We start from the raw sequence: 57671 nt of genomic DNA, 5'->3' as shown, positions 1-57671 counted from the left end.
AAGTGAATATTTATTTTTTCAAAGCGAGAGAAATCCAATCGCAAAATATTACTCATCAAACATAAAAACAATTAAGAACATCAATGACTCCTGTTTTGATTATGTAATTGAAACATCAAAAAATACAAAAATTTATTTAATCAAGAAACATCCTTGCTATGAAATATTAAAAGAATGTGATCTTGCAATTACAACTGTAGGAGCAAATACTGCCGAATTAGCAGCAATTTCTCTTCCAATGTTAGTTGTTCTACCAACTCAACATTTTGATATGATGAATGCCTGGGATGGGATTTTTGGAGTAATTGGGAAAATTTCATTCATCAACAAACTCCTAACTTTTATAATCAAATATTTTTATTTTAAAAAAAAGAAGTTTTTTGCTTGGCCAAATATTAAAGCTAAAAAAATGATTGTCCCTGAAAGAATAGGAAATATTTCGCCTAAAAAAATTGCAAGAGAAGTATTATTTCTTATCAAGAATAGCAATCAATTACAAAGTATTAGAGATTCATTACACAAAGAAAGAGGCGAAAAAGGTGCTGCAAAAAAACTTGCTTCTATAATTATTAATGCAGTAAAAAAAATTTGACAATTACCATGGATCATCAATTTCAAACTTTTCTGATTTTTCATTATCTTTAAATAAATTGTTTTCATCTAATGGTTCAATATCTAAAGTTTCTGTTGCGTTTTGAATTGGTCTTTTCGATACTAACTTAGTATTTGATTTTCTCTTTTGCTGAAAATCAATATTCTTTTCTTCATCTATTTGATTAACAGAATTTTGATTCTTGATCTGCTCAGAATAATCATCATCCATATATAACTTTTTTTTATTTTTTATTTCTTCTGAAGAACCATTGATTTCAACATATTCAAGTTCATCTTCATAATCATCTTCATAATCATCTTGATCAACAACTTCCTCATATTCTTCAACCAAATTATTTTGTTGTTCTGATTCCGAACCAGATAGTAACTGATTCTCAACTGGTACAAGATTTGCTGAGTATCCATTTGCTTCCCGTTCATCCCATGAAGAACCTCCTACTCCAAGTTTCTCAAGGAATCCACTACTTAATTGGTTCAATTTCTCTTCAGCACCTTCATAAACAATAATCCTATCCGTACCACTACTTACAATTTCCTGAACAGGAATTTCCCAAGTACTTAAAACTCCCTCACCTAATAGTGGAACACCAACTGCACCCATGACAAGAGAAATCAAATCCCCAGTCTCGATATCAAACGAAAAACCAAGAACTCTGCCTAAAAGTTGTCCAGATTCTGTAATCACCTGACAATTAATTACCTTTACATATCTTTCTGGAGAAAAACTTTCACTCAAAGAATCTAGGGAGTCGACTAATATGACATCTCCAACTTGCTTTATACTTTCTAAGGGCATCCATTTTGGCAAGCCTGGTAAAAATCTTGTAAGTGGATTATCTCTTAGTCCCAAAGCGACCACCTCTCTTCTATCAATATCAACAACAACTTCACCAACTACCCCTAAACGCCTCCCAGTATCAGTAGTTATAACTTGTGTTCCCATCAATTCTGACCTTAACCATAAACGTTCGCTAGGAACTGAATTAGGGCGATTCTTATTTGTAGATGTGTTAGACAAACTCATAAATAACTTTTTATCATTCTGACGTATAAATTTAAAAAAGTGTGTTTATGCAGCATTTGGTAACCCAACAACTTGAGTATTAGCACCTCTTGCTTGAGCAACACCAATTGTTCGTTCAGACGCACTAATCATAGGCCTTCTATGACTTACGACTATAAATTGAGCATTTGATGACTGATTAGATATTAATTTTGACAACCTTTCAACATTTATACCATCTAAAAAACTATCAACCTCATCTAATGCATAAAAAGGTGAAGGTTTATACTTTTGCAAAGCGAATAAAAAACTTAAAGCAGTTAATGATTTTTCACCCCCTGACATAGAGGCTAATCTTCTGACATTTTTCCCCTTAGGATGAGCTACTAAAGTTAATCCTCCTTCCAAAGGAGAATTAGGATTTTCAAGTTGAAGGAAACCATCTCCATCAGATAAATTTGCAAAAATTTCTCTAAAATGTTTATCAACTTCTACAAATGCTTGCATAAAAGCTTCCTGACGCATAGTAGATACAGTTTCTATTCTCAACAATAATTCAGATCTTTCATTAGATAGAATTTCTAATTTTTCTCGTAAACCATTTAATCTCTCAATTAATTCTTCTAATTCATCAAGAGCAAGCATATTAACAGGTTCTAAGCTTTGTAGTTTTGCATTTACAATCGTGATTTCTGATTGCAAAGATTCAAGACTCCTCCCTGCATACTCTCCAAACTTCGGGGAAGGATTAGGTAGATCTTTTCTATAATTTTCTAATTTTATTTGCTCACTCCTCAACTCTTCTTTAAGAGAATTCGTATCTCTTTCAAGGTATTCCAGCTTTAATAAATAGTTATTATGTTCTTGCCTTTTATTTGAAATTGAAGAGTTTAATTCATCTCTTTTCCTTCTCAATAAACCTAAATCCTTCTCTAAGGAATTTTTTTGATTATCTAGAACTAAAAGCTCTTTTTTAAATTTATCTCTTTTTTGTATCCATTCACTATGAGCAATTGACAGTTCTTTGATAGATTCCTGCAAGTTTTTTTCTTGTAACAATGTAATTTTTAATGAATTATTGATACGTTCTTTATTCAACGCAAATTGATTCTTCTTATCTAATAATGTATCTCTTTCCTTAATCAGTAATTCTAGTTTTTTATCAAGATTATTAAAATCATTATTAAATGCTATTAATGATGATTTTTGATTTTTTTTATAATTCTCCTGAAGAATGATTTTCAATTGATCAAACTTTTCATGATGAGGCTTTAATTGATTTTTTAAACTTTCGAACTCCTCAACTAATGAATTATTAGCACTATCAAGTTTCTTTAATCTCGATTTACAATCCTCAATTCTTTGCATGACAACACCAAGAGAATTTTGATTTACTTCAATTTCTTTGTTAAATGAGGCACAATCCTCAATTATTTGACTACGGTTAGAATTTAATTTATTTAGTATGTTATTTTTTATGGTCAAATCATTATTTGACTCTTTTAAAGCTTCTTCAATAACCAATAATCTTTCTTTTATAGGGCTAGAATCATCAAGATCATTATTAATTCCAAATCTATAAGCTAAATCTTTATTTAACTTGCTGCCGCCTGTAATAGCACCACTTGCTTCTAATAATTCACCACCTAAAGTTACCAACCTAATTTTTTGTTTAGATAACCTAGCTGAGGCCAAGTCTGAAAAAACCAACGTGCCTCCAAAAACATATCTAAAAACATCTTCATAAACTTCATCAAAAGTAATTAAATTAATAGCTTTATCAATAAATCCAGTCTCTCTGTTATTTTCAAATCTTGAAATTGCGTAATTCATATTTTGACTTTTAATTCTATTTAAAGGTAAAAAAGTTAATCTTCCAGCTTTCTTCTTTTTAAGGATTTCAATTGCTTTAGCTGCAATATGATCATTGTCAACAACAATTTGTCCGAGTCTATTTCCAGCAGCAATTTCTAATGCATATCTATTTTTCTCACTGACCTCTCCAAGTTGAGCTACATAACCATGTATACCTTCTAACCCAGCTTCTAAAAGAATTCTGAGAGCGTATGAACCTCTAGACTCATTTAAAGCTTCCTTTCTACTTTCAAATCTAGATAAATCCTTTTCAAGCCTTAATTGCTCGTTATTTAGCCTTATTTTTGTTTTATTTAATAAATCAATTTGATTTTTTAAAGAATTAATTTCGGAGCTATTACTTGCCAAGTTATTGTTATTTATGTCGGATGACTCTTTTTTTCTTTGATTTCCATCTACAAGTTTCTGCTTTTCTAAAGCTAAAGCGTCGATCTGAGAAGATATTTCATCCCTTTGAATATTATTTTGGATAGTTTCTTCTTCAACTTTCCTTTTTTTTATTTCCAAAGGATTAATTTTATTTTTTATACTTTCAAGCTCAAAATTCAATTTGATACTTTGTTTTGAGAATTCTCCAGATTCTCCAGCTGCATCAGAAAGTTTTTTTCTGGATAATTTATGTTTTAAAGTGAGATCATCAATTTGCAAGTTCAATTTATTTAAAAAATTATCATCAAAAATTTCTTGTCTCATTTTTTCTGACTCGATTTTTCTCTTAGATATTGAAATTTCATCTCTCTGCTTTTGTAATTTAATGCCCTCTTCTTTATTTAAAATTGATATCCTATCAAGTTCTCTCAAGCTAGAATTAATACTTCCAATATCAGAATTGACTTTTATCAAAGTATCCTCTCCTTTCTCCTTAAGCTCATCAACCAGTATTTTCAAAGCACCTTCTAAGACTGCTATTTCTTTATTAATAGATTCTTTTTGTTCATTAAATAATATTTTATTTTTTTTAATTTCAGTTTCTTTTTTCTCTATATATTTAACATGCTCAACTTGTTTATCAAAAATAAGAACTTTCTCTAATTCCATTATTTGAAGCAGTTTTGCCTTTAACTCTTTATATCGCTTTGCTTTTTCACATTCTTTTTCAAGCTTATATTTACTAGATTGCAATTCATTTTCTAAAATTTCAAACCTTTCTTGTTTTTCAAAAACGTCATTTAATTTTGCATTAGTTTGTTCTATTCTTGTATCAAAAAGTGCTACTCCTGCTAATTCATCAATAAGATTTCTCCTCTCCTTATTATTCATTGATACTATTCTTGTTACATCACCCTGCATAACAACATTACTGCCCTCAGGATCAACACTAATATCCCTTAATATTCTCTGTATTTGTTGCAGGGTGCATTGTTTCCCATCAGAAGTATAAGTCGAAGCATAAGAACCGCCCGGCATAAGCCTTAATTTTCTAGAAACAACCCATTCTTTTTGACCCTTATTAAGAGTAATTTCTTCTTCTTCTAGTTCCAAAGGTGGAAGGTCCTCTCTGGGAGACCAATCTTGAATATTAAATTTTACCGATACAAATGTTTCGGATGACTTACCCTCTTTGACTTTGGAGTTATTTATTAGATCTGGTAATCTTTCTGCCCTCATCCCTCTACTATTAGCTAAACCTAAACAGAATAAAATTCCATCTAAAATATTACTTTTCCCAGAACCGTTAGGCCCAGTAACAACTGTAAAGCCTTCTTCAAGAGGAATTTTGACAATGCCCCCAAAAGATTTAAAATTTTCAAATTCGACCTGATTGATATGTACCAATCTCAAGTCTCAATAGCTAAATAAGAATAACTAACTTTGAAAAAATCTCAATAGAAACATTACGATTATTTATAAATGAATATTAATTATTTTTGCTCAATCTACAAGAATTACCGGAAATTTCAAACAAACCATAAAGAAGTTCACCATCCAAAATGAATCGAAAACATTCAGAGTGTAATTTATTAGAAACGTTTTTAAATATTCCATGATCGATTCTTTTTACGAAGCCTCGATTTCCAGAAAGTTCGTGTTCCGACCTTGATAGCCATACAATTCTATGATTTGGCTGTTTAAGAATTTCTATAGAAGCTTGATTTAATAAAGGTAGTTTAAAAAATTTCCAAGTTAAACAATCTATTCCATTTTCAACAAGGAAATCGTAATGAATATCTAAAGAGTTAGCAGAATAAACTTTATGTTCAAGCAAAACCCATTTATTCATTATTTAGTTGAACAATAAATCTAATCTATTTTTAAAGCAATGTTTAAATAAAAATATATTTTCTTTAAGATATTTCCTGTTATTTAATTACTTGCATCAGGGACAAATCTTAAAGCAATGAATAGCAAACTTCCTGCCCCAGCGATAGCTGCAGCTACTAATCCAAAATCTGTAGGGATTGTGCGAGATGCAAAAATTAATGATGCAAATGTGATATCCATGATAAAAATTAAACTCATTTAATAAATTCAGTAATAGCTTAACAAAACCTTCATGCAGAATAGAGCAGATAAATAAAATGTAAATAAACTTTTATATGTTTTTATTCTGTATAAATCGCACAAATCTTTAGATAAGGGTTTCAAATTAATAAAATAGGGTCTAATCTTAAAATAAACAAGTTTCAATAATGGAGACCTACCATCCTCCCAAAGAAGTAGAAGAAAAAGAAGATAGCTCTGAACTTCCTGAACAAGAAGTTATCTCGGAGAAATGGTTACTTGAAAAAATTGACAGTTTAATACCTTTAATAAAAGAAAAATGGCCTACCATTGCTCAGCAAACCCTTGATGCCACAAAAGGTAGTATTGATGATTTAGTTGAAGTAATAGCAAGCCATACTGGAACCTCCGCAGTTGGAATAAAAAGCCAACTATTTGAAATCATTGATTCAATACGAGAAAATAAGTGGGAGATATCAGAACAAATTGAACCTATCGAAAGTCAATTAGAAGATTTATTAGAGGAACTTAACAATACACTTAGACCAAAAATAGAAAGTCCAATTAGAAAAAAACCAATATTATCTATCGCTATTGCCGCTGGTATTGGGTTACTCATAGGAACTCTTCTAAACAGTAGTAGAAAATAATATGGAAAAACCAAAAAATAAAAACTTTGCAAATACCGCTTCCAGAATTTCAGCTATTGCAAGTTCAGTAATGGATTTGCACGTAAGAATAGCTCTTCAAGAAGTAGATAGAGAAAAAACAAGAATAATTAGTGGTGCAATATTTTTGGCAATTGGAAGCACATTACTATTATTAGTTCTAATTTCCATCCATATTCTTTTCTATCTCTTTCTAAAAAACTACAATAATTGGAATACTGAATATAATTTATTACTGATAATATTTATCGATTTATTTCTTGCAGGTTTGAGTTTGAAGCTAGGAGGAAAATTAGCTAAAGGACCTTATCTTCCTCAAACATTAGAGGGTTTAGGCAAAACAACAAAAGCCGTTTTAGGCAAGAAATAAATTACCTTATTAAATACTTTATCCATCTGCAATCAATCCCCCCATTACTAACAGGAATTTTAAAAGACGATTTCATTTTTAAATATTTTGTTAATTTTGGATTTCCACTAAGCAACCAAAATTCCCAACCTGAAAAGTTATTCTTTAGAAAGATTCCAATTTGTTCATATAGATCAATTAATTCATTTTCATCACCCAATTTTTTGCCATATGGAGGATTACATATAATTATTCCAGGTGTGAATTTTAATTGGAGATCTAAAAAATCATTATTTATAAGTTCAATATAATTTTCGAGGCCTGCTAATGATGTGTTTACTTTCGCCTGCTCAAAAACCTTTTTATTAATTTCGCAGCCTATAATTTTTGGTAAATTTTCATAATTTATAATTTTATTTTTTGCTTGATTTTTTTCAATAAGGTAAATATCTGTCCTGAAGTCCAACCAATTCTCAAAGAGATAAACTTGATCAATATTGATAGGGACTTCAAGAAATTGGTTAACAGCTTCAATTAAAAAAGTTCCTGAGCCGCACATAATATCAATTAAAGGAACTTTACCATTCCATTTAGTCATATTTATCAATCCAGAAGCTAAATTTTCTTTTAATGGTGCATTTCCTACTGCGGGTCTATAGCCTCGTTTGTGTAAGCTTTCCACACTACTTTGAAGACTGATAATCGCTTTATTATTATTTAAATGAAGATGAATTATAAAATCAGGATTATCTAAAGAAATATTTGATCTTTTATTCCAAGCTACTTGTTGCAAATCAGTGATAGAATTTTTAACCTCAAGAGCAGTAAAATGAGTATGTCTTAAAGAAGATGTTCTCCCAGTTACTTGAACATTAAACGTTTTTTCATAATGTAACCAATCTAACCAATCAAATGAATCTCTAACCCCCTCATATAAAGATTGCTTGTCATAGCATTTAAAACTTGCAATTTCTCTATAAAAACGAAAAGCTAATCTGGAATAGAAATGAACTCTGTAAAAAGTTGCATAATCACATTCAAAATTAATAAATCTTTTATAAATATTAATATTAAACCCACCTAAATTTGAAATTTCTTCAGCTAAATATTTCTCTAGTCCCTCTGGAGCTGATGCAACTACATTCATATAAGATAAAAACTTACTAAAAAAACTATTCAATACTCATTTTGCCTGTCAGAATATAAATGTCCAATTGGACTAGGTGATCTCAACCGATGTTTCGGACAGCGGTTCGATTCCGCTCAACTCCACTTTTTGGGGTTGTAATGGTTTCGACGGGGCATAAGGAAGGTGACTGAAGCCTGCTCGGTTAGAGCAAAAACACAAACGCTAACAAAATCGTTAGTTTCTCCCGTCAAACAGCACCAGTTGCTGCTTGATCTTTAAGGAGATGGGGTTATATCAGCCTTATCAACCAAATGATACGAGGAGTCTGGAAGGACTCTACTTTTTTAAATAACTAAGAAGTTGTATTAGATAATTTCTTAGTTTGTAAATATTGCTGCAATTGCCTGTATTAAAAAAAAATTTTCTAAATTTATAAGTATAAATACTTAGAAGATTAGCTATAAATTAATTTATCTTATTAAAAAGTCCAATCCTTTAAAATGTTCTCTAATAAAAACTTAAATGACTTATTAAGAAATCTCAATCCTAAAGTTATTAGATTCACTGGTGAAAAGTTTCCTGCTGAACTATGGAATAGTAGTTATCAAATTAAAAAAAATAAGGATATATCTAACTAAAAAATTTACCTAAACACTTGAAAAGGGATTTTTAGGCATTTTTTTTAAACAACTTTTTGAAACCTCCTGAAGTACATTAAATTCATCTTTATTTAAATTCCAGTTAAATACATTGGATACATCTATAACTTGAGATTTTTTTCGCATTCCAACAAGTGGAATAGTTTCTTGGTAACAACACCAATTAATTGCTACTTGAGCTTGTGAAACTGATCTTTGATTCGCGATCCTTTTAAGACACCTCCGGAGCTCATATGTTGGTTTTCTATAGTTTTCAAATAATAGATTTCGAATAAAACTGCTTTCTCTATTTTCTTCTTTATCTGGATCAATGCAAAGTATTCCAAATGATAGAGGACTATAAGCAAAGAAATCAATATTATTTTCTACACAAATTTTTTGCACCTGATATTGTTTTTGTAATTCTGGAGCAAGTAAAGAAAACTGTATCTGAACACTTTTTATCCTCTGATCTCTTGTTGACAAAAAATTAATTAATTTCTGCAACCTTTTAGGACCTATGTTTGATAAACCGATTTGAAAATCAAATCCTTGATCTTTTAAATCGCAAAGATTACTCAACAGTCCTAATTCCTGGAGAGGATTATATTTTGCAGTTGACCAATGCAATTGCACTATGTCTAATTTATTATTAAGCCTTTCTAAACTTTTTAAAAATGGTTTATTAAAACCTTTATTACCAATTCTCCAGGGATAAGGTGCTAGTTTAGTTGCTATTTGAATTCTTTTCTTTTTTGCATAAGGAGTATCTAGTAAAAATTTGCCTATCAATGATTCACTTCTACCCTGAAGATTCCCAGTACCGTAAGAATCTGCAGTATCAATTAGATCAAAACCTCTTTTCAATGCTTCATTATATGTCTCACGTAAATCATCGTCATTTGCAGATTTGTAATTCCAAAAAAGCTTATTCCCCCAAGACCAAGTACCTAGTCCAATTCTTTTCTTCACTAGCCTATATAAATTAAGCACTTTATAAGGTTATCTGAAAAAATTGACCTCTTTGAAATATTTCAAAAAAAATAAGTTTTAAATCATTAAGAATAAATTTCTATTGACATTAAGAAATTATTCTCCAAAGTAAAAGAAATAAAAATAAAAAATTGTTTATTACTGTTTGCGGCCAAAAAGGAGGAGTGGCTAAGACCTGCACAAGTATTCACTTGGCAAGTGTTTGGCATTCTGAAGGTAAAAAAGTTTGCATAGTCGATGCCGACAAGAATAGATCAGCATTAGCATACTCATCAAGAGGTAATCTTCCTTTTCCAGTTTTCCCAGTCAGCTCAGCTGCAAAAGCATCCAGATCATCAGAAATCGTAATAACTGATGGACAAGCCAGCAGTGATCAAGAAGAACTAAAACACTTAGCGTATGGTTCAGATTTAGTAATCTTACCTACCACTGCGAAAGCAAGATCAGTAGAGTTAACTGTTGAACTAGCTAATTTATTAAGCGACTTAAAAGTTAACCATGCAGTAGTGATAGTAAAAGTTGATTTTAGACAGCAAAAAGCAGCTCAACAAGCTAAAGCAGCTCTAGAGAATTTTGGTTTATATGTTTTTGAAACATTTATACCCTTACTTTCAGCGTTCGATAAAGCAGAAGCCTCGGGTAATGCTGTATTTGAAGCTGTAGACGATTTAGGTAGATCAGATCCTCGTCGAATGACGGGCTGGTCTGCTTATTGTTCAATTGCCTCACAAATTCCATGCCTGATTTCGAAGCCCTCATCCGACACCAACAACAACCAACAACCAATCAGCGCTTAAAAGTAGTAGATGCGCCTGATTTTGAGAGAGAGAAAAACGAAGAGACAGTAATTACAAACTCTGGATTATTCGTTAATTTCTTTGGAGGTTTTATAGGTTCTGTAATTGGAACTTTAACAATATTGTTTCTTTATATTAATGAATATTTACCAATAGATTTACTAAAACTCAAGTAGTATATTCGCTATTTATTTCAACATACTTTTTAGAAAGATCACATCCCCAAGCTTTGCCTTTGGATTTGCCAGAGTTTAGATTAATCATAATTTGTACAATATCATCTACTAAATATCTACCTTTCATTTTGGACCTAATATAGTCTGTGACTTTTTGCGAATCATATTTATTTAACTTGCCCTTTTCCAAAATCTTATGGCTACCTATATTTAAGTCAACATCATTTAGATTGAATTTAACGCCAGAATTACCTGCAGCAGAAATGATTCTTCCCCAATTAGGATCACAGCCATGTATCGCGGTTTTTACCAATGCAGAATTACATATCGATTTAGCAACGATAATTGCATCATCAGTATTTTTTGTTCCTTGAACTAAAACTTCTAATAAACAATTTGCCCCTTCTCCATCCCTAGCAATGTCTTTTGCCAATTTTTGACATACAATGTCAATGCCTTGTTGAATAATTGGCAAAAATCTTTTATCAATTTTATTTCCTGCATTTATTCCAACAAAAGAGTCGTTTGTGCTTGTCTCTCCATCAACTGATATTGCGTTAAAAGATTTTTTTACAGAAATAGAAATCATTTTGTCCCATTCTTTTTTCTCAATACCCGCATCACAGGTCAGGAAAGCGAGCATTGTAGCCATATTGGGATAAATCATTCCTGATCCTTTTGCTAATCCTGCTATTTTTATCTTTCTACCTTGAATAATCGTCTCTATTAAAACTTTTTTCACAGTCAAATCAGTAGTTAAAATTGCTTCTGCTGCATTTTGAAAGCTGTTAACTTTTAAATCACTAACTAAATTCGGTAAATTTTTTACTAAATCTTTTATTTTTATAGGAACTCCAATTACACCAGTTGAGCACATTAAAACTTCTTCTTCTTTTATTCCTAAAAGTTCTGCAATCTTTGCCGTAGCAATTTGCAAATGTTGATTTCCAAGATTTCCTGTACATGCATTTGCTTGGCCAGAATTAATTAGTATTGCTCGAACAAAACCTGAAGATTTTTTAATCCTTTCCTCACAAATATCGACACAAGAAGCGCGAACTATTGATTGGGTAAACATTCCACTAACAATACTTCCTTTTGGAGCCAATATAAGTGCTAAATCTTTCTTATTAGAAGCTTTTAATCCAGCCGAAATCCCAGCAAAAAGAAAACCCTTAGGTGTTTCATTACCTTCATCAACAAACGACCAAGTGGAATCAGACTGGCTCAATCTTTTTTATATTTTTAATTCATACTAACTTCCCTTTAATACTAAAGAAATAGATAATTAGATTATTATTAAATATATGGATATTCTTCAACAATTAAAAACTAACCAAAGAAGAATTGGTTTAACAGGAGGTATTGCGAGTGGGAAGACAACCATAACAGATTACATTAGAAAAAATAAAAAAATTCCGATATTAGATGCAGATAATTTATCAAGAGAATTAATCAAACCAAACACATATGGATATAAAAAAATTTTAGACTATTTTGGAAATCAAATAATTGATAATACGAACAATTCAGAGAAAGCAATAAACAGAAAACTTTTAAGAAACATAATTTTTAAACATTCAGAAAGTAAAAAATGGATTGAAAAACTACTTCACCCCTTAATTAAAGAAAAAATGATTCAAGAATGCAGTCAATACAAAAATAATCAAACTATAGTAATGGTTATTCCATTATTATTTGAAGCAAAATTTGAAGATATTTGCACTGAAATATGGTTAGTTAAATGTCCTATAGATCTACAACAAAAAAGACTTATCACACGAGATAAAATTAGCGAAAAAGAAGCATATGAAACCATAAATTTTCAATTAAGTTTTGAAGAAAAAAGTAAACTTTCAGATATTATTTTAGATAATTCAGATGACCAAAATAAATGGATTAATACTATAAAAGAGCTTCTTTGAAGCTTTAGCTATTCAACTTTTCTGCAAGAAGTTTATTTGCAAGTTTAGGATCAGCCTTACCTTTAGTTATTTTCATAAGTTGACCAACAAAAAAACCAAGTAATTTAGTTTTACCATTTCTAAATGCTTGAACTTCATTTGGATGTTCATTAATAAGTTCATTGATTATTGGTAAAATACTTGAAGAATCAGAAATCATAGCCAACCCTTTTTCTTCAACTAATTTTTCTGGAGAAATATTTTTTTGAATTAGTTCAGGTAAAATTTCTTTTGCAATTTTTCCACTAATAGTATTTTTTGAAATCATATTAATCATTTCAGCAAGATTTTCGGGACTAAGCTTTAATTCACTAAAACTAAGTTTGTTTGCTTTTAAATAGCCCACAATATCACTTGTTACCCAATTTGAAGCTAGTTTGGCCTCAGCACCATTGGCTACTGTTTCTTCAAAAAAGTTTGCCATATTAATTTCATCAGAAATTACCCTTGCATCATATGCAGACAACCCAAATTCACTTACATATTTATTTCTTTTCTTTGAAGGCAATTCTGGTAATTCACTAAACCATATTTCTTTTTGGGCTTTTGTTACTTCAATTGGTCCTAAGTCAGGATCAGGAAAATATCTATAGTCACTGCTACCTTCTTTTAGTCTCATACTTTTTGTTAATTGCTTAGCTTCATCCCATAGCCTTGTTTCTTGGAAAATTTCTCCTCCATTTTCATAAACTTCTATTTGTCTGGCTATTTCATAATCACAAGCCTTTTGAATTGCAGAAAATGAATTCATATTCTTAATTTCCACTTTGGTACCAAAAGGAGCATTAGGGCCTTTTCTAACTGAAATATTGACATCACATCTTAATGAACCCTCCTGCATATTTCCATCTGATACACCTAGATATCTCACTGTTCTTCTAATCTCAGAAGCATATTCAGATGCCTCTTTACCTGTTCTAATATCTGGTTTACTTACAATTTCACAAAGCGCTATTCCAGCACGATTGTAATCAACTAAGGAATACTTAGAACCAGCTAATCTGTCACTGCCTGAATGAACTAATTTACCGGCGTCTTCTTCCATATGTAGTCTTTCTATACCAATTTTTTTAATATAAGGTTCTTTGTCTTTTTCTATTATTTCAATTTCTAGCCAGCCATCTTCAGCTAGTGGCTCATCAAATTGTGAAATTTGATAATTTTTAGGTAGATCAGGATAAAAATATTGTTTTCTATCAAATTTACAATGTTCTGCAACATTTAAATTTAATGCTAAAGAAGTTTTTACAGCATACTCAAGAACAGTCTCATTCAAAACTGGAAGAGTTCCTGGTAAACCACAAACTACAGGATCTATATGCGTATTAGGTGCATCACCAAAAGCTGTTGACGCAGATGTGAATATTTTACTTTTCGTATTAAGCTGTACGTGAGTTTCCAAACCAATCACAGCTTCCCAAGATTCCAAATTGTTCATTATTAAAAGTCTCTTTATTAATTTTATTGGATATAAAGGAAAAGAGGACCAAATCACAAATAAAAATATTAATTCTTAAATGACACAAGAAACAAAAAATTCAATATTAATTATTGGGGGTGGACTTGTAGGTTTATCTATTGCTTATGCATTTTCTAGAAATAACTTCAAAGTTTTAGTTTTAAGCAAAAACAGAAATGAATCAGCTGGATTTGTTGCTGCAGGAATGTTAGCTACTCATGCCGAAGGGCTCGAAGATGAATTACTAAAATTTGGCCAAGAAAGTCAAAGTCTAATTCCAAAGTGGATAAAAAGTATTGAACAAGATAGTAATATTAAATGCGGTTTAAAAAAATGTGGCATAGTAGTTCCTTTTAAAAATAAAGAAGATCTTGAAGAGTTTCCCACGTATAAATATGGAAAATATTTAAATCACAAAGATCTTCAAACAGAAATTAATGGAATTAATTCTATTTGGAAGCATGGTTTACTTTTTGAACAAGATGGTCAAATAGATAACCGAAGAAGACTGATGCGTGCTCTTGAGAGAGCATGCTCCTTGCATGGAGTTGAATTTCAAGAAGGATCAGAAGTAGAGGATTTGATTTTAGAAAAAAACAAAATTACTGGTGCAACAGTTTTATGTGCCACTGGGGAACTAAAAAAAATTACCTGCGAAAAAGCAATTATATGTAGTGGTGCTTGGAGTAAAAACATTTTTAATAAGATTCCAGTCTTTCCTGTAAAGGGACAAATGCTATCAATACAAGGTCCAACAAATTTCTTGAAAAGAGTTATTTTTGGTCCAAAAACTTATCTAGTTCCACGTGATGATGGACTTATTATCGTTGGAGCGACAGTTGAAAAAGATTCAAAATTTAATCAGGGTAATACTCCTAATGGAATAAAAGAACTGCAAGAAGGTATTTGCTCCTTATTACCAGAAGCTATTAATTGGCCACAAATGGAACATTGGTGGGGATTTAGACCTTGCACACCAGACCTTAAACCAATAATTGGAAAATCAAAAATTAAAAACCTTTTTATAGCTACAGGACATTATAGAAATGGAGTTTTATTTTCTGCAATAACAAGTGATCTTCTCTTGAAAATAGTTCAAAATAAAAGTCTCAAAGAAATAGAAAAAAGCTTTTTAGAAAAATTTAGTTTAGATAGATTTGAGATTTAAATTTTAATTTTCAGATCGCCATTTCGAATCAGAAGTTTCCCACTCACATAATTCCTCATCGTTAAACCATAGATCAATTTCAAATTTTGCAGTATCTTCTCCATCAGAACCATGAATAATATTCCTCCCTATATCAATAGCTAAATCACCTCTAATTGTTCCAGGCTCTGCTTCAAGAGGTTTTGTTGCACCTATTAGTTTTCTAGCACTCAAAATAACTCCTTCTCCTTCCCACACCATTGCTACAACAGGACCACTTGAAATAAAGTCTACTAAATCACCAAAAAAGGGTCTTTCTCTATGTACACCATAATGATTTTGAGCAAGATCTTTTGAAGGAATTAATTGCTTTAATCCAACCAATTTAAATCCTTTTTTTTCAAATCTGCCAATAATCTCAGCAACATATCCTCTTTGAACTCCATCTGGTTTAATTGCAATAAAGGTTCTCTCTTTGGTCATTTAGTTAATAATCACTCTATGTATATTCAACTTTTGGGTGGTAAGTTGGCAAGTAATCATTAAAATAAAAGATATTGTTTTGAGTTATTTTCAAAAACATTTTAATTATTAAGAAATAAATTGACCAATTTTGAGCCAAAAAAATTAAAAAATATTTGGACTATTGAAGATAGTATTTCAACTTACAACATAGACAAATGGGGGGATAAATATTTTTCTATAAATTCCAAAGGAAATATATCAGTAACTAAAGATATAAAATCTGAAAATAAGATTGATCTTTTCAAGCTTGTCAAAGAACTTAAAAGTAGAGAGATTAATCCTCCATTAATCATAAGATTTAACGATATCTTAAAAGATCGAATAAATGCACTACATGATGCTTTTTCAAAAGCAATAAAAACCTACAAATATAAGAATATCTATCAAGGCGTTTTTCCTGTCAAATGTAATCAACAAAAAAATGTATTGGAAAAGATAATAGAGTTTGGTAGTCAATGGAATTTTGGTTTAGAAGTAGGAAGTAAATCAGAACTATTAATTGGCCTTGCACTTCTTGAAAACCAAAATTCATTATTGATATGCAACGGATATAAAGATAAAAAATATATTGAGATTGCTACTTTAGCCAGAAAACTCGGCAAAAATCCAATAATAGTTATTGAACAACGAGATGAGGTAAAAAGAATTATTCAAGCAGTTCAAGAACTTAACGCGACACCATTGATTGGAATTAGAGCAAAGTTATCAAGTAAAAGTAGTGGTAGGTGGGGAAAATCTATTGGAGATAATTCCAAATTTGGATTATCAATCCCAGAAATTATGTTGACAATAAAAGAACTAAAAGAAGCAAATCTTATAAAAGAAATGAAATTGCTCCATTTTCATATAGGAAGTCAAATAAGTGATATTGCTGTGATCAAAGACGCATTACAAGAAGCGAGTCAAATATATGTTGAACTATGTAAACTAGGTGCCCCAATGCAATATATCGACGTAGGGGGAGGATTAGGGATAGATTTTGATGGAACTAAAACCTCCTCCAACACCTCTACTAATTATTCTATTCAAAATTATGCTAACGATGTAATTGCAACCATTAAAGATTCATGTGAATTAAATAATATCAAGCATCCAACCATAATCTCAGAAAGTGGAAGAGCAATAATTAGTCATTGTTCAGTTTTAATTTTTAATGTCTTAGGAACAAGCCATGTCAGTTCCAAACTACAAATTATTGATAACAAAGATCAACAATTAATAATTTCCAATTTACTTGAAACTTTCTATGAATTAAAAAAACTTAAAAATAAAAAAATAAATTTCTCTCAAATAATTGAACTATGGAATGATGCAAAAAAGTTTAAAGAAGATTGCTTAGTTGCCTTTAGATTAGGATTTTTAAGTTTAGCAGAACGAGCTTATGCCGAAGAACTTACCTGGGCTTGCGCAAAAGAAATTTCCAATAACCTGAATAATGATGAAATCAATCACCCTGATTTATCTGAAATTACAGAAACTCTTGCGTCAACTTATTATGCAAATATATCAATCTTTAAATCTATTCCCGATAGCTGGGCAATTAATCAGATTTTTCCAATAGCACCAATACATAGGCACTTAGAAGAGCCTTTCTGCAAAGGCAATTTTGCAGATTTAACTTGTGATTCAGATGGGAAACTAAATAATTTTATTGATGATGGGAAAATTAAATCATTACTCAATTTACACAAGCCAGAGCAAGATAAAGATTATCTAATTGGAATTTTTATGACTGGAGCCTATCAAGAAGCATTAGGAAACTTGCATAATTTATTTGGCAGTACAAACGTTGTTCATATAGATATAAATCAAGATAATTCATATAAGGTCAAAAATATTATTAAAGAGGACAGTAAATCTGAAATTTTACAATTATTAGATTACAGTTCAGCTTCTTTGGTTGAATCTATAAGAATTAATACTGAATCAGCAATTGATCAACAAAAATTAACTATTGAAGAAGCAAGGAAATTAATGGATCAAATCGAAATTAGTCTCAGAAAAAGTAGTTATTTATCAGAATGACTATCTAATGTTTTTTGCAAATGATTTTTAGCATAATCAAAAGCATCACTTAACTTATCAATATCTTTAGCACCTGCTTGAGCAAAGTTAGGCTTTCCTCCTCCACCTCCCGAACAAATTCTTGCAATCTCATTAATTAATTTACCTGCATGCAATCCTATTTTTACTGCATCATCACCTAAAGAAACTGCAAATAACAACTTTCTATTTTCTGGATTTGGTATTCCCCCAAGAATCACTATTGCTTTATTTCCCAAATGAGATGTTAAATTAAGTGCTGCAGATTGCAAAGAATTCCCATCTAAGCCATCAATCTGATTTACTAAAATTGAAAAAGAATTTACTATTTCTGCGGATGATTTCATAGAAGAGTATTTAAAATATGCAATTTCATCTTTCATTGTTTGTATCTCTTTATTCTTATTAATAAGCTCTGCTTGCAAATTATTAACCCTTTCAAAAAGTTGATTAGGATTTGCTTTTAACAAATCACTTAGTTTATTTACTAAAGCATTTCTATCACTGAAATAGTCTAATGCTGATTGGCCTGATAATGCTTCGATTCTTCTTACTCCGGCTGAGATTCCTTCCTCACTAATTATTTTGAAAGAACCTAATTCAGATGTAGTTTTAACATGTGTGCCACCACAAAGTTCCATTGAAACTCCTGGCACATTAACAACGCGCACTTCATCATCATATTTTTCTCCAAACATGGCCACTGCACCCTTTTCAAGAGCCTCACTCTTAGACATATTTTTTATTTCTAGGATATGATTTTCCATAATCCAAGAGTTAACTAAAGTCTCAATCTTAGAAATTTGATCTTTAGAAATAGGATTTGAAGAATTAAAGTCAAATCTTAATTTATTAAAGGCTACTAATGAACCTTTTTGTCCAACACTTTCATTAACGATTGATTTGAGAGCAGATTGCAATAAATGGGTAGCTGTATGATTCGCAGCAGCCTTAGCTCTATTAGAGGATTTAACATTAGTCTTAACTTTTTGTCCAATAGTTAATATTCCTTTTTTGATCATTCCATAATGTAAAAAAACATTTTTCTTTCGAATAACATTATCAATCAAGACCTCTACATCTTTTGAAAATATCGTGCCAATATCACCAACTTGACCACCAGATTCTCCATAAAAAGTTGTCTGATCAAGAACAATTAAAACTTTCTGACCTTTACTTGCTTGCTTAACTAATGTTGAATCCAAGAATATACCCTTTATTTCAGCTTCCGAAAGGAGTGAATCATAACCATTAAAAACAGTTTTGTTAAAAAGATCTATTTCTCGCTCTAATGATCCCTCTAATGTCAAATCAATATTACTTGAAGCAGCTTTAGCTCTCTCTTTTTGTGCATTCATTTCTTCTTCAAAACCCTTTACATCTACACTGATACTATTTTCTTCAGCAATTTCTACAGTAAGTTCTAGAGGAAATCCATAAGTATCATAAAGTTCAAAAGCTTTAAAACCAGAAATTAATTTCTGCCCTGAAGAAATTAACTCATCTAGCAATTTCTCACCTCTTTCAAGAGTTTCCCTAAACCTTACTTCTTCAATTTTTATCTCATTCAAAATTAAATCACTATTATTGTTTAAATCAGGATAATTATTTTGCATTAGATTGATCCCGACAGTAGCAATACGAGGTAAAAATTCATTTGTTATGCCTAATAATCTCCCATGTCTGACCATTCTTCTAATTAGCCGTCTTAGTATATATCCCCTGCCGAGATTACTTGCTGCTACTCCATCAGAAATTAAATGAATAACAGCTCTTGTATGATCTCCAATAATTTTTAAAGAAATTTTATTTTTATCATCTGAAGAAAAATAATCAATATTTGCAATCTCACAAATTTTTTGAATGATAGGAAAAATTAAATCTGTCTCATAATTATTTTGCTTTTTTTGCAATATTTGGGCCATCCTTTCAAGGCCCATTCCTGTATCAATATTTTTACATTTTAAATCTGTCAATTTTCCATTAGGATCACGATTATATTGCATAAAAACAAGATTATAAAATTCAATAAAACGATCTCCATCTTCTAAATCAATATTCTGCAGACCTTTTTCAGGATGAAAATCATAATAAAGTTCTGAACAAGGTCCACATGGACCAGTTTTACCAGATGACCAAAAATTATCTTTCTCACCCAGTTTAACTATCCTATCTGGATGAATACCAATTTGATCTCTCCAAATTTTTGCAGACTCTCCGTCTTCGTGAAAAACACTCACAATTATATTTTCAACAGAAAGTTGATAAATATTAGTAACTAATTCCCAAGCCCACTGAATAGCCTCTCGTTTAAAATAATCTCCAAAAGAGAAATTACCAAGCATTTCAAAAAAAGTGTGGTGTCTAGCTGTAACTCCAACGTTTTCTATATCGTTTGTTCTGATGCACTTTTGGCTAGATGTAGCCCTTTTTGATGGTCTTTCTTTTAAACCTAAAAAAACAGGTTTAAAAGGTAGCATTCCAGCAATTGTGAGCATAACCGTAGGGTCATCTGGAATCAAAGATGCACTTGGAATGATTTTATGTAATTTTTCACTGTAAAATTTTAAAAAAGCATTTCTTATCTCATCTCCAGTAACTATTTTTTTAATTAGTTGAGATGTCATTTATCCAGAATAAGAAGAATAAAAATTAAAGAAAAGCGTAATTTCGGTTATTTCGCAAAAATGATCACGCGGATCTATATTCTATATAACTAAAGTTATTTTATAAAGCGAATTATTCTATGATAGCCTCTGTCCAGACAAGTAATTCTAAATTGGTACAAATAAATAACAAGTTGACAGTTCAATCTCAAAATTTCGCTGATGATTCTTGTGCCATAAGATCTTTGGATTGGGATCGCAGTAGATTTGATATTGAATTTGGTTTAAGAAATGGAACTACTTACAATAGTTTTATTATTAGAGGCGAAAAAATAGCAATTATTGATACTAGTCATGCAAAGTTCGAAGAATTATGGTTTAAAGAATTACTGAAAAAGGTCAATCCACAAGAAGTTGATTATCTAATTACAAGCCATACAGAACCTGATCATTCTGGTTTAATAGGTAATCTTTTAGAATTAAACCAAAATATCACAGTAGTTGGATCAAAATTAGCCCTTAAATTTATTGAAGACCAAATACATATTCCTTTTAAGCGTCTAGAGGTTAAGAGTGGAGAGTTTTTAAATCTCGGAACTAATCCTAATAGTGGTTTAGAACATAATATTGAATTTATAAGTGCACCAAATTTACATTGGCCAGATACCATATTTTCATATGATCACATCACACATGTTCTCTATACATGCGATGCATTTGGACTCCATTATTGTTCTGATGAATTTTTTGACACTGATCAAAAAGAAATATACGATGATTTCCGTTTTTATTACGATTGCCTTATGGGTCCAAACGCTAGAAGCGTTCTGCAGGCAATTAAAAGAATAGATAAGCTACCTGAATTAAAAACAATAGCTGTTGGTCATGGCCCTTTGCTCCATAATCAGGTCAATTTTTGGAAAGGAAAATATCTAGAATGGAGTAGCAATAAAAGCAAAGGCAATGATTTTGTGTCAGTCTGCTATATAAGCGACTATGGTTATTGTGATCGACTAAGTCAGGCGATATCTCATGGAATAAGTAAAGCAGATTCACAGGTTCAATTAATTGATTTAAGATCTTCTGACCCGCAAGAATTAACAAGTTTAATTTCCGAATCAAAAGCAGTAGTCATTCCCACATGGCCAGTAGACTCAGATAATGAATTAAAAGAATCTCTCGGTACTTTATTTGCAGCACTAAAACCGAAACAATTTACTGCTGTCTATGATGCATTTGGTGGAAATGATGAACCAATAGATTCCTTAGCAAATAAATTAAGAGAACTTGGTCAAAAAGAAGCTTTCTCCCCTTTAAGAGTTAAAAATATTCCAGATCCCATTGTTTATCAACAATTCGAAGAAGCTGGAACTGACTTGGGTCAATTGATCAATAAAAAGAAGAATATTGCCTCTATGAAAAGCCTTGATTCAAATTTAGATAAAGCGTTAGGTAGATTAAGTGGAGGTTTATATGTAGTTACAGCGAGCCAAGGGGCAGGTTCGACATTTAGACAAAGTGCAATGGTCGCAAGTTGGGTTAGTCAAGCAAGCTTTTCTCCACCAGGTATTACAGTTGCAGTAGCAAAAGATAGAGCTATTGAATCATATATGCAAGTTGGTAATGGTTTTGTTGTGAATATCTTGAGAGAAGATAACTATCAAAAAATGTTCAGACATTTTTTAAAAAGATTTGCCCCTGGAGCTGATAGATTTGCAGATGTAGATGTAATTAACAACATTGCTGAAGGAGGGCCAGTTCTCTCAGATTCACTCGCCTTTTTAGATTGTAAAGTTATTTCCAGAATGGAGACTCCAGACCATTGGATAATTTACGGAATTGTTGAAAACGGTAATGTTTCTGACTTATCATGCAAGACAGCAGTTCATCACAGAAAAGTTGCTAATCACTATTAGAAAATAAGTCTTTAAAAATGTCAGATATTAACATAGACCTACATGCAGAAAATCAAAACTTATCAGAATTTGAAATTACCGAAAATTTTTCTTGTGTAAGATTCTTAGACCAAAATAAAGAAAGATTTGAACTTGAATTTAACCTTGAAAAAGGAACCTCTTTTAATACTTTTTTCATTAGAAGTAATAAGGAACTTTTTATTATTCATCCACCTGAGAAACAATATTTGAATTCATTTAATAAAGTAATTTCTAGGTTTTGCGATCAATTTAAATTAGATAAAATCAACTTCATTTCTGGTCATATTAATCCCAAGATTATTGAAACTATAAAAAATATAAGTACCCAATTTCAAAACACAACTATTACATGCTCTAATCCAGGTTATAAACTTATTAGCGAACTTTGGAATCAAAGAAATCCTACCTTAGAAAACTTTATTGAAATTCAATTACCTGAAATAAACATAATTAAAAAAGAGCTTAATTTAGAATTAGATAACATTTCACTAGAATTAATTCCTATTCCAACAGCACGTTGGCCTGGTGGCCTGATAATTTATGAACGTAATCAAGAAATACTTCTTAGTGAAAAAATTTTCTCTGCACACATTGCATCTAAATATTGGTCTGAAACAAATCGAGTTAGTACAGAAATTGATAGGAAACATTTTTATGATTGCTTGATGGCACCAATGTCTAATCAAGTAGTATCAATAACTGAAAAAATTGCAGATTATGACATTAAAACTATTGCACCATTACATGGTCCCGCGATCGAATATAGCTTAAAAAGCTTTTTAAATGACTATATTAGATGGGGAGAGAACCTCTCAACAAATAATCCTAAGATCGCTCTTATATATGCAAGTGCTTATGGAAATACAGCCTCAATAGGTGATGCATTGGCTAAAGGGATAAATAGAACCTCCGTAGAAGTTGAAAGTATTAATTGTGAATTTACACCTAATGATTTACTTGTAAAATCTATCCAAAATGCTAATGGTTATTTAATCGGATCACCCACCTTAGGCGGCCACGCACCAACTCCAATAGTTAGTGCACTAGGAACATTATTAGCAGAGGGTAATAGAGATAAGCCAGTGGGAATTTTTGGCAGTTTTGGCTGGAGCGGCGAAGCTATAGATTTACTTGAATCAAAATTAAAAGACGGTGGTTTTAAGTTTAGTTTTGACCCTATAAGAATTAAATTCAGTCCAAATAAACCAAAGATTAAAGAGCTAGAAGAAATAGGAACTCACTTTGGGAGAAAAATTTTAAAAAAAGCAAATAAAAAAACCAGAAAATCAGATACAGGAATGATTACAAGTAAAACGAATCCAAAGTTACAAGCACTTGGAAGAGTTATTGGTTCGCTTTGTGTTCTAACTGCCTCTAAAGGAAAAGCTGAGAACAATATCAAAGGAGCTATGCTTGCATCTTGGGTTAGTCAAGCAAGTTTTTCTCCACCGGGATTAAGTATCGCAGTAGCAAAAGATAGATCGGTAGAATCTCTTCTTCAAATTGGAGATTCATTCGCATTAAACATTTTAAGTGAAAAAGATTTTAAAGAACCTTTGAAAAGATTCACTAAATCATTTGCACCAGGAGAAGATAGATTTGAAGGTTTAGAACCTGAATTGACTCCTAATGAACAGATAATCATCCCTGAGTCCTTAGCATGGTTGGATGCTTCTGTAAAAAAGAGAATGGAATGTGGAGATCATTGGGTTATATACGCCGAAGTGCTACACGGTAATATATTAAAATCCGATAGTCTAACAGCAGTGCATCATCGTAAAACTGGTGCTAGCTATTAAATTTATTTATTTATTTATTTAATTTATGACTGAATCAAAAGATCTAATAATTATTACAGCTAGTTGTGGGAAAAATCTAGAACTTTCTGAAAAATTCCTAGAAAAAAGTAATGAACTTAAAATAAGTTCTGAGATTTTAGATCTTACCACTCTTGATATTCCACTATTTAATCCAAGAATTCACAGCAAAGAAAATATTCCAAGAGAAATAGAAGAATTAAAAAAAAAGCTTTTCTCAATAGAAAAGTGGGTGATTTGTGCTCCTGAATATAATGGTTCAATACCTCCCATTCTCTCCAACTTCATAGCATGGCTCTCTATCTCGGGAGATGACTTTAGAAATTTATTTAATGGTCAACCAATTGCAATTGCAACATTTTCTGGTGGCATAGGATTAGAACTACTTACCTCATTACGCATTCAACTAGTGCATTTAGGAAGTCAAGTATTAGGCAGACAACTTTTGTCTTCATATAGTAAACCGATAGACACCAAAACTATTGAAGATATTATTAAAAGACTTCTACAAATGAAAAAATTAAAAACATAAACTGTAAAAATAAAACTAAATATCAATTTTGTTCATTCCAAACTTTTAGAATTTGTCTCGCCATAGGAAGTGCATGTACAGAACCTCCACCTGGAGTATTTTGAGCAAAAGCAACTATAAGCAACTCACTCTTTTCAGAAGGAGTAAAACAAACAAACCAAGCATGATCTAAGCCACCTTCACCATCTTCAGCAGTTCCAGTTTTACCTGAAACTGGAGGTAAATTTGAAACTCCATAATTAATTGATACTCCTGTACCAGACTCGACTACTTTCCTGAGGCCGTCTTTTATCAACTGAATATTATTTGGATCAATATCAATTTTAATACGTTGTTTATCTAAAACATTTCCATCATCTTTTTTAACTAAATGAGGAGTAACTAGATAACCTCCATTTGCAATCGCTGCATATGCTCTGGCTAATTGAATAGGAGTAACTTGAACAACAAATTGTCCAATAGACATACTCGCAATATCTTCTGGAACCCAAGGAGTTCTTCCTGGTTCGCCCCATCCTCTCCCTTCTTTAGCCCATTTGCTACTTGCTACTAAACCTATATTTTCTTGTTCAGAAATTTCAATTCCAGATAAAGAATTAAAACCAAGCTTTCTAGAGACCTTATGAATTTCGTCAACACCTACTCCATATCCGACTTGATAAAAAAATGTATTACTTGAAACTCTTAAAGCATCTTCATAACCTATTACCCCAAAGCCTAAATCATTATGCTCCCTAAAACATTGGCTCCCATAAGTTATACATGGTTTAGTTTCCAACATAGTATCAATTGGAAATTTTCCACTTTCTAAGCCCGCTAAAGCCGTTACAATCTTCCAAACACTTCCAGGATCATAAGCATTTAATGCTCTATTGAAAAGAGGTTTTTCAGTAGAATTGAATAACTTATTGTATTCTTTTTCAGGCTTAAAATCCTTTGAGAAAAAATTCAAATCAAAAGTAGGCCTACTTGCCATTGCCTTTATTGCACCATCTCTTGGATCCATAACTATTATGGCTCCAGCTTTTTTGTCTTTAAGAACTTCCTCAGCAATTAATTGCAATTCCATATCAATAGTCAATTCAATATCATTACCTTGTATGGAGGGTTTAACACCCAAGGATCTTTGGAATTTCCCTAAAGAATTTACTTCAACCATCTCTCCACCCCATTCACCTCTTATAAAGTCTTCGTAAACATATTCAATGCCAGTTCTACCTATTAAATCATTTAATTTATAACCCTTTTTAGATAAAAATTTATATTCTAAATCAGTAATTGGCTGTGTATATCCAATTAAGTGAGCAGCTAAGGATTTATAAGGATAATTTCTAATTAATTTCGTCGCTATTTCAAAACTAAATAAATTATCTTCATTTTCCTTAAATTTTATTAATTGATTCACACTTAAATCATCAATAATAGTTACTGCAAGTTTCTGATTTTTTAAACCATCAAAATATTTTGTTTGAATTAAATTTTTATCAATATTTAATAAGTCAGAAATAATTAATTTATGTTTTCCCCAATCGCTTTCATTTACAGCTTGAGGTTTTATTATTAGAGAATATTTCACTCTACTATCTGCTAGAACATTACCATTTTTATCAAGTATTCTTCCTCGTATTGGTTGAGAAGCGATAAGTCTAATGCGATTCTCATCAGACATTTGCATAAAAGATTCGTAATTTAATAATTGTAAAAAAATTAACCTTAATAAAATCAATAAAAATGAAATAGAAGAAAAGATAAGTAAGACTAAAGATTGTCTCTTGAATGCAATAAGTTTTTGACTAGAGTTTCTTATTATCAAAAATTTAAAGTTTATCTAAATATTGTTTTTTCTAATAAAGCAATAGTTGAACTTATATCTTTAAGTCTAGTGATTAAATTTTTATAATCGCTCTCTTCTTTATTCAGAGTAAAATCATCATTTTCTAGATCATTTGGAGTAAATTCTTCATTCATAAACTTTTAATTTTTAGCTTCATTGTTCTATATATTCCAATCTTAAATAAAAAAAAAAATTTTTCAAAATAATATTAAGTTCGATACTGTACAAAAATCATAAGAAAATTAATTTAACTGTTCCAAGTTTTGTTCAAAATAAGGATTACAACTATTTTTAGATATTCCTAAAGACCACCCTATGAATAATGAGAGGAATATCGTAACGATTAATGGTAAAAAAGCTTGTTGAGTATTTTCAAGAAGAAACCATTCCTTCCAGTTGCTAAAAAACCTTTCTCTTTGAAACTTTCTCTTTTCATTTTCTAATAATTTTGCTTTTTTGGCGAACGATTTTTTAACCCACTTTTCAAAAGGTATTTTTTTTATAATCGCCATTTTTCTCTCAACTTCTAATAACTGACCTGAATTAAGATAAGGATGAAATGTACTTATCAATTCAAGAGTTTTTAAAAACATCTCAACAGTTGCATCTTTGATTAGTTTTTGCTCATGACTTAAATCAGTCCACTCTATTTCTGGATAAAAACGATTCCTATTTGGATGAATTTGATCCTCAGACATTTGACCAAGTTCTCTAAGCCATCTATTAGTATTTTCATCGAATCTTCTCCAATACAAAAAAGGATTAATAAAAATTTTTTTACCAGATATTTTTACTACATCTTGTTGAAGATGATTAGTTATCTTTTTATCAGAGTTTTTCAAATTTACCAAAAGTCTAAATTAATAATCTAATTAAAGATTATCTTTTATTTAACATTTTTCCAGAAATTAAAAAAAAAATTCTATGAGTATTAATTTATTGATAACTGCCAACGCTTTTTTAAATAATTACAATATTCGCAACTTGATGAAGGTTTTGGAAAAGTATCAGAACGTAATAAATTAACTGTATCAATTATCTTAGGTTCTACCCATGATGTTGAGCATTCTAATCTAATTAGATTTACATCAAATTTTAATTGATTATTAAAAAACTTTTCATTTTTTTTTCCATTAAAATATAAAAGATATGCTTCATTAGAAACTTGAAAACCGTTTTTCTTAAATAACCACTGATACATTTCCAATTGTCTCTTATAAGCTTTTGCATATTCGTATTTATTAAAAGTCTCTGACCAATCAAAATTTTTTCTAGATGTTGCTTTTACATCAACGATGATAAGATCACCATTTTTTTTTTGCCAAATATCATCAACAGCTCCACCAAAATCATAGTTATGCTCAATTGATTTATATCTTATCCCTTGAAAATTACTTCTCCAACGTTCTAGATCTTTATGTTTGAAAGGGACAGCATCAATGCCATTTTCAATCAAAAAGGGATGAGGCTCCTGAATTCTTCTGTAATGATCAAATTCGTTTTTACATAAATTATCTACTGCTATATTTAGAGTAAATGGTAATGATGGTGGTTTTATTCGATACTTTTTATCAAGTACACAACATCTCGGACAGCTAAGATACTTTTCGACAGTGGATCTACTTAATTTAATAATTTCGCTCATCACGTTTTAAATCTAATTTAAAAAATTTGATAATTTACCCCACTAAATAGTTAAATTGCTCTAATCTTGGACTATTACAGGAGTGATTTTCACTTCAGAACCAAGTGCAAAGCAAAAGTATTACTTACATTATGAAAGTTGAAAAAACTTTTCTAACTAATTGTAGATAATTAGTTAGAAATTACAATTAAATTAATCATTATTTACTTAGTAAACAATTTATAAAAACATTGAGTTAAGACTATAATCGATATAAAGATATTATCTTCATAAATAATGAAAGGTTTTAGCGAAAAGAACCAATCAATACAAAATCTTTAGGAGGATGGAAAACTATAAAGAGATGCTTAGACCTGCAATGGAAATAATTACTCAAAAGGCTAAATATGAAGACCTAAAGTATTAATCAGGAAAAATATACATAAAACATCTCATAAAACCCTTAAATCCTTTACGCAAACTCTATAGTTAAAGGAATTTGAACTACGAGAAAAGTAGTCATATCAAAAGGTTTGAAAGCAGAATTAGACCGATTTCTTCACGTGTAACCCAATTGCTGCCACGTATCTACAAAAATGTACAAATCTATAAGCTTTTCATAGATTTAACATATTAATTACTAATTTATTTCTATCCAAATTTAGATTAAAAACAAAAAACATCCAGCAACAAATCCACTTACATGACCCAATAAACTTACTCCTGGCAAGAAAGAGAGAATCAATCCTATAAAGCAAATTGTCTTCGACATTTTTTGAACTTCATCATTGGATTTTAAACTAATTTTTTTACCTAAAAAATAATTCTTTCCATAAAAAGAAGTTAATAATAAGAATCCAAATAAAGCATAAATTATTCCGCTAAATCCTAAAGCAGCATAATTTGGATAGATATCAAAAAAATACGATAAGATCTTCTCGTAAACCCATATAATAAAAAAATTTAAAAAAGAACAAATTAAAATAAATTTCAAATAAAACAACCTGCTTGCAATTCCGAGTCTCATTAAAAAATATCTAGTGATAATTATTCCACCGAGATTACTTAATAAATGATTTAAATCTGCATGGACCCAAAGCGATGTAAAAATTCTATAGGGTTGATCACTGATTAATCTTGGGACAAAGTATAAAAATTCTTTATCGAAAACTTTAATTAAATCTGTAAAAATAAAAACTGATATGAGAACAGAAGCGCTGACTACATACTGCCAATCATATTTCGATATGGAATTTTTAAAAGGCATAAAAACGTGGAAAGTCTAGAGAAATTTATTTTTATACAATTTCTCTGTAGAGATGAGATTTTACCCTCACGTGTAACCAACTTTCTTAAAGTATAAATGACTTTATACCCCTTTTGCTATTCCCACTCAATGTTTCCACCCAATTTTGATGCTTCAAAGTCGTTGGTATGATTGACTTTAGTTATGACACTATTCTTAGGTAAAACCAACGTAAAACCTATTAACTCCATTATTTATACTTTGCGTTGTAATTATATGAACTAGTTGTAGAGAACATATTTGAGTTTTCAATAAGAAAAAAAAATTAATTTCCTTTTTCAACTCCCCATACTTTTCTTAATGCTTTTAAATCAAATTCCGTTACAAACATATCATCTACTGGATATAGAAAATTGTTGTAAGACATCACTGTCTTCTTACTATTAATTCTCATATCTTCGGGATCAAAATTAGATTTACAATATTTTCCACAACCCTTATCAAAATGTGCCAAACCAAGGGCATGAGCTAATTCATGCACTATTGTATAGGCACTGCCCACGGATAAAGTAGGATATTTTTTTAATTTTGGAATATCCATTGGAGAGTCACCCCACGCGACATCTAATCGAAACCATCTGTCTGGAACATCATCTCCATTATCAGACGCCATTCCATAAGTATCTTCATTTATATTAGTTTTATATATTCTTATCATTGCATCAGTCTTTGAATCAACTCTTTCAAAATCAAGGTCAATATATTTATCAATCTTAGAAATAAAATTTACAATAAATTTCTCTTCATCTAAAGAGTGTTCATAGGTTTTCTTAAAGTATTTTGGTAATAATTTAGAATTTAGTTTGCCGTTTTTATCGTGAATGTAATATGTAATTGGTCTTGTATAAGTATTACCATCAAATCCAGCATATTTATTAAAACCTCTCAATAAAGGGTCAGATGAAACGTCGGTGTAAAGTATATCTTTAGTAGATAACTTAACCTTAGTTTTTATATTTTTCGCAAATATTTCTAGTCCTTTATTTTTATCAAATACTGCACCTTTAATATCTCCTATTGATTCTTTATTTAAACTACGATCCATATAACTCTCTCCATCATTTGGATTAATTTTTATTGCTTCTGTAAAGTCAGATATTGCACCTTTGTAATCTTCTAAATTTTCTTTTGCAATTCCACGATTAGAATATGCAAATTCATGTTTTGGATTAATTTTTATTGCCTCTGTAAAGTCAGATATTGCACCTTTGTAATTTTCTAAATTTAATTTTGCAATTCCACGATTATTGTAGGCATCATCATCTTTTGAATTGATTATTATTGCTTCTGTATAATCAGATATAGCACCTTTGTAATCTTCTAAATCTTCTTTTGCAATTCCACGGTTATAGTAAGCATCACCATTTTTTGGATTAATTTTTATTGCCTCTGTAAAGTCAGATATCGCACCTTTGTAATCTTCTGCATCTAACTTATCAACACCACGATTAATGAAAAATTGTGCGCTTTCTGCATTTACTTTTTGATGATGAAGGACAACGAATACTGAAGTTACTAGACTAAAACCTCCTTTAAATAAAAATGAATGACCTATAGGCATTAAAGATAATATTGCTCCAATAAAAGCAGTTCTTTTCTTCATCTCAAAATTAATTTTTTTTTAAATATACCTACTGTAGAGAAAACAGACTTGATACGATTTCTCTTAAGAGACGCTGAAAAAGTGCTACGTAAAACCGCCCTATGTTTTATCGCCCAAAAGCACTGCTATGACATAACAATTATTTTGACTATATATCACGTAAAACCGATTAATTTAAGTTATCACTGAGTTCTTAAAATCTGTTTATTCCCACTCAATGGTTTCACCCAATTTTGACGCTTCAAAGTAATTGGTATGACTGACTTGGATGATTTCAAAATTCTTGCGTAAAACCCACGTAAAACCGAAAACTTCCATTCTTTATATTTTGCTTTGTAATTATATGAACTAATTGTAGAGAATACATTTTTATTTTCAACGAATAGATTAATTGCCTTTTTCAAGACCCCAAATTGTTCTTAATGCTACGATGTCCAGTTCTGTAAGGAAACTATCGTCTGGAGACCGATAATCGTTATAAGACATGATTGTATCCTCAGTAGTAAAACGTTCATCTTTTGGATCAATAACAAAATTACAATATCGTCCACATCCAGGATCCCTATGCCATAAACCTAATGCGTGCGCAATTTCATGAACTATTATTGAAGCGCCATCTACAGATAAAGTTGGGTATTTCTTCATCTGCAGTTTGTTATATCGAAATCCTTCTGACCACGCTATTTCAATTCTATATTTTGGATAAGTATCCGAACTCATATATCCAGTCTTTCCCTCTTCCTCCCATTCATTTGTTTTAAAAATTTTTATCATTGCTTTACTTGGTGAATCGACTCTCATAAAGTCAAGGTCAATATAGGAGTCAATTTTAGAAAAAATATCAACAATAAATTTCTCAGCATCATCAGAAATTTCATAAGTTTTCTTGAACGCTTTTGGTAAAAGTTTAGAACTCAATCTTCCTGTTTTATCGTGAATATAATAGGTAATAGGTTTTTGATATGTTTTGCCATCGAATCCCGCAAATTGCCTAAAACCTTTAAGCATATCGTCGCGTATATTTAGTTCGGAGCGTTTATTTAATATCGTAAGTGGAACAATATCTTTAATAAAGATTCCATCCTTGCCTTTAGAGGAAATTTCTAGTGATCTTTTCATATCCAAAAAAGCACTTTCATAATCCTTTAATTCATCTTTTGCTTTTGATCTATTAAAGTAAGCATCTGCATTTTCTGGGTTTATTTTTATTGCCTTTGTGTAGTCCTCTATCGCTCCTTTAGTATCTAGTAATTCTTGTTTTGCTCGACCACGGTTATAGTAAGCATCTCCATATTCTGGGTTTATTTTTATTGCCTTTGTGTAGTCCTCTATCACTCCTTTAATATCTCTTTGACCCTCTTTTAGAATTGCTCTGTAGTAATACGCAACTACATCATTTGGGTTGATTTTTATTGCTTTTGTATAGTCCTTTATCGCTCCTTTAACATCTCTTTTTTGACCCTCTTTTAGAATTACTCGGTTGTAAGAGGAATATAGAATTGCTTTGTTGTAATACGCCCTACCATCATTTGGGTTGATTTTTATTGCTTTTTTGTAGTCCTCTATCGCTCCTTGAAAGTCTCTTCGACCCTCTTTAATAATTGCTCTGTAGTAATATGCCCTACCATCATTTGGGTTGATTTTTATTGCTTTTGTGTAGTCCTCTATCGCTCCTTTAATATCTAGTAATTCTTTTTTTACACGACCACGGTAATAGTAAGCATCTCCATATTCTGAGTTGATTTTTATTGCTTTTGTGAACTCTGATAGCGCTCCTCTAAAATCATCTTGATCATATTTTTTAAGACCTTTTTTATAAAAATAATTTGCATTATTTGTCTCTGCTTTAGCAGATAATGAATGTATTACAGCACTACTTATTAATGCAATACCTGTGCCTCTCAATAATGGTTGACCTAGTGGAATTAAAGATAATATTGCCCCAATAAAAGCAGTTCTTTTTTTCATAACAAAATTACTTTAAATCACTATACCAACTGTAGAGAAAACAGACTTTATACGATTTCTCTTAAGAGACGGAGAATAAGAGCAACGTAAAACCCACGTAAAACCGCCCTATATTTTTTCGCCCAAAAGCACTGCTATGACATAACTATGATCTTGACTATTTCTCAAGTAAAACCGATTTAATTAAGTTATTACTGGGTTTTTAAAATCTTTTTATTCCCACTCAATAGTTCCTGGCGGTTTGCTTGTAATATCATAAACAACTCTATTAACTGAAACGACTTCGTTTACGATTCTATTGGAAATTCTCTCTAAAATCGGAAAAGGAATTTTTGACCAGTCTGCTGTCATACCATCTTCACTAGATACACAACGTAAAACTATTGGCCATGCATAAGTCCTTTTATCACCCATAACTCCTACAGTTTTAACTGGTAACAATACTGCAAAAGCTTGCCAAATATCATTGTAAAGACCTGCTTTTTTAATTTCGTCTCGAACTATCCAATCTGCATCTCTTAAGCAGTCAAGTTTTTCATTATTAACTTCTCCCAAAATTCTGATCGCTAACCCTGGGCCCGGGAATGGATGCCTTTTTATAATTTCATCCGGCAAACCTAAGGCCGCTCCCAATTTGCGGACTTCATCCTTAAAAAGTTTTCTTAATGGCTCAACTAATTTGAATTGTAAATCTTTTGGTAATCCGCCCACATTATGATGACTCTTAATTTTTACCGCTATTCTTTCCCCAGTCTTAGGATCAATATTAGTACCAGCACTTTCAATAACATCAGGGTAAAGAGTACCTTGGGCTAAATACTGAAAAGGCCCCAATCTATTACTTTCTTCTTCAAATACCCTAATAAATTCTTCACCAATAATTTTTCTTTTTTGTTCTGGATCAGTAATCCCTTTTAATTTAGAAATAAACCTTTCCCTTGCATTAATATATTCAACCTTGATATGAAATTTCTTATCAAAAAAATTCATTAAAAATTCAGGTTCACCTTTTCTCATAAAACCTTGGTCTATAAACATGCATGTAAGCTGATTTCCAATTGCTTTATTGAGAAGAAACGCAAGAGTTGATGAATCAACTCCTCCTGATAAAGCAAGCAAAACTTTTTTATTGCCAACTTGCTCTCTTATCCTGGGAATAGTTTCCTCAATATAGGTTTCGGTTGTCCAATCAGCCGCACAACTAGAAATGTCATAAACAAAATTTTTAATTATCGTAATCCCAAACTCTGAATGAATTACTTCAGGATGAAATTGTACGCCAAATAATTTCTTTCTATCATTTGAAATTGCTGCATGGAGTGTGTTCTCGGTATGAGCAATTTTATTAAATCCATCAGGCAAAGAATGAATTGAATCGCCATGACTCATCCACATTATAGATTTATCTTCCACATCAGAAAGAAGGTCAGATTCTTGATCTATAGTTAGAGGGGCTCTACCATATTCAGCTTTTTTGGTTGCTGAAGTGACAGTTCCTCCAAGTTCTTTGACCATTAATTGCATTCCGTAGCATATGCCAAGAATAGGAATTCCTAAATTAAAAATTTTTTCATCACATTTTGGAGCATTTTGTTCATATACAGAATTTGGGCCACCACTCAAAATTATCCCTTTAGGATTAATATCATTAATTTCTTCAATTGAAATAAAGTTACTTACTACAAGAGAAAAAACATTAGTTTCTCTAATTCTTCTTGCAATCAATTCAGAATATTGAGATCCAAAATCTAAAATTAGTATTGAAGGATCGCGTTCTTTTTTTAAAGATGTTTGACTCATGTATAAAAGTTAGCTCAATTTATTTACAAAAGCATAATCAATCAAAAATTAATCTCATTGAAAATGAGAAATATACTTATTACCGTTAGTTCCAGCCCACCTAATTTCTCTTTTTCTATCAAAAATGATTGATGCAATTTCAATATCCGTTTTTACATACCTATTTACATATGCAAAAGAACGCTTTTCAATCATATTTGATAAATGAAGGAATAATTTTTCAGCTATAGATTTATCAAATCTTTCAAGTATTAATAAGGCATCTTCAAGATTCTTTAATTGCGATAATTTGACTATTATTTCTGTTGGTAACTTTTCTTGAACAGATAAATAAACAAGAATCTCAATTCTTCCATCAGCCAGATGATTATGTGTATGAAAAATACCCCCTGCTAATTTTATTAATTTGCCGTGATAACCAAAAAGAATTACAGTTTTAACTTTTTTTATTGCAGCATCAACTATTAATGGTCCTATCCAGTTACCAACCTTTACAATTGGAAATTTAAAATTACAATTTTTTGCCAAATTTAAACCATTTTCACCAATCACAAAAATAACTTTCCCTTTAAAATCATTTTGAACTAACTTTGCTAGCTTAGTTTTAGCCTCCTCTAATTGATCAGGTGAAGCACTCGAATAAGTCTCAGCAGAAGTTCCAATAATAGATAATCCATCAACGATACCAAATGACTTATTACTAGTTCTTTCAGCTAAAAAAACACCCTTTGGGAAAATGATTTCTAAATTCAAATTAAAGCCCTCAGGAATAATATCTAATAAATTTTCAAATAAAACTTCTTTTGCAAAATCAGAAATACATATCTCTGATGTATCCTGTTTTATACCTACACCAGACCCTGCAATAATATTTATTGGATTTGTTTGAAAAGGATTATTTAATGAAATTTTTTCTAAAGAGGCTATTGTCCATATTTCTAAGTTTTGTGTAATGTCAAGATCTAAGCCAGACTTTGCAAAGGAAATTCCTAATGCATACGAGTTACCTTTAAGTAAACCAACAGAATGAATCTCGATTTTTATTTCTTTTTTTTCATTAGGAATTTTTATTAGTTCATAATTATCAAATGGCAAACCTAATAGTTTTTTTAATGCTGACCTAGAAGCGCCAGCAACCCACAAAGGTAAAGAAAATCCTTTTTTCAAATCAAGTAATTGAAAAATATATAATGAGAACTAATCTAAGAATGACCTATTTAACAAAAAGTGGCCATACAACAAAAATTATCATTGATGATTCCTGGACCTACACCAGTTCCAGAAAAAGTTTTACAAGCATTCAGTAAGCATCCAATAGGCCATCGCAGTAAAGAATTCCAGGATCTCGTAGAAAGTACTACTAAAAATTTACAGTGGCTTCATCAAACTCAAAATGATGTTCTAACAATTACTGGTAGTGGAACTGCCGCAATGGAAGCTGGAATAATAAATACCTTAAGTAAAGGAGATAAAGTAATTTGTGGAGAAAATGGAAAATTTGGCGAAAGATGGGTAAAAGTTGCTAAAGAATTTGGTTTAGAAGTAATAAAAATTGATTCCGAATGGGGTAATCCTCTTGATCCAGAAGAATTCAAAAGAATATTAGAAGAAGATAAACTTAAAGAAATAAAAGCCGTTATCTTAACTCATTCAGAGACATCAACAGGTGTAATCAATGATCTAGAAACTATAAGTTCATATATTCGTGAACACAAAACAGCGTTATCAATTATAGACTGCGTCACAAGTCTTGGGGCTTGCAATGTTCCAGTAGACAAATGGCAATTAGATATCGTTGCTTCAGGATCACAAAAAGGTTATATGATACCCCCAGGGCTTAGCTTTATATCTGTGAGCCAAAAAGCATGGGAAGCTGCAGAAAAATCTAATTTACCAAAATTTTATTTAAATTTAAAATCCTACAGAAAAAGTCTTTCAAGTAATAGTAATCCATATACTCCTGCAGTGAATTTAGTTTTTGCTTTAGATGAATCTTTAAAAATGATGCGAGAAGAAGGCTTAGATAACATTTTCCTCAGGCATAATAAACATAAATTAGCTATGAGCAATGCTGTAAAGGCTTTAGATCTAAACTTATTTGCAGATGAAAAATATTTAAGCCCTGCAATTACTGCAATAAAGACTGGAGAAATGGATGCTGAAGAATTTAGAAAAACAATAAAAAATAAGTTTGATATCTTACTTGCTGGTGGTCAAGATCAATTGAAGGGGGAAATATTTAGAGTTGGTCACTTAGGTTATGTAAGTGATAGAGATATCATTACAGTAATTTCTGCTATCAGCAATACGCTGCTTGATCTAGGTCAAATAAATACTCAACAAGCTGGAGAAGCATTATTGATAGCATCTAAATATCTTAAATCAGATTAAATTAAGTTCCTGGCTCTTCAACATTCCCTCCTAATTCAACAATCTTTTTTCTAAGAATGATAGATTTTTTTTCATCGCCCTTAGTTTGAGCGATTGCAAGAGCAAATTCTAATTTTTCAAGCTGGTGGCCACCCTCAAAAAAAGATAATTTTTTCCTAATTCCGATTTTATTAGCTTTGTAAGTAATATTTGAAGCCATAAAAATTAATACTCTAAATATATTATGCCAATAAAAGGGGTCATTACGAGAGAAAACAAAAATATAATTTGACTATATATCCAAGCAAAAAAATATTTTTCTAATATTATTACCAAACATCTTAAAAATTTATGCCAAACATAAATCTAATCTATTATCTAATTGCTGGCGTTATTTTTGGAGCTTTAGCTCTTAAAACGGGGATTCCCGCAGCTCCTCTTGCAGGCGCTTTAATAGGGGCAAGCATACTTAGCATTAGTGGGAAAGTGGACATAGCAGAATGGCCAATTGGGACGAGAACAATATTAGAAATTGGAATTGGTACAGTCATTGGTACATCTTTAACAAAAGACTCATTAATAGAACTTCAAAACCTATGGAGGCCTGCTATCTTGATAACTTTTACCTTAGTTATTACAGGATTAGCTATCGGTTTATGGACAAGCAGATTACTTAATGTAGATGTTATTACAACAATTCTGGGAGCTGCACCAGGAGGTATTAGCGGCATGAGTCTTGTGGGATCAGAATATGGTGTAGGAGCTGCAGTTGCAACTCTACACGCAGTTAGGTTGATTACTGTGCTTCTAATTCTTCCTTTAATTGTGAAATGCTTATACTTATTTGGAGTAATAAAATCTTAAATTTCTATAGACATATTCTTAATAACAGATATTTTTAAATAGAATAAAAAATTCAAATGCAAAGTTTCAAGCAGAAAAAACAAATATTTTTAATTTTAAGTATTATTACTCCTTTAGCCCTTACGACATTCAAAGTTAATGCAGGTACATTTGGAGCAGAAATTTTCTGTACTATGAGAGATGGAGGGAATGATCATGAAAGTAGTTGGGATGCAGCATATACTTATATAAAAAAGCAGAAAGGAGGAATTTTCAAAGTCTCACCTAAACAAGCAGCATCTCAAATTACTGAATCAGTGATAAGAGATATAGAAACTTTCAGTTACTGTGTTGAATACCTCGATAAACTCCATCCAAATAGAAAATTACTTAGAGATTTAAAAAAAGAAGAAGAAAGAAAAGAAAAAGAATTAGAAGAAGCTAATGAAGGATATTCAGAAGAGACAATTGAAAGATACAGTTATTAATTTAAGTTTTAAGTTTTAAGTTTTAAGTTTATTCAATGTTTTTGTATCTATCAACACTAAAGTATATTTTTACGAGCCAATTTGAGCTAAAAATTGATAAATAAATATTGACTTTTGATATATCCAAGCCATTATTTATTTAACTAAATGATCTGAATGCATATTAATGATGCGGTGTTTTTAGAAGATTTATGTCCTAAATTCAGATTCAGACAATGGCGAAAATCTATTCATAGATTTACAGGTAAAAGTTGTATATATTGCGGAAAACCATCTGAATCTATTGATCATGTATTGCCACGTAGCCAAGGCGGCTTAAATACAACAGAAAATTGTGTGCCTGCATGTCTTTCCTGCAATGGGGATAAATCAGATGAAAATGCTTTGTATTGGTATAGAAAACAAAAATTTTATGACCCGCGAAGAGCAATGGCTATAAGAGCTTGGTTAGAAGGAGATTTAAGATTAGCTTTAAGATTACTGCAATGGGCTAATCCAAATTACAAAATAAGTAATAAAAATTACGAAAAAAATAAATCAGAATATAAAGCAGCTTGACTACCAAACATTACATATTTTTCTAGAATTATAACTCTCACATATATTGCCTAATTCTCTTGGCGAGTCTGGAAATATTAAAATTGTCGAAAATGAAATAAGGAGAACAAATAATTTTTGGTAGAATTTATAATTAATTACACTGACTTCTTTTTCTATGAAACGAGTATAACTTCTACTAATGCCGAAAGTTTTTGATTTTAAATCAGGCCTAACAATTGTCTTCATCATTAATTAATACATATGTACTACTCTAACGCCGTATGAAGATGCACGCAAGTTCGCTAGGAAATAAAAATAAATTTTTAATCTTGGGATGTGGTTTTAGTGGAAGTTTCTTTGCAAAAACGATAAGGCAATTAGGTTGTACTGCTTTAACAAGTTCGAGATCTGAAAACAAAGATCCAAATAGTTTTGTATTTAACAGTGAAAATAGCATCGTTCCTAATGAAAAAATTTTTGATGGAGTCACACATATTCTTAGTTGCATACCTCCCGACAAAAATGGAAATGATCCGGTATTGGTAAGTCTTAAAAATAAGCTAAAAAGCATACCCCTTGAATGGGTCGGATATTTATCCACCACAGGAGTATATGGCAACACCAAAGGTGATTGGGTTTTTGAGACTGATCAACCCAACCCTTTTCAAGAAAGAAGTCATAAGAGGTTAAATTGTGAAAAAGAATGGATTGAATCTGGTTTACCTGTACAAATTTTTCGGTTACCAGGTATTTATGGACCTGGACGATCCACTTTTGAAACAATAAGAAATAAAAAAATTCGCGTTATTTCTAAAAAAAATCAGATATTTTCAAGAATTCATGTTGCTGATATTACAAATGCAATTATCTATCTATTACAAAATAAAAATTCCTTAAAGTTTCACCAGATTATTAATATTGCAGATGATAATCCCTGTTCTCAAATAGAAGTTATTCAATATTGCTACGATTTACTTGGTTTAAAAATGCCAAAGCCAATATTATTTGAGGATGCAAAAGAGAAATTATCGCCTATCGCTAAATCTTTTTGGATGGAAAACAGAAAAGTTTCTAATAAACTTTTATGCGAAACACTTGGATATAAACTAATTTATAAAAACTATAAAATAGGCTTAAAAAATTGCTTTTTGAATAGTTAAAAAAATAAATTTAAAAACTTTTTATGAATGTTAAGAATACAAATAATACTTTTAAAATAGTATTAACCGTCGGAGATGAATCTGGAATTGGGCCTGAAATAATTTTAAAAGCACTTTGTTCTAATGAGATACCTGAAAATATTGACTTGACAGTAGTAGGTTCAAAGAGAAATCTACAAAATACATATAGAAACCTAAGATCTTTAGGATTAGAAAACATCGCAAATCCTAAAAATTTAAAGATTCATGATCTCAAAATTTCTTCATCTGAGAATGACTCTAAATCAAGTTATGGTAACTCAAGTTTTTATTACTTAACAAAAGCTATTGAAATTGTAAAACAATCCCGCAATTCAGCACTTGTAACTGGACCAATTTGCAAGAAATCATGGTCATTAGCAGGTCATTACTTCTCTGGACAAACTGAAGTATTAGCAAAATCGTGTGGAGTAAAAAATGTTGGAATGTTATTCACAGCAAAATCACCAATTACAGGATGGAGATTCAATACCTTACTAGCTACAACCCACATACCTCTTTGTGATGTTCCCAAGAAATTAACAACAGAATTAATCCATTCTAAGTTAGATCTTTTCAAAGATTTTTGTAGTACCTATATTGATAAACCTACTTTAAAAGTTGCAGGATTAAATCCTCATGCTGGTGAAGAAGGGATTTTGGGTAATGAAGAAAAAAATTGGCTCAATGATGCGTTGATTGCTTGGAATGAGAAGAATAGAGATATTACATTATTAGGCCCTTTATCACCAGATAGTTGTTGGAACTCTTCAGCAAAAGCTTGGAGGGAAAAAGATGCTGAAAAACATGATGGCATTCTTGCTATGTATCATGATCAAGGTTTAATCCCAATGAAAGTTATAGCTCTTAATTACTCAGTAAATACAACAATAGGGTTACCTTTTATTAGAACATCTCCAGATCATGGCACTGGATTCGATATTGCTGGCAAAGGAATAGCTCAATGTCAAAGCATGATTGAAGCTATAAAAGCTGCCATAGAAATTACTAAAAATTCAAGACTGCTTAACACGCATTAAAACTTGACCAAATTCAACTGGCGTTCCATTTTCAACTAGAATCTCAACTATTTCAGCATTAAATTCAGATTCAATTTCATTCATTAACTTCATAGCTTCCAAAATACAAATAGTTTGCCCAACATTAATATTACTTCCTACTTCAACAAATGGCTCTTCTCCAGGCGCTGCAGCCCTATAAAAGGTTCCAACCATAGGAGAAGTGATTTCAGTGAGATCAGTACGTCCAGGAGGGGCTACCTGGGGCGTCTCAGGCTCCTTAACTATTGAGACATTTTCATTGATGGATTTTTGACTAGCAATAGTTTGCCTATCAAATGAAGTATTAGAAAGTAAATTATTAGTAATTTGGTTTTGATCAAATAAATTACGTTTTATTTCTAGTTTAAAATCTTCTCCCTCTAATGAGAATTCTTGAATATCGCTTGAAGAGATTTTCTCTATTAAGCGATTTAAGTCTTCATGATCTAATTTCATAGCCATTAATTTTCACGTCCAAGATAACTATCGTTACGAGTATCGACCTTAATCATTTCTCCTACAGAAATAAATAAAGGAACCATAACTTGAGCACCTGTTTCTAGAATAGCTGGTTTAGTGCCCCCACTAGCAGTATCGCCTTTAACTCCAGGATCAGTCTCTGTAACTTTCAAAGTAATAGATATTGGAAGTTCCACTTCTAAAACTTTACCATTATGGAAAATTACATTAACCTCCATTCCTTCTTTCAAATACTTTGCGCCTTTACCAATTTGTTCAGAGGAAAGTCTTGTCTCTTCAAAACTGGCCATATCCATAAAAACATAATCTCCAGACTCCACATAAGTGTGTTGCAGGTTAGACTTCTCAAGGATAGCCTGTTGTACTGATTCTCCGGCTCGAAAAGTTTTTTCAACCACGTTGCCGCTTTGAACTGATTTTAATTTTGTTCGCACGAAAGCAGAACCCTTACCAGGCTTGACATGTAGAAATTCTACAACACGCCAAACTTGTCCATCTAATTCGATGGTGGTACCTGTGCGAAAATCGTTACTGGAAATCATTCCTGTATTACATCCCCAAGGATCATAAACCTGCAAGAGTGCTATGCAAAAATTCTTATCAAATCAGAACAAACTTTTCTTAATTCTATCAATCATAATTTTACAGGTTTTCTTCTTTAAACCCATTCAAGTACTAGCTGATTTACCTACTGGGAATGCGGTAAAAGACCCTAATGCAATCCTCAGAAACGCACTCCCTATCAAGCAAGTTGAGTTGCAAGAAATTCAGCACAAATTGGAAGAAACTAGTGACCTTGTAAGAGGAGGAAGGTGGCCGGCTCTGACAAAAACTGTTACAAAATGTCAATCTTTACTAAAAAAATACCAAAGTCGAATTATTCAAGAATTACCTAACGATAAAAAGCAAATTGCTGAAAAAACGTTTTTAGAACTCAAAGAAAATTTTGATAGCCTTCAAGATCATTCTAAATCAAAGGATAAGTACTCATTTGTTACAACCAGAAAAGAGGCTTTAGATAAAATAGGTGGATTAGAAGAATATTTTCTACCAAATCAATTTCCTTACTATATTCCCGAAGAATATGATAATCTTCCAAGATTACTAGGCCGAGCAAAAGTCAATATTAAAACTTCCAAAGGAGATATGAAAGCTATTGTGGATGGATTTAACGCACCACTTACAGCAGGAGCATTTGTAGATTTATCTTCAAAAAATTTCTATAAAGATTTACCTATTAATAGAGCAGAAGAATTTTTTGTACTACAGACAGGTGATCCACTTGGAGAAGCAATTGGTTACATAGATCCTGAAACAAATGAAGAACGTCACGTACCTCTCGAAATAAGAATTCCTAATGAAAAGGATACTTTTTATAATGAAACTTTTGAAGATTTAGGCCTTTACACAGAGACACCAACATTACCTTTCGCAACACTCGGAACTCTAGGTTGGTCACATTCAAATAATGCAGTTGATGATGGTTCATCGCAATTTTTCTTCTTTTTGTATGAAGCAGAATTAAATCCAGCAGGTCGTAATTTAATTGATGGAAGGAATGCTGCCTTTGGTTATGTTATTGATGGTTTTGAAGTATTGGAAGAGCTAACGAAAGATGACAAAATAATCTCAATTGATGTTTTAGAAGGTATTGAAAAACTCAAATTAAATGCATAAAGAAACATTAGAAGATTTAGGGGAAAAAGAATTAATTTATAGGCTTGGAAAATTTATGCCTAAAAATCAAGCTTCAGATGATTGCGCTTTAATCAAAACTAAAAATGATAATTTACTTGTTAATAATGATTCATTGGTAGAAAATGTTCATTTCAATGACATTACTATTTGCCCTCAAGACCTTGGATGGAAAGCAGTTGTCAGCAACCTCTCTGACTTATTATCAAGTGGTAGTAAAAAAACTATAGGAATTACAATAAGCCTAATTCTACCCTCTAAAACTGAGTGGATTTGGGTTGAAGAATTATATAAAGGAATAAATAAAGCTTTAAAAGCATATGGTGGGATAATTCTTGGAGGAGATTGCTCAAAAGGTAATCAAAAAACCATATCAATTACAGCCTTTGGTATTCAAGGGGAACTTGAATTACGAAGAAACGCATCTAAAACAGGTGAGATTATTTTAACTACAGGATTACATGGTCTCAGCAAACTAGGATTTATGATACAAAATAAAATTAATTTCGATAAAGATGTTTCCCTTGATGAAAGATTAATCAGTAAGTCGATTGAACATTTTTGTCGCCCTAAAGTCTACCCAAATTTTCTAAACAACCTCCTTAAAACTCGTCCCAATAAAAAAATAAAGAGAATAGGATGTACTGATAGTAGTGATGGTCTATTTCAAGCCATAACAGATTTAGCAATTGCCAGCAAATGCAAAGCAATTATTAATTACGATAAAATACCAAAAGATCAATATTGGCCAAAAGGAGATAAATGGGATAAATATTATTTTTTTGGAGGAGAAGATTACGAATTAGTTTTCTCTTTACCAGAAAAATGGGCAAAAAATTTATCCAATCTAGATAACAATATTAACGAAATTGGTTTTTTTACTAATGGTGAACCCTCAATAGAATTTAAAGATAAAAATAAAAATAAATTATTGAAAAACACACCTTTCAAGCACTTTTAATTATTCCCATTTTTTAGCAACAATCTCTGCTAAATCTACAACCCTCTGGCTGTAACCCCACTCGTTGTCATACCATGCAAGAACCTTAACAAGATTATCTCCGATACACATAGTAAGATCACTATCCACAATTGATGATTCATTAGTACCTGCATAATCACTTGATACTAATGGTTCATCTCCGTACTTAATAATGCCCTTCATTGAACCTAAAGATGCTTCTTTAAGTGCATTATTTACTTCTTCGCTTGTGACAGATTTGGAAGATTCGAAAACGAAATCCACCGCTGAAACGTTTGGTGTAGGAACCCTCATCGCAATTCCTGTTAATTTACCTTTCATTTCTGGATACACTAGTGCTACTGCTTTAGCAGCTCCTGTAGAAGTTGGAACAATATTGGTAGCAGCGGCCCTAGCCCTTCTTAAATCTCTATGGCTATTATCTAGAATTCTTTGATCACCTGTATAACTATGAATTGTAGTCATCAAACCTTTATTAATCCCAAAAGTTTGGTCTAAAACTTTAACTACTGGAGCTAAGCAGTTTGTAGTACAACTAGCATTACTCAAAATATCATAATCTTTATGATTGTATTGATCAGCATTCACTCCCACTACATAAGTACCAACTCCAGCACCTTTACCCGGCGCAGTTAAGATAACTTTTTTTGCACCTACTTCCAAGTGCTTACTTGCCCCTACGTCTGTATTAAAAACTCCAGTTGATTCAATTACTAAATCTACCCCCCATTCTTTCCAAGGGAGATTCATTGGGTTTCTATCAGAAAAACACTTAATTGTCTTGTTATTAATTACAAAAGTGTCATCAGTATATTGAATGTCAACACCATCCAATTGGCCAAGAACTGAATCGTATTTTAGAAGATGAGCATTAGTCTTTGGATCAGAAGTAACGTTAATACCAACGACTTCAATATTGGTATAAGCGCCTCTACTAAGCCAACAGCGCATAAAGTTTCTACCTATTCTGCCAAAGCCGTTAATTGCAACACGCAAAGTCATAACTAAAAATTTCTAAATGATTAACCTAAGTTGCTGATCATACTGAATTTTGTGCAATAAAGTAAGTTTTTTTTGATTTATTAAGCAAATAAGTCTAGTTTTGTATTAATTCCAGGAAAAAAAACATTTTTTTTTAAGAAAAAATACCAAAATTTTGCTAAGAAGTTATTTTGATTTAAGTAAAAGATAAAAATTGGATAAAGAATTACTGTTGAAAAGTCATTTTCATTTTATTGGAATTGGAGGTATTGGAATGTCAGCAATTGCAATAGGTTTGCTGAAAAAAGGTTATTCAGTTTCAGGATCTGATTTAGTTAAAAACAATGAAACCAATAAATTAGAGCAATTAGGCGCAGTAATCTTTACTTCTCAAATTCGAAAAAATATTGAATTTGTAACATCAAAATTTAACAACAAATTGATTAATTTTGTTGTAAGCTCCGCAATTAAGCCAGAAAATGAAGAATTTTCCTACTGTAGAAAAAAAAATTTAACAATTAAACATCGTTCGGAGATACTTGCAATGTTAATGCAAACTTACACTACATTGGCCGTAGCAGGCACCCATGGAAAAACATCAACGAGTACATTTCTCTCGACAATCCTTGAATTATGTACGCATAATTCTTCTTCAATAACTGGAGGAATAATTCCTATCTATAACTCAAATTGTCATTTAGAAAATACAAAATTCTTAGTGGCTGAAGTTGATGAATCTGATGGAACAATTAATAAATATAAATCTGATATTGGAATAATTAATAACATTGATTTTGATCATTGTGATCATTTTTCTGATTTAGGAGAAGTTATATCTTCTTTTAAAGATTTCGCTACAAATTCTAAAAGATTATTACTTAATTTTGATTGTGAAACTACGAGAAATAATTTTTATTCTGATAGTAATTGGTCGAACATCAAAGCAAATAAAGCTGCTTATGCCATAATCCCGACTGAGATTAATGAAAGTAATACGATTGGGAAATATTATGAAAACGGAAATTTCATTAGTAGTTTAGATATTCCAATACCAGGACTACACAACTTATCCAATATCACCGCTGCAATAGCAGCGGCAAGAATGATAGGTGTAAATTTTTTAGAAATTAAAAAAAATATTAAATCCCTTAAGCTGCCAAAAAAAAGATTTGAATTCAGAGGCCAAGTAGATGAAAGACATTTATATGATGATTATGCACATCACCCAAACGAAATAAAAGCAACAATTAAATTGGGAAGATTATTTATTAATCAAAAACGTAATAATGAATTTCAAAAAGGTAGATTAATAGCCATATTTCAACCTCACAGATACTCTAGGGTCAAGCAATTTGCAAAAGAATTTGCTTTAGAATTATCCAAAGCAGATGTTATTTATGTAACTAGTATTTATGCAGCAGGAGAAAAAAACGAAGATCAAATTAGTTCAAAAATTATCACTGATATGATTTATAAACAAAATAAAAATGTTAGTTACATAAATAATTATCATGAAATTACAAAGAACTTTTACGCATTAACTCAAAAAGGGGATTTAATTTTGAATATGGGGGCTGGTGATTGTCATAATTTCTGGTCAATTTTAAATGTTAAAAAAAATGAAATTATTTAAATTCATTTATGAATAGGAAAATTCTGTCTGAGAACTTAAATCTAAGTAGTTATACAACTATAAAAGTTGGAGGAGTCGCTGAATATTTTGCAGAACCAAAAAGTGTTGAAGAATTTTCTTATCTAATAAAATGGTCTACTTTAAACAATCAAAGATGCCAAATAATTGGCGCAGGTTCAAATCTTTTAATAAATAATATTTCCATAAAAGGTTTAGTGATATGTACGAAAAAAATGAAATCATTAACTATAGAACCATATTCAGGAATTGTTGAGGCAGAAGCAGGTGTAATGCTCCCAACATTATCTAATTCTCTCGCTAAAAATGGATTACAAGGAGGAGAATGGGCTATTGGAATTCCAGGAACTTTAGGAGGAGCAATTTATATGAATGCTGGTACTGGTAATTTATCCCTAGCAAAAAATCTTATTTCTGTAAAAGTTATTAATAAAAAAACTCTTGAAAAACTTGAAATTCAAAAAAAAGATATAAATTTTAAGTACAGATTCAGCTCTTTTCAAAGTAATGATTTAACAATTATTAGTGCAAAACTATATTTTGAACCTAATGGAAATCTCGAAAAATTAATTAAAAAAACGAAAAATAATCTTAAATTAAAAAAAGAAACACAGCCATATCATCTTCCAAGTTTTGGTAGCGTTTTTAAAAATCCTGAAAATAATTATGCAGCAAAACTAATTGATGATATGGGTTTAAAGGGATTTAAAATTGGGGGTGCAGAAATTTCTAAAATGCATTCAAATTTTATAATTAATAATTCTTCAGCAAGTTCAAAAGATATTTATGAATTAATAACTTTAATTCAACAAAAAGTACTACAAAAAAAAGGAATTTATTTGCAACCAGAAGTAAGAATGATTGGTTTTGACTATCCTAATTAAAGAAACTTTTTTATAAAATGGCGGGTTTTGGACTTCCTAACTTTGGACAACTTACAGAAGCTTTTAAAAAAGCTAAACAAATTCAACAAGATGCTCAAAAATTACAGGATGAACTTGAAAATATGGAAATTCAAGGGGAAAGTGATGATGAAATGGTAAAAGTTTGGATAAGTGGTAACCAACTTCCTTTAAGGGTAGAAGTGCAAGAAAATATTTTAAATTCAGATAAAGAAAAAATAGAGAAAAATATTTTACAAGCGATTCAAAAAGCCCATGAATTATCTACAACAACTATGAAAGAAAGAATGAATGATTTGACTGGTGGATTAAATCTTAATCTTCCGGGTTTTGATAATAGTGACTCTTAGAAGACTCGATCATTTCTTTATAAAAAGAATATCTTTCAAAAGATTTATTTAAATTACAGCCCTCATCATTTAAATGTAAGCAGTCCCGAAATTTACACCTAATTCCTTCATCGATTACTTGTTTATATATTTCCGAATAAAGATTTGGTATCAACCTAGTATCAACCTCTAGAGGTTGCATATTAAAACCTGGTGTATCAACAATATAACTTTGATTAGATATGGAAAACAACTCAACATTTCGAGTAGTGTTTTTCCCTCTCTTAATTTTATTGGAAACTGGAGCAGTACTATTTTGAAGACCTGGAATTATCTTGTTAAGCAAAGTAGTTTTACCAACACCGGATGGGCCCATAAATATCGAACACTTTTTTTTCTTTAACTGAGCTAATAAATCTTCAAAGTGATCAGATTTATGTAAATTTAAAATAATTGCTTGATAACCCCATTTCTTAAATTTATCAAGTAAAAAAATCTGTTTTTTGTCTGATATTAAATCACACTTTGTCAAAACTAATGACACTTCTACCCTCATAGATTCTGCTGATATCAAAAACCTATTAACTTGAGATAAATTTAACTTTGGCTCTTCAACTGAAAAAGTAATATAAATGTTAGAAATATTTGCAACTGATGGTCTTTTTAATAAATTTTGTCTTTTTTTTAGACTTACTATTACTGCCCGTTTGCTTGTTAAATCAATATTATCAATTTCTACTTCATCCCCAACATAAATAAATTGATCTTTGAAATTTATAGACTTTCTTACCTTACATAAAAATCTTTCGCTACTTACAAAGTTTTCTCTATTTTTGAGGTCAACAAAGAAAAATTCATTAAATTTTTTCGTAACTAAACCTAAATATTTACTATTAGTTTTCATTCAGAATTGTTATTTTTAAAAATTTTTCATGTTCATTGGTTTGTTCATACAAACATCCCATCTCTTTTAAATTTTTTAATACCATTTCTTCTGGTTCACCTTTATCTAATTCAACAATAAGTTGTTCATTTTTGGATAACTTCTCTAAAGCCAATTTAATCTTGACGACATTTAAAGGACATGGAACAGATTTCAGATCCAAATACTTTAAAGAAGTCATTAAGATTCTTTACCAAATAATTTACTAAATAGTCCACTACTGGAATTGATATTTTTATCTGAATACTGAGAAGCTAAATCCTCTAAAAGATTTCGCTCTTCATCAGTTATACGAGTTGGCAATTTTACCTTTACTAGAACTTCATGATTTCCTCTAGCAACTGGATTACCAAGTCTAGGTACCCCTTTATTCTCAAGTGAAAGAGTTGTATTTGGTTGGGTACCACTAGGAATTTTTAAATTAACTTTGCCATCAACTGTAGTAATTTCAACAGTATCTCCTAAAATTGCCTGTAAATAACTCACAACTATTTCTGAGTAAATAGTCACCCCATCTCTTTTTAATTTTGAATCATTCTTCACCTTGATAAAAACATAAAGATCTCCAGGTGGGCCTCCTTTCAAACCAACATTTCCCTCTCCAGAAACTCTTAATTTAGTACCACTATCAACTCCTGCAGGAATATTAATTCGTAATTTTTTTCTGACTTGCTTTACTCCATTACCACCGCAACTTGTACATGGATCTGAGATTATTTGACCAGTTCCATTACATGAAGGACATTCAGCTACTTGTGTGAAATTGCCAAATGGTGTTCTCGTAGCTCTTCTAACTTGTCCACTTCCTCCACAAGTTGTGCAAGTTTTTGGTCCGGTTCCTCGTTTGGCTCCTGTTCCCCTACAGACATCACATGTCTCAAGATGAGGAATTGTAATTTCTCTTTGTTGGCCAAATATTGCATCTTTAAAATCAACATTAAGGTCATATCGTAAATCATCTCCTTGTTGAGGACCTCTTCTTTGAGTTCTTCCTCCCTGTGGAGTTTGCCCTCCAAAGCCATTAAAAAAAGTTTCAAATAAATCTGCAAACCCACCCATATCGCCCATATCAGGCATTCCAGCTGCACCTCCAAGACCAGCCTCTCCAAACTGATCATATCTAGCTCTAGTTTCAGGGTCAGCTAATGCTTCATAAGCCTTGCCAATTTCTTTAAATTTATCTTCAGCACCAGGTTCTTTATTTACATCAGGATGATATTGTCTTGCTAATTTTCTATAAGCCCTTTTTAAGGTATCAGCATCAGCATCTCGTGAAACTCCAAGTATTTGATAAAAATCAGCCATTAAACAACGCTCAAGTAAAAATTTGGGATTTATACATCTTCAGAAGTATTTTCCTCTGAATCAATACTCTCTTCAACTGTATCCTTTTCTACTTCCTCTTGTGAATTTTGTTTACTTGGCCCCATGGAAACTTTAACCAAAGCATGTCTCAAAACCTTTCCCTCTAAATGATAACCTCGCTGTAATTCTTCTACAATAAAATCTTCTTTAAACTCTTCACTCGGCTCTCTTAATACAGCTTCATGCAAATTTGGATCAAATTGCTGGCCAACAACTCTCATGGGGGCAACTCCTTGTTGTTTTAAAACTTCTACCAATTGTTTATACAATCCTTGATAACTTCTATGAAGAGCTTGAGCTTCTTCACTTTCTGGTTTTAGTTGTTGTCTTGCTCTTTCAAAATTATCAACAATTGGGAGTATTGCAGTTAAAGTGTTAGAAACAAGTTGGACTTTTAAATCATCCTGATCTCTAGATTGCCTTTTTCTAAAATTATCAAAATCTGCTGAAATTCTTACATATTGATTTTTTAATGTTTCGTGCTCTTTTTCTAACTGTTCTAACCTTGCATCATTATTGGATATAGTATTTTTTAATTCTTCGGTATTTATTTCTTCTGTTTTTTCTGAAGATAATTCATCATTTTCGATTATTTTATCTTGAGCAGATGAAGCATCCTCAGGGGCATTATCCTGATTAGAAACATCATTTTCTTTAATATCAATATTGTCTGATTGATTTTCAATCATTTTTCTAAAAATTTATTAAAACCATTTTCCAATAAAGTGATGCACAAAACAAGTTGCGGAAGGCCGCACAAATTTTTACTCAGGAACAAATCTTAATGCTAATCCGTTATTACAGTATCTTTTTCCTGTGGGAGCTGGCCCGTCATTAAAAACATGTCCTTGGTGACCTCCACATCTAGAGCAGTGATATTCGGTTCTTGGAACAATTAACTTAAAATCAACCTTTGTTGCAACTGATCCTTGAATTGGATCCCAAAAACTTGGCCATCCAGTTCCACTGTCAAACTTTTTATCTGAGAGAAAAAGTGGTAAATCACATCCTGCGCAGTGAAAAACCCCTTTTCTTTTCTCATTATTTAATTCGCTACTGAAAGCTCTTTCAGTGCCTTCCTCCCTCAAAATATAATAGGATTCTGGACTTAGCTTGGATTTCCATTCTTCTTTTGATAAATTCCACTCCTCTTTAGAAGCAAGCGAAGCAGCTAAAACTTGCATAGGCTTAAAAAATGTTTTTAGTATTGACATAGTAGGAATTAGAATAAAAGTTCTTCTTGATAAAAATTGATTCATATATTTACTCACATAAAAAGTAATGAGTTCCATACATCCTGATTCTATTAAAAATATTCATAAATTAAGTATTGCTCCAATGATGGATTGTACTGATAGACATTTCAGAATGATAATGAGAAAAATAAGTTCTGAAGCTCTCTTATATACAGAAATGATTGTAGCCCAGAGTTTAGCTCATACAAATAAAAAAGAAAATTTTCTGGATTTCAATGATGAAGAACACCCAATATCTATTCAATTTGGTGGCGATGACCCTGAAATCCTTAAAGACGCTGCCCGAATGGCGCAGGATTGGGGTTATGACGAAATAAACTTTAATGTTGGTTGTCCAAGTCCAAGAGTCTGCTCTGGAAATTTTGGAGCTTCACTTATGAAAGATCCTGAGAAAGTCGCTAAGTGTATAGAATCCTTAAAAAATAACTGCAACTTACCAGTTACAATTAAACACAGAATCGGTGTAGATGACGATGATAGTTTCATACATTTGAATAATTTCGTAAGATATATTGCAAATGCTGGTGCAGACAGATTTATCGTTCATGCTAGGAAAGCCATATTAAAAGGTCTTAACCCGAAACAAAACAGAACTATACCTCCGCTTAAATACGACTTAGTAAAAAAATTAAAAAAATTAAATCCAGATTTATTAATTGAAATCAATGGAGGTATCAATAATATAGATGAATCATTAGACGCCCTTACTGATTTTGATGGTGTAATGATTGGAAGATCAGTTTATAAACATCCTTTAAGATGGTCTGAAATTGACCAAAAATTATATGGAATCAATACAACATCAAAATCTGCATCAGATATTATCTTCTCCTTAATACCATACATAGAAAAACACATAACTAATGGAGGTAAATCTTGGGATATTTGTAAACATCTTATAAATTTAGTCGAAGGTATTCCAAAAGCGAAAGTTTGGAGGAATCAAATTTCAGCTAAATCTATAAAAAAGGATTTAGATATTGATTATCTGCTTAAATTAACTTCTAGACTTGGAGAAATGGGTTATTAATTCTCGTCATTTGATACTTTACCCTCATTTGAAACTCCTCTTTTTCTCCTGCTTCTGCCACTTTCATATTCAGAGTTTTCAGAAGAGTTTCCATAACTTCTATCTTCCCAACCTTGTGCTCCAGAGGATTGATTCTGATAAGAAGTTTTAGGTTCAGAATTTCCACCGCCGTAGCCACCGCCATTATTTCCACCGCCGTAGCCACCACCATTATTTCCACCACCGTAGCCACCGCCATTATTTCCACCGCCGTAGCCACCGCCGTAGCCGCCTCTTCCTCCTCTACGAGAACCTCCAGAACCTCTTGGCTCTGCCTTATTAATCCTTAATGGTCTACCCATAAGTTCTGTACCTTGCAAACCATCAATAGCTGTTGACTCAATTGCTTCATCTGCCATCTCAACAAACGCAAAACCTCTTTTTCTTCCAGTATCTCTTTCAAGAGGAAGAGAACAATTTAAAACCTCACCAAAAGGGGCAAACAACTCTAATACATCTTCTCGCTCTGCGCGGAAAGGCAAATTACCAACAAAAATACTCACTTTAAACTCAACAAAGAAAAACCAAATTGAAAAAACTACACAAAGTAGTTTTTTAACTTTACCTCATTATTCTACTTCAAAGCATACCCTTATTGTAGAAAAAAATTTCGAATTCATGGTAACAATTTTTTTTGCCAATTATTGACCTCCTTTTCTACTTGAGTAAAACCTGTTCCACCTTCACTAGTTCTTGACTTAACAACATTAAAAGGTTCAAGATCCGCAAAAACATCATCATCAAATTCGGAATGAAATTTTTTAAATTCATCAATTTTAAGATTTTTAAACAACATTTTTCTTTCTAAGCAATACTTAACAATTTCACCCACAACTTGATAAGCAGTCCTAAAGGGAACCTTCTTAGCAACTAAGTAATCTGCCAAATCAGTAGCATTAGAAAAGTCATTTTCTACAGAATCAGATAAATTTTTAGTATTGAATTCTATACCCTCATTAATTAAAATTGTCATTGCTTTAATGCAAGAAGATATAGTCTCGGCAGTATCGAATATTGGCTCTTTATCCTCTTGAAAATCCTTGTTATATGCAAGTGGTACCCCTTTGACCATGGTTAGCAATGCTTGAAGATGTCCATAAACTCTTCCCGTTTTACCTCTTATCAATTCTGGAACATCTGGATTTTTTTTCTGCGGCATTAGACTACTACCAGTAGCACATTTATCTGTTAATTTTGCAAAAGAAAATTCATCAGTTACCCATAAAATTATTTCCTCCGAAATTTTACTTAAATGAGACATTAACAAAGCAGATGCAGAAGCAAACTCTATACAAAAATCTCTATCACTCACTGCATCAATACTATTCTTATAAATTTTTTCAAAACCCAATTCTGAAGCAGTAAAGTTCCTATCTATTTGTATTTTTGTGCCCGCCAATGCTGCAGCTCCTAATGGGGATGTATTAACTCTTGATCTTACTTCTTTAAACCTTTCGCGGTCTCTTTGGAGCATTTCTAAATAAGCCAATAAATGATGAGCTAAAGATAATGGTTGAGCTCTTTGCATATGTGTATATCCAGGAATTAGGGTATAAATATTAGATTGCGCAAGTTTTAAAAAAGACCTTTGCAATTCAGTTATTAAAATTTCAAGATTATCAATCTCTTTTCTTAGCCACAATCTTATATCTGTACCAACCTGATCATTTCTACTTCTACCTGTATGTAATTTTTTTCCAGTTTCTCCGATTAAACTAATTAGTTTTTCCTCAATACAATAGTGAATATCTTCAGAAGGGGGACTAGGAGAAAATTTACCCTCCAAATACTCAACTTTTATTTTTTCTAGACCATTAATAATCTGCAAAGTTTCAGAAGAGGATAAAACTTTTGTTTTACCAAGCATTTTTGTATGGGCAATAGAGCAATCTAAATCTTCTAAAATCAGCTTTCTATCAAAACTAATAGAAGCATTAAACTTTTCAATGAAAGGATTAAGTGTATTATCAAATCTTTTACTCCAAACTTTTGACATATCAATTAGTAACTTTAGATATCTCTAATAAAGCATTTTTTTATATAGGTGACAAAAAATATCTATTTCAGTTGAAAAATAATCATAGATGCATCATCTTCGAGATGTCTATTTTGTCCTGTAAAGTCATCTAATTTTTTAAATATTTTATTTAAAATTTCCTGAGAACTATACGATTGCTTGCATAATTTTGTGAAGGTTTTAATTAACCTTTCCTCATCGAATCTTTCACCTAAAGAATTAGAAGTATCGATTACTCCATCAGTATAATAAAGCACTAAATCATTTTCATTAAGCTTGATTTCACCACAATGATATGCAGCATCTTTTTGTAGTCCAAGTACAAATCCTTCTGTATCTAATTTTATAATTTTCTGATCTAAGCTTTTCCAAAGTAAAGGGGGATTATGGGCTGCATTAGCAAATCTTAATTTTCTAGTTCTAGGGTCATAGTCAGAATAGAATAATGTCACAAACCTATGTGATTGATCTAAATCGTTTATTGCTAGTTGATTTAAATCATGCAAGATTCTATCTGGAGGTAACCCTGTAAGAACCTCTGCACGTAACATTCCTCTTAACATAGTCATTAAAAGACCAGCTGGAATCCCTTTGCCCATAACATCACCAATTACTAAAGCCCATCTAGCTTTTTCTTTTCTTTTTTCCGAGATATTAGTTTTTATACACATAAAATCGTAATAATCTCCACCCAACTGAAGTGCAGGCCTGCAATGTGCAGCAAGATCTACACCATAAATAGTTGGACAATAATCTGGAAGTAATTGGGATTGAATTTCAGCACCTGTGGAAATTTCTCTATCTACATTCTCATGCTTTTTCTTTGTTTTTATTAAACAATAATTTTCTAATCCAACAGCTAAACAATTTTGAATAAAATTAAAATTAGAATCTTTAGTAATGGAATCGCCAGATATATTTTTGCTAAAAATATAAATAAATCCTCTGCATTTGCCTCTGGATAATATTTTTTCTGTATTTATAGTATATTCTTTGAAATTATTTTTTAAAGCATTTTCAAATGATAAAATTTCTTTTATTTTAAAATTTTTTGAAAAATTAAATTGATTCAAAAAAATATTAATTTCTTCTTGAATTTTTAAAAATTCATTATTAGCAGAAATTTTAATGTTTTCATTCCATATTTCTCCCTCGTAATTTAAAGGAATAATTAATATTATTTCTTCTTTAAAAATATGTTTAAAAATTAAGCATATATAATCAAGGAATTTATTGATATTGGAAAAAGATTTTAAATAATATGCTAATGAAGATGCAATTTCACCAAATTTGTATTTATTTTTTTGAGATACTGTAGCTTCAGAATCCAAAAAGTTTTGAATAAATTTGTTTGAAAATAATTTTTCTTTTTGATTATTTGTCACAACAAATCTACTAGTTAAATATGTTTTAACATTAAATTAAAATTTTTTAAAATTTTAATTAAATATTTATTTATCTGCAAGCATAGCCTCAACAAATTCATAACTATTAAAAGGTCTCAAATCTTTTATACCTTCTCCAGCTCCAATAAATCTAATAGGCAAGTTTACTTCTTCAGAGACTGCTAAAGACACGCCTCCTCGTGAAGTACCATCTAATTTAGTGATAATGGCTCCACTTAAATTGGCTGATTTAGCAAAACTTTTTGCTTGCTTTAAGCCATTTTGACCTTGACTTGCATCTAAAACTAGTAATGATTCAACGATTGCATCTGGAACCTTTTTATCAATAATTTTTTTTATTTTTGATAATTCATCCATTAGATTATTTTTTGTTTGCAATCTACCTGCTGTATCAACTAGTAATAAGTCAACATTTCTTTTTTTTGCAGAATTAATTGCATCAAAAACTACAGCAGCTGGATCAGCATTTTTTGATTGATTAGATATAACATCAACATTACTCCTTTCGCCCCATACTTGAAGTTGTTCTACTGCCGCAGCTCTAAAAGTATCAGCAGCAGCAATCAAAGTTTTATAATTACTTCTTGAAGACAAATATGCCAATTTTCCTAAAGTTGTAGTTTTACCAACACCATTAACGCCTACTAATAACCAGACATTTAACTTACCCTTTTTTGGTACTAAAAGATCAGTACCTGAATTTTTTATTGGTTTATCAATAATTAATTTTAATTCCTTCTTTAAAAATTTTATTCCTGCTTCTCCACCCACAACTTCTTCATTTAATTTTGTTCTGAGAGAACTGATAACTTTATCAGTTGAATCAATACCGACATCAGCTCTAATTAGTAGGGTCTCTAAATCATCAAGAGATTCAGGTGTAAGAGGATCATCTCCCAATTTATCCAATAATTCAGTAACAAATCCTTTACGTGTCTCTTCTAATCCTCTTCTTAATTTAGTGAGCCAATCAATTTCATCTATAGATATTTGATTTATTTTTTTTCCTTGAGCAGCTAATACCATTGCTGACCAAGTAAAATTGTCATCTAATTCTCCTAGTTCAGGCTCAGCAATAATTTCAGGCGGGACAGCAATTTTTTCTTTGTTAGCACTATCAGTCAACACTTGTTTTTGCTCTTCTTTCTTCTGTAATTCTTGTTTTTGCTCTTCTTTCTTCTGTAATTCTTGTTTTTGCTCTTCTTTCTTCTGTAATTCTTGTTTTTGCTCTTCTTTCTTCTGTAATTCTTGTTTTTGCTCTTCTT

At 31.2% G+C, this 57671-nt stretch carries 55 protein-coding genes (1 of these 55 running past the window's edge); 23 read left to right on the top strand and 32 right to left on the bottom strand.

Annotated features, from left to right (window positions below; all coding sequences use genetic code 11):
* A protein-coding gene (locus tag EU96_RS08300; RefSeq protein ID WP_032525848.1) for a hypothetical protein crosses the window boundary here: on the top strand, window positions 1–592 show its final stretch. 674 nt of this gene lie to the left of the window's left edge; only the last 592 of its 1266 coding nucleotides appear in the window; the start codon falls outside the window, past its left edge; the stop codon is at window positions 590–592.
* Window positions 593–595: 3 nt separating this feature from the next.
* Here the strand turns inward: EU96_RS08300 and EU96_RS08305 are convergent, their stop codons facing one another.
* The 4 genes from EU96_RS08305 to EU96_RS09980 all read right to left on the bottom strand — a co-directional run bounded on the left by EU96_RS08305 (window position 596) and on the right by EU96_RS09980 (window position 5935).
* Window positions 596–1639, bottom strand: a complete 1044-nt coding sequence (locus tag EU96_RS08305; RefSeq protein WP_032525765.1) for a PRC-barrel domain-containing protein — start codon at window positions 1637–1639, stop codon at window positions 596–598.
* Window positions 1640–1684: 45 nt separating this feature from the next.
* On the bottom strand, window positions 1685–5275 hold the full coding sequence (gene smc / locus EU96_RS08310; RefSeq protein ID WP_032525764.1) for a chromosome segregation protein SMC: 3591 nt from the start codon (window positions 5273–5275) through the stop codon (window positions 1685–1687).
* Window positions 5276–5351: 76 nt separating this feature from the next.
* The gene (locus tag EU96_RS08315) at window positions 5352–5714 is read right to left on the bottom strand and encodes a hypothetical protein (RefSeq protein WP_032525763.1); all 363 of its coding nucleotides are present in this window, start codon (window positions 5712–5714) and stop codon (window positions 5352–5354) included.
* 83 nt (window positions 5715–5797) lie between these two features.
* Window positions 5798–5935, bottom strand: coding sequence for a hypothetical protein (locus tag EU96_RS09980; protein ID WP_002806908.1), 138 nt, complete (start codon window positions 5933–5935; stop codon window positions 5798–5800).
* 188 nt (window positions 5936–6123) lie between these two features.
* Here EU96_RS09980 and EU96_RS08320 point away from each other — a divergent pair, with 188 nt between their 5' ends.
* Window positions 6124–6585: a hypothetical protein gene (locus EU96_RS08320; RefSeq protein ID WP_032525762.1), complete on the top strand. Its 462-nt coding sequence runs from the start codon at window positions 6124–6126 to the stop codon at window positions 6583–6585.
* 1 nt (window position 6586) lies between these two features.
* On the top strand, window positions 6587–6973 hold the full coding sequence (locus EU96_RS08325) for a phage holin family protein (RefSeq protein ID WP_032525761.1): 387 nt from the start codon (window positions 6587–6589) through the stop codon (window positions 6971–6973).
* A 1-nt stretch (window position 6974) separates the two neighbouring features.
* Here the strand turns inward: EU96_RS08325 and EU96_RS08330 are convergent, their stop codons facing one another.
* Entirely contained in the window at window positions 6975–8099 is a 1125-nt protein-coding gene (locus tag EU96_RS08330; RefSeq protein WP_032525760.1) for a THUMP domain-containing class I SAM-dependent RNA methyltransferase, read from the bottom strand.
* A 482-nt stretch (window positions 8100–8581) separates the two neighbouring features.
* Between EU96_RS08330 and EU96_RS10110 the strand changes: the two genes are divergently transcribed.
* Window positions 8582–8719: a hypothetical protein gene (locus tag EU96_RS10110; RefSeq protein ID WP_193741288.1), complete on the top strand. Its 138-nt coding sequence runs from the start codon at window positions 8582–8584 to the stop codon at window positions 8717–8719.
* A gap of 9 nt (window positions 8720–8728) precedes the next feature.
* Here EU96_RS10110 and EU96_RS08335 read toward each other — a convergent pair whose 3' ends face one another.
* A complete protein-coding gene (locus tag EU96_RS08335) occupies window positions 8729–9691 on the bottom strand; it encodes an aldo/keto reductase (RefSeq protein ID WP_032525759.1) in 963 nt (320 codons plus the stop codon).
* Between the two features lie 152 nt (window positions 9692–9843).
* On the opposite strand from EU96_RS08335, the gene EU96_RS08340 reads away from it, so the two are divergent.
* Entirely contained in the window at window positions 9844–10509 is a 666-nt protein-coding gene (locus tag EU96_RS08340; protein WP_032525758.1) for a ParA family protein, read from the top strand.
* A gap of 168 nt (window positions 10510–10677) precedes the next feature.
* On the opposite strand, the gene argJ is transcribed toward EU96_RS08340, so the two are convergent.
* Window positions 10678–11916 (bottom strand): bifunctional glutamate N-acetyltransferase/amino-acid acetyltransferase ArgJ, encoded by a 1239-nt coding sequence (gene argJ, locus EU96_RS08345; protein ID WP_032525757.1) that lies wholly within the window; start codon window positions 11914–11916, stop codon window positions 10678–10680.
* Between the two features lie 76 nt (window positions 11917–11992).
* Between argJ and coaE the strand changes: the two genes are divergently transcribed.
* The gene (coaE, locus tag EU96_RS08350; protein WP_032525756.1) at window positions 11993–12610 is read left to right on the top strand and encodes a dephospho-CoA kinase; all 618 of its coding nucleotides are present in this window, start codon (window positions 11993–11995) and stop codon (window positions 12608–12610) included.
* 4 nt (window positions 12611–12614) lie between these two features.
* Here the strand turns inward: coaE and gatB are convergent, their stop codons facing one another.
* Entirely contained in the window at window positions 12615–14087 is a 1473-nt protein-coding gene (gene gatB / locus EU96_RS08355) for an Asp-tRNA(Asn)/Glu-tRNA(Gln) amidotransferase subunit GatB (protein ID WP_032525847.1), read from the bottom strand.
* 79 nt (window positions 14088–14166) lie between these two features.
* Between gatB and thiO the strand changes: the two genes are divergently transcribed.
* Window positions 14167–15276, top strand: a complete 1110-nt coding sequence (thiO, locus tag EU96_RS08360; protein ID WP_032525755.1) for a glycine oxidase ThiO — start codon at window positions 14167–14169, stop codon at window positions 15274–15276.
* 3 nt (window positions 15277–15279) lie between these two features.
* Here thiO and ndk read toward each other — a convergent pair whose 3' ends face one another.
* Entirely contained in the window at window positions 15280–15738 is a 459-nt protein-coding gene (gene ndk, locus EU96_RS08365) for a nucleoside-diphosphate kinase (RefSeq protein ID WP_032525754.1), read from the bottom strand.
* Window positions 15739–15858: 120 nt separating this feature from the next.
* On the opposite strand from ndk, the gene speA reads away from it, so the two are divergent.
* Entirely contained in the window at window positions 15859–17805 is a 1947-nt protein-coding gene (gene speA, locus EU96_RS08370) for a biosynthetic arginine decarboxylase (RefSeq protein WP_032525753.1), read from the top strand.
* Here the strand turns inward: speA and alaS are convergent.
* The gene (alaS, locus tag EU96_RS08375) at window positions 17790–20450 is read right to left on the bottom strand and encodes an alanine--tRNA ligase (protein ID WP_032525752.1); all 2661 of its coding nucleotides are present in this window, start codon (window positions 20448–20450) and stop codon (window positions 17790–17792) included. The genes speA and alaS overlap by 16 nt on opposite strands.
* Window positions 20451–20569: 119 nt before the next feature.
* Here alaS and EU96_RS08380 point away from each other — a divergent pair, with 119 nt between their 5' ends.
* The 3 genes from EU96_RS08380 to EU96_RS08390 are packed head-to-tail and all read left to right on the top strand — an operon-like array spanning window position 20570 to window position 24715.
* Window positions 20570–22345, top strand: coding sequence for a diflavin flavoprotein (locus EU96_RS08380; RefSeq protein WP_032525751.1), 1776 nt, complete (start codon window positions 20570–20572; stop codon window positions 22343–22345).
* Window positions 22346–22362: 17 nt separating this feature from the next.
* Complete coding sequence (locus EU96_RS08385; protein ID WP_032525750.1) at window positions 22363–24165, top strand: diflavin flavoprotein; 1803 nt, start codon at window positions 22363–22365, stop codon at window positions 24163–24165.
* 25 nt (window positions 24166–24190) lie between these two features.
* On the top strand, window positions 24191–24715 hold the full coding sequence (locus tag EU96_RS08390) for an NADPH-dependent FMN reductase (protein ID WP_032525749.1): 525 nt from the start codon (window positions 24191–24193) through the stop codon (window positions 24713–24715).
* 22 nt (window positions 24716–24737) lie between these two features.
* Here EU96_RS08390 and mrdA read toward each other — a convergent pair whose 3' ends face one another.
* The 9 genes from mrdA to cbiD all read right to left on the bottom strand — a co-directional run bounded on the left by mrdA (window position 24738) and on the right by cbiD (window position 36017).
* Window positions 24738–26528, bottom strand: coding sequence for a penicillin-binding protein 2 (gene mrdA, locus EU96_RS08395; RefSeq protein WP_080735235.1), 1791 nt, complete (start codon window positions 26526–26528; stop codon window positions 24738–24740).
* Between the two features lie 11 nt (window positions 26529–26539).
* Entirely contained in the window at window positions 26540–26683 is a 144-nt protein-coding gene (locus EU96_RS10105) for a hypothetical protein (protein ID WP_193741287.1), read from the bottom strand.
* Between the two features lie 108 nt (window positions 26684–26791).
* Window positions 26792–27400 (bottom strand): hypothetical protein, encoded by a 609-nt coding sequence (locus tag EU96_RS08400; RefSeq protein ID WP_032525748.1) that lies wholly within the window; start codon window positions 27398–27400, stop codon window positions 26792–26794.
* A gap of 80 nt (window positions 27401–27480) precedes the next feature.
* Entirely contained in the window at window positions 27481–28194 is a 714-nt protein-coding gene (locus tag EU96_RS08405; protein ID WP_032525747.1) for a PD-(D/E)XK nuclease family protein, read from the bottom strand.
* 640 nt (window positions 28195–28834) lie between these two features.
* Window positions 28835–29440 (bottom strand): rhomboid family intramembrane serine protease, encoded by a 606-nt coding sequence (locus EU96_RS08410; protein WP_032525746.1) that lies wholly within the window; start codon window positions 29438–29440, stop codon window positions 28835–28837.
* Window positions 29441–29744: 304 nt separating this feature from the next.
* Window positions 29745–31082, bottom strand: coding sequence for a tetratricopeptide repeat protein (locus tag EU96_RS09635; protein ID WP_052044249.1), 1338 nt, complete (start codon window positions 31080–31082; stop codon window positions 29745–29747).
* A 387-nt stretch (window positions 31083–31469) separates the two neighbouring features.
* Window positions 31470–33050, bottom strand: coding sequence for a tetratricopeptide repeat protein (locus tag EU96_RS09630; protein WP_052044248.1), 1581 nt, complete (start codon window positions 33048–33050; stop codon window positions 31470–31472).
* A gap of 213 nt (window positions 33051–33263) precedes the next feature.
* Window positions 33264–34850, bottom strand: a complete 1587-nt coding sequence (gene guaA, locus EU96_RS08415) for a glutamine-hydrolyzing GMP synthase (protein WP_032525744.1) — start codon at window positions 34848–34850, stop codon at window positions 33264–33266.
* Window positions 34851–34904: 54 nt separating this feature from the next.
* On the bottom strand, window positions 34905–36017 hold the full coding sequence (gene cbiD / locus EU96_RS08420; RefSeq protein WP_032525743.1) for a cobalt-precorrin-5B (C(1))-methyltransferase CbiD: 1113 nt from the start codon (window positions 36015–36017) through the stop codon (window positions 34905–34907).
* Window positions 36018–36077: 60 nt separating this feature from the next.
* Here cbiD and EU96_RS08425 point away from each other — a divergent pair, with 60 nt between their 5' ends.
* A complete protein-coding gene (locus EU96_RS08425; RefSeq protein ID WP_241434546.1) occupies window positions 36078–37241 on the top strand; it encodes a pyridoxal-phosphate-dependent aminotransferase family protein in 1164 nt (387 codons plus the stop codon).
* Between the two features lies 1 nt (window position 37242).
* Here EU96_RS08425 and EU96_RS08430 read toward each other — a convergent pair whose 3' ends face one another.
* Window positions 37243–37440, bottom strand: coding sequence for a hypothetical protein (locus tag EU96_RS08430; RefSeq protein ID WP_032525740.1), 198 nt, complete (start codon window positions 37438–37440; stop codon window positions 37243–37245).
* A 131-nt stretch (window positions 37441–37571) separates the two neighbouring features.
* Here EU96_RS08430 and EU96_RS08435 point away from each other — a divergent pair, with 131 nt between their 5' ends.
* The 5 genes from EU96_RS08435 to pdxA all read left to right on the top strand — a co-directional run bounded on the left by EU96_RS08435 (window position 37572) and on the right by pdxA (window position 41309).
* On the top strand, window positions 37572–38084 hold the full coding sequence (locus tag EU96_RS08435; RefSeq protein WP_032525739.1) for an AbrB family transcriptional regulator: 513 nt from the start codon (window positions 37572–37574) through the stop codon (window positions 38082–38084).
* 56 nt (window positions 38085–38140) lie between these two features.
* Complete coding sequence (locus EU96_RS08440; protein ID WP_032525738.1) at window positions 38141–38551, top strand: DUF6554 family protein; 411 nt, start codon at window positions 38141–38143, stop codon at window positions 38549–38551.
* A 156-nt stretch (window positions 38552–38707) separates the two neighbouring features.
* Entirely contained in the window at window positions 38708–39109 is a 402-nt protein-coding gene (locus EU96_RS08445) for an HNH endonuclease (protein ID WP_032525737.1), read from the top strand.
* A 263-nt stretch (window positions 39110–39372) separates the two neighbouring features.
* Window positions 39373–40251: an oxidoreductase gene (locus tag EU96_RS08455; protein WP_032525735.1), complete on the top strand. Its 879-nt coding sequence runs from the start codon at window positions 39373–39375 to the stop codon at window positions 40249–40251.
* Window positions 40252–40274: 23 nt separating this feature from the next.
* Complete coding sequence (gene pdxA / locus EU96_RS08460) at window positions 40275–41309, top strand: 4-hydroxythreonine-4-phosphate dehydrogenase PdxA (protein ID WP_032525734.1); 1035 nt, start codon at window positions 40275–40277, stop codon at window positions 41307–41309.
* On the opposite strand, the gene accB is transcribed toward pdxA, so the two are convergent.
* Window positions 41286–41792 carry an acetyl-CoA carboxylase biotin carboxyl carrier protein gene (gene accB / locus EU96_RS08465; RefSeq protein WP_032525733.1) on the bottom strand — a complete coding sequence of 169 codons (507 nt, stop codon included), beginning with the start codon at window positions 41790–41792 and terminating at the stop codon, window positions 41286–41288. The genes pdxA and accB overlap by 24 nt on opposite strands.
* Window positions 41792–42352, bottom strand: a complete 561-nt coding sequence (gene efp, locus EU96_RS08470; protein WP_032525843.1) for an elongation factor P — start codon at window positions 42350–42352, stop codon at window positions 41792–41794. Before efp ends, accB begins: the two co-directional genes overlap by 1 nt.
* Before the next feature lie 43 nt (window positions 42353–42395).
* On the opposite strand from efp, the gene EU96_RS08475 reads away from it, so the two are divergent.
* Complete coding sequence (locus EU96_RS08475) at window positions 42396–43487, top strand: peptidylprolyl isomerase (RefSeq protein ID WP_032525732.1); 1092 nt, start codon at window positions 42396–42398, stop codon at window positions 43485–43487.
* Window positions 43480–44466, top strand: a complete 987-nt coding sequence (thiL, locus tag EU96_RS08480; protein ID WP_032525731.1) for a thiamine-phosphate kinase — start codon at window positions 43480–43482, stop codon at window positions 44464–44466. The genes EU96_RS08475 and thiL overlap by 8 nt, the downstream gene beginning before the upstream one ends.
* On the opposite strand, the gene gap is transcribed toward thiL, so the two are convergent.
* Window positions 44467–45489, bottom strand: a complete 1023-nt coding sequence (gap, locus tag EU96_RS08485) for a type I glyceraldehyde-3-phosphate dehydrogenase (RefSeq protein WP_032525730.1) — start codon at window positions 45487–45489, stop codon at window positions 44467–44469.
* A gap of 193 nt (window positions 45490–45682) precedes the next feature.
* Here gap and murC point away from each other — a divergent pair, with 193 nt between their 5' ends.
* The 3 genes from murC to EU96_RS08500 are packed head-to-tail and all read left to right on the top strand — an operon-like array spanning window position 45683 to window position 48371.
* Complete coding sequence (gene murC, locus EU96_RS08490) at window positions 45683–47101, top strand: UDP-N-acetylmuramate--L-alanine ligase (RefSeq protein ID WP_032525729.1); 1419 nt, start codon at window positions 45683–45685, stop codon at window positions 47099–47101.
* Window positions 47102–47109: 8 nt separating this feature from the next.
* A complete protein-coding gene (murB, locus tag EU96_RS08495; RefSeq protein WP_032525728.1) occupies window positions 47110–48003 on the top strand; it encodes a UDP-N-acetylmuramate dehydrogenase in 894 nt (297 codons plus the stop codon).
* Between the two features lie 17 nt (window positions 48004–48020).
* Window positions 48021–48371 carry a YbaB/EbfC family nucleoid-associated protein gene (locus EU96_RS08500; protein WP_032525727.1) on the top strand — a complete coding sequence of 117 codons (351 nt, stop codon included), beginning with the start codon at window positions 48021–48023 and terminating at the stop codon, window positions 48369–48371.
* On the opposite strand, the gene rsgA is transcribed toward EU96_RS08500, so the two are convergent.
* From rsgA to msrB, 5 genes are all read right to left on the bottom strand, one after another.
* Window positions 48337–49254 carry a ribosome small subunit-dependent GTPase A gene (gene rsgA, locus EU96_RS08505; RefSeq protein WP_032525726.1) on the bottom strand — a complete coding sequence of 306 codons (918 nt, stop codon included), beginning with the start codon at window positions 49252–49254 and terminating at the stop codon, window positions 48337–48339. The genes EU96_RS08500 and rsgA overlap by 35 nt on opposite strands.
* Window positions 49244–49474 (bottom strand): sulfurtransferase TusA family protein, encoded by a 231-nt coding sequence (locus tag EU96_RS08510; RefSeq protein WP_032525725.1) that lies wholly within the window; start codon window positions 49472–49474, stop codon window positions 49244–49246. The genes rsgA and EU96_RS08510 overlap by 11 nt, the downstream gene beginning before the upstream one ends.
* A complete protein-coding gene (gene dnaJ, locus EU96_RS08515; RefSeq protein ID WP_032525724.1) occupies window positions 49474–50598 on the bottom strand; it encodes a molecular chaperone DnaJ in 1125 nt (374 codons plus the stop codon). Before dnaJ ends, EU96_RS08510 begins: the two co-directional genes overlap by 1 nt.
* 29 nt (window positions 50599–50627) lie before the next feature.
* Entirely contained in the window at window positions 50628–51347 is a 720-nt protein-coding gene (gene grpE, locus EU96_RS08520; protein ID WP_032525722.1) for a nucleotide exchange factor GrpE, read from the bottom strand.
* A 75-nt stretch (window positions 51348–51422) separates the two neighbouring features.
* Complete coding sequence (gene msrB / locus EU96_RS08525) at window positions 51423–51917, bottom strand: peptide-methionine (R)-S-oxide reductase MsrB (RefSeq protein ID WP_032525842.1); 495 nt, start codon at window positions 51915–51917, stop codon at window positions 51423–51425.
* 22 nt (window positions 51918–51939) lie between these two features.
* On the opposite strand from msrB, the gene dusA reads away from it, so the two are divergent.
* Window positions 51940–52944, top strand: coding sequence for a tRNA dihydrouridine(20/20a) synthase DusA (dusA, locus tag EU96_RS08530; protein ID WP_032525721.1), 1005 nt, complete (start codon window positions 51940–51942; stop codon window positions 52942–52944).
* Here the strand turns inward: dusA and EU96_RS08535 are convergent.
* The 4 genes from EU96_RS08535 to ftsY all read right to left on the bottom strand — a co-directional run.
* Entirely contained in the window at window positions 52941–53486 is a 546-nt protein-coding gene (locus tag EU96_RS08535) for an RNA recognition motif domain-containing protein (RefSeq protein ID WP_032525719.1), read from the bottom strand. The two genes, dusA and EU96_RS08535, sit on opposite strands and share 4 nt — an antisense overlap.
* Before the next feature lie 113 nt (window positions 53487–53599).
* Window positions 53600–54979 (bottom strand): argininosuccinate lyase, encoded by a 1380-nt coding sequence (gene argH, locus EU96_RS08540; protein ID WP_032525717.1) that lies wholly within the window; start codon window positions 54977–54979, stop codon window positions 53600–53602.
* 62 nt (window positions 54980–55041) lie between these two features.
* Window positions 55042–56385 (bottom strand): PP2C family protein-serine/threonine phosphatase, encoded by a 1344-nt coding sequence (locus tag EU96_RS08545; protein ID WP_032525716.1) that lies wholly within the window; start codon window positions 56383–56385, stop codon window positions 55042–55044.
* Between the two features lie 66 nt (window positions 56386–56451).
* The coding region (gene ftsY / locus EU96_RS08550; RefSeq protein ID WP_032525715.1) for a signal recognition particle-docking protein FtsY at window positions 56452–57671 on the bottom strand (1220 nt) is incomplete at its 5' end.

It is taken from the genome of Prochlorococcus marinus str. MIT 9302, from assembly GCF_000759975.1.
GTDB lineage: Bacteria > Cyanobacteriota > Cyanobacteriia > PCC-6307 > Cyanobiaceae > Prochlorococcus_A > Prochlorococcus_A marinus_M.
Note: the sequence above shows the minus strand (reverse complement) of the source record. Positions and strands in the feature narration are given on the sequence as shown.

Excerpts from the sequence above, each read along its gene's own strand:
- EU96_RS08410 (WP_032525746.1), bottom strand. The coding sequence starts at position 29,440 with ATGCCTTTTAAAAATTCCATATCGAAATATGATTGGCAGTATGTAGTC.
- gatB (WP_032525847.1), bottom strand. The coding sequence starts at position 14,087 with ATGAACAATTTGGAATCTTGGGAAGCTGTGATTGGTTTGGAAACTCAC.
- thiL (WP_032525731.1), top strand. The coding sequence starts at position 43,480 with ATGCATAAAGAAACATTAGAAGATTTAGGGGAAAAAGAATTAATTTAT.
- dnaJ (WP_032525724.1), bottom strand. The coding sequence starts at position 50,598 with ATGGCTGATTTTTATCAAATACTTGGAGTTTCACGAGATGCTGATGCT.
- EU96_RS08430 (WP_032525740.1), bottom strand. The coding sequence starts at position 37,440 with ATGGCTTCAAATATTACTTACAAAGCTAATAAAATCGGAATTAGGAAA.
- gap (WP_032525730.1), bottom strand. The coding sequence starts at position 45,489 with ATGACTTTGCGTGTTGCAATTAACGGCTTTGGCAGAATAGGTAGAAAC.
- EU96_RS08305 (WP_032525765.1), bottom strand. The coding sequence starts at position 1,639 with ATGAGTTTGTCTAACACATCTACAAATAAGAATCGCCCTAATTCAGTT.
- grpE (WP_032525722.1), bottom strand. The coding sequence starts at position 51,347 with ATGATTGAAAATCAATCAGACAATATTGATATTAAAGAAAATGATGTT.
- rsgA (WP_032525726.1), bottom strand. The coding sequence starts at position 49,254 with ATGAAAACTAATAGTAAATATTTAGGTTTAGTTACGAAAAAATTTAAT.
- EU96_RS08500 (WP_032525727.1), top strand. The coding sequence starts at position 48,021 with ATGGCGGGTTTTGGACTTCCTAACTTTGGACAACTTACAGAAGCTTTT.
- EU96_RS10105 (WP_193741287.1), bottom strand. The coding sequence starts at position 26,683 with ATGAATGAAGAATTTACTCCAAATGATCTAGAAAATGATGATTTTACT.
- EU96_RS10110 (WP_193741288.1), top strand. The coding sequence starts at position 8,582 with ATGTTCTCTAATAAAAACTTAAATGACTTATTAAGAAATCTCAATCCT.
- EU96_RS08405 (WP_032525747.1), bottom strand. The coding sequence starts at position 28,194 with ATGAGCGAAATTATTAAATTAAGTAGATCCACTGTCGAAAAGTATCTT.
- EU96_RS08455 (WP_032525735.1), top strand. The coding sequence starts at position 39,373 with ATGAAGATGCACGCAAGTTCGCTAGGAAATAAAAATAAATTTTTAATC.
- dusA (WP_032525721.1), top strand. The coding sequence starts at position 51,940 with ATGAGTTCCATACATCCTGATTCTATTAAAAATATTCATAAATTAAGT.
- accB (WP_032525733.1), bottom strand. The coding sequence starts at position 41,792 with ATGGCTATGAAATTAGATCATGAAGACTTAAATCGCTTAATAGAGAAA.
- ndk (WP_032525754.1), bottom strand. The coding sequence starts at position 15,738 with ATGACCAAAGAGAGAACCTTTATTGCAATTAAACCAGATGGAGTTCAA.
- EU96_RS09630 (WP_052044248.1), bottom strand. The coding sequence starts at position 33,050 with ATGAAAAAAAGAACTGCTTTTATTGGGGCAATATTATCTTTAATTCCA.
- msrB (WP_032525842.1), bottom strand. The coding sequence starts at position 51,917 with ATGAATCAATTTTTATCAAGAAGAACTTTTATTCTAATTCCTACTATG.
- EU96_RS09980 (WP_002806908.1), bottom strand. The coding sequence starts at position 5,935 with ATGGATATCACATTTGCATCATTAATTTTTGCATCTCGCACAATCCCT.
- efp (WP_032525843.1), bottom strand. The coding sequence starts at position 42,352 with ATGATTTCCAGTAACGATTTTCGCACAGGTACCACCATCGAATTAGAT.
- EU96_RS08330 (WP_032525760.1), bottom strand. The coding sequence starts at position 8,099 with ATGAATGTAGTTGCATCAGCTCCAGAGGGACTAGAGAAATATTTAGCT.
- murB (WP_032525728.1), top strand. The coding sequence starts at position 47,110 with ATGAATAGGAAAATTCTGTCTGAGAACTTAAATCTAAGTAGTTATACA.
- argH (WP_032525717.1), bottom strand. The coding sequence starts at position 54,979 with ATGTCAAAAGTTTGGAGTAAAAGATTTGATAATACACTTAATCCTTTC.
- alaS (WP_032525752.1), bottom strand. The coding sequence starts at position 20,450 with ATGACATCTCAACTAATTAAAAAAATAGTTACTGGAGATGAGATAAGA.
- EU96_RS08445 (WP_032525737.1), top strand. The coding sequence starts at position 38,708 with ATGCATATTAATGATGCGGTGTTTTTAGAAGATTTATGTCCTAAATTC.
- EU96_RS08315 (WP_032525763.1), bottom strand. The coding sequence starts at position 5,714 with ATGAATAAATGGGTTTTGCTTGAACATAAAGTTTATTCTGCTAACTCT.
- EU96_RS08510 (WP_032525725.1), bottom strand. The coding sequence starts at position 49,474 with ATGACTTCTTTAAAGTATTTGGATCTGAAATCTGTTCCATGTCCTTTA.
- EU96_RS08325 (WP_032525761.1), top strand. The coding sequence starts at position 6,587 with ATGGAAAAACCAAAAAATAAAAACTTTGCAAATACCGCTTCCAGAATT.
- coaE (WP_032525756.1), top strand. The coding sequence starts at position 11,993 with ATGGATATTCTTCAACAATTAAAAACTAACCAAAGAAGAATTGGTTTA.
- EU96_RS08435 (WP_032525739.1), top strand. The coding sequence starts at position 37,572 with ATGCCAAACATAAATCTAATCTATTATCTAATTGCTGGCGTTATTTTT.
- pdxA (WP_032525734.1), top strand. The coding sequence starts at position 40,275 with ATGAATGTTAAGAATACAAATAATACTTTTAAAATAGTATTAACCGTC.
- guaA (WP_032525744.1), bottom strand. The coding sequence starts at position 34,850 with ATGAGTCAAACATCTTTAAAAAAAGAACGCGATCCTTCAATACTAATT.
- thiO (WP_032525755.1), top strand. The coding sequence starts at position 14,167 with ATGACACAAGAAACAAAAAATTCAATATTAATTATTGGGGGTGGACTT.
- EU96_RS08380 (WP_032525751.1), top strand. The coding sequence starts at position 20,570 with ATGATAGCCTCTGTCCAGACAAGTAATTCTAAATTGGTACAAATAAAT.
- EU96_RS09635 (WP_052044249.1), bottom strand. The coding sequence starts at position 31,082 with ATGAAGAAAAGAACTGCTTTTATTGGAGCAATATTATCTTTAATGCCT.
- EU96_RS08440 (WP_032525738.1), top strand. The coding sequence starts at position 38,141 with ATGCAAAGTTTCAAGCAGAAAAAACAAATATTTTTAATTTTAAGTATT.
- EU96_RS08385 (WP_032525750.1), top strand. The coding sequence starts at position 22,363 with ATGTCAGATATTAACATAGACCTACATGCAGAAAATCAAAACTTATCA.
- EU96_RS08390 (WP_032525749.1), top strand. The coding sequence starts at position 24,191 with ATGACTGAATCAAAAGATCTAATAATTATTACAGCTAGTTGTGGGAAA.
- EU96_RS08475 (WP_032525732.1), top strand. The coding sequence starts at position 42,396 with ATGCAAAAATTCTTATCAAATCAGAACAAACTTTTCTTAATTCTATCA.
- EU96_RS08320 (WP_032525762.1), top strand. The coding sequence starts at position 6,124 with ATGGAGACCTACCATCCTCCCAAAGAAGTAGAAGAAAAAGAAGATAGC.